The organism is Brevibacillus sp. RS1.1, from assembly GCF_013284365.1.
Lineage (GTDB): Bacteria > Bacillota > Bacilli > Brevibacillales > Brevibacillaceae > Brevibacillus > Brevibacillus brevis_D.
In genome coordinates this window covers 115,344-173,014 of sequence record NZ_JABSVA010000003.1, presented here as the reverse complement: position 1 = coordinate 173,014, position 57,671 = coordinate 115,344, and the positions used below count along the sequence as shown (strand labels likewise).

Below are 57,671 nucleotides of genomic sequence, written 5' to 3'. Positions count from 1 at the left end.
ATTTACTCGGATTTATCGTACCGCATACAGGATATCGTACGATTTTCGGCGGGATGGTTGCCTTTATTCTTTTCAGTATCCCCCTTTATTACTGGTTACACGGGAAACGAGATCGGGAATTGATGCGTGCTACCTAACTCAAAAGGCTCACACTTTCGAATGAAACCAGAAAGTGTGAGCTTTTTTTGGAGGAAATGAAGATTGACTTAGGTAAAAAGTTGCTCATTTTACAGAAAATGACTATTTTTAACTGATTTCTAAAACGCTCTCTGTTATAATGAATAACAGTTTCTCAAGCAGGTGCATATGAATACGCTATTCTGCTGGATTCTAAGGAGGTGTGAAGGCCAGTACATTTGTTTTTGGATAAAAATTGGAAAGTGACTTTTGTCCTGAAAACTGCTTTGAGGAAACAGGGAATTTTTCCCATTGTGAACCGGTGTAAAATGGTGGAAAATTTGTAGATGAAAATTGGTTCATGACGATAGTAATATGAATCTGGGTAATATTTACAAAATAGACACAAAAACCCAGACACTTTATTACATTCGGCCATTATATTAAATGGTGTTGATGATGGAGTTTCCAGTGTGAGCCATTGGTCACTGAGACTTCATCTTCAGATTTCGCAGACCATTTCCTTTCAGTTGCGTTCACTTGTTTGGTCATCGCATTGTATTGGCACACGATAGACTAAAGTTTGCCAATTATCGGAGGGGACATATGTTATCAAATCAGGCCAATCTCATTGACTTGGAGTGGGAAAAAGAACAGGTAGCCGTGTTTAATGATACAAAGGCCGAGTATCCACTGGATAAGTCGATCCATCAGTTGTTTGAGGAACAGGTAGAAGCTGTGCCACACCGAGTTGCCATCGTTTATGAAAATGAGCGCTTAACATACCAGGAGCTTAACCGGAAGGCCAACCAATTAGCGAGAGCACTGATCGAAAAAGGGATTACAACAGACAGCATTGTCGGTGTGATGATGGAGAAATCCATTGAAAATGTGACAGCTATTCTGGCCATTCTCAAGGCAGGCGGAGCGTACGTTCCCATCGATATCGAATATCCCCAAGATCGGATTCAATATATCCTGCAAGACAGTCAAACCAAGATCGTCATCACCCAGAAAAACGTCAGGCAACTTGTTTATGACGTCGGATACCGTGGTTCTGTAGTCGTGCTCGAGGAAGAACAACTGGATACTCACTCAGATTCCAATCTTCACTTGCCAAGCAAACCTACTGACATAGCGTATGTCATTTATACGTCAGGCACTACCGGCAATCCAAAAGGAACCATGCTGGAGCATAAAGGGATCGCGAATTTGCAATCATTCTTTCAAAATACGTTTGGTGTAACACCTGCAGACAGGGTTGGACAGTTTGCCAGCATGTCATTTGACGCATCGGTATGGGAAATGTTCATGGCTTTATTAACCGGTGCCAGCCTCTATATCCTTTCTAAACAGACGATTCATGATTTCATCCGTTTTGAAAACTATGTGAATGAAAATGAATTGACCATCATCACGTTGCCACCCACTTATTTGACTCACCTCAACCCAGATCATATTACTCCCCTTCGCATCATGATTACGGCAGGTTCAGCTGCCAACTTCCCTTTAGTGAATAAATGGAAAAACAAAGTCAGGTACGTGAATGCTTACGGACCTACGGAAACAAGCATATGCGCGACGATTTGGGAGGCACCTTCCAATGTGCTCGTCAACCAAACGATCCCAATCGGCAAACCGATTCAAAATACATCCGCTTATATTGTCAATGAAGAGCTACAATTGCAGCCAATTGGCAGTGAAGGCGAATTATGCATAGGTGGAGTAGGCTTAGCCAGAGGATACTGGAATCGCCCAGACTTGACCGCCGAAAAATTTGTGGATAATCCGTTCGTACCAGGAGAGAAGATGTACAGGACAGGAGACCTAGCCAAATGGCTGCCGAATGGAGAAATTGAGTTTCTCGGCAGAATCGACCATCAGGTGAAAATCAGAGGTCATCGGATCGAGTTGGGTGAAATCGAGTCCGTTTTGCTGAAACATGAACAAATAAAAGAGGCAGTGGTAATCGCAAGAGAAGACCAACACGCTCAACCTTATTTGTGCGCTTATTTTATTTCGCAACTGGAAGTAACTCCTTCGCAGATGAGAGAATATGCCGCTCAAAAGCTTCCTACGTACATGCTTCCTTCTTATTTCGTGAAGCTGGATAAAATGCCGCTCACGCCGAATGACAAAATTGATCGAAAAGCATTGCCAGAACCTGATGTTACTGCTGAGACAAATCTTGTGTACGAACCTCCTAGAAATCAGACAGAATCGATTCTCGCAACCGTATGGCAAGAGGTATTGGGAATCGAGAAAATTGGAATTCGCGATAATTTTTACTCACTCGGTGGGGATTCCATTCAAGCGATCCAGGTCGCTGCTCGTTTGCATGCCTATCAACGAAAGCTAGACACGAAAGATTTGTTGAATTACCCGACAATTTCGCAGGTTGCTCTCTATGTCAAAAGTACGACGAGGAGAAGCGAGCAGGGAATTATCGAAGGCCCTGTTACCTTAACACCCATTCAACAGTGGTTCTTTGAAAAGAACTTTACGAATATGTTCCATTGGAACCAATCGTATGTGTTGTATCGTGAGCAGGGATTTGATCCTGAAGCGATCCGAAAGGCCTTGGATAAAATCCTTTCGCATCATGACGCGCTACGCATGGTCTATCGGAACGAGAATGGGAGAATCGTTCAACAGAATCGTGGATTGGGTGGCGAATTATACGAGTTCCTTCCATATGATTTGACCTCGCACTCGGATGTCCAGCAAGCAATCGAAGAAGAGACGAAACGCTTGCATGGCAACATGAATTTACAAGAGGGACAGTTGGTAAAGGCAGCCTTGTTCCATACGCACCAAGGCGATCATTTGTTTTTGGCTATCCATCATTTAGTCATGGATGGAATTTCCTGGCGCATTCTGTTTGAGGATCTAGCAACTGCATACAGTCAGGTACTAGCAGGCAAAGATATCGTTCTCCCAGAAAAAACGGATTCTTTTAAAAATTGGGCAGTATGGCTTAACGAATATGCAAATAGTGATGCATTGACGAGAGAAATCCCGTATTGGGAGAATGTTGAATCTACAGCTAAGAATGCTCCCCTTCCTAAAGACTATGAAACGGTGGGTAGCAAACAGAGGAGTATCCGCAACATACAGGTCGGATTGCTAGCAGAGGAAACCGAACAATTGTTGAAGCAGGCAAATTCTGCTTATCAAACAGAGATCAATGATTTGTTACTGGCAGCGTTGGGGCTGGCCGTTGCAGAGTGGAGCAGGCTTGACCAAATCGTAATTAATGTCGAAGGGCACGGACGCGAGGATGTGATCGAACACGCTAACGTGACAAGAACTATTGGATGGTTTACGTCCCAATATCCAGTTTTACTAGATTTGAGTCAAATCAATCACTTACCTGACCATATCAAATGCACGAAAGAAAACCTAAGGAAGATCCCCAATAAAGGCATTGGCTATGAAATTTTAAAATATATGACAGAACCGGAAAAACGACGTGCCTTGTCCTTTTCCTTGCAACCCGAAGTAACGTTTAACTACTTGGGTCAGTTTGACTCAGGCCTTACCAGTGAAATGTTCATCCGTTCTCCTTATAGTGCTGGCAACTCACTCGGTGCGGATGGGAAGAACAATCTGAGTCCGGATTCGGAGATTTACACTTCCTTGAATATTACAGGAAGAATGGAAGGTGGGGAGCTTCTCATCACGTTTACTTACAGCGAGGAGCAGTTTAGAGAAGAGTCCATCCATCAATTGAGTAAGAGCTATCAAAAACATCTCCGGTCGATCATTACGCATTGCTCGCAGAAAAAAGAAGTCGAACGGACTCCCAGTGACTTTAGTCTAAAAGGACTTCAAATGGAAGAAATGGACGACATCTTCGAAGTACTTGCCAATACGCTTAACTAGAGAAGCACTTGCTAAAATTTCATGGGGTAAAATACGCCTTTTATTTACATTTTATTACAAATATGACGAATAATGTCGATATCGAGGTGCCGGAATGAGTGTTTTTAGCAAAGAACAAGTACAAGATATGTATTTATTGACGCCCATGCAAGAGGGAATGTTATTTCACGCCTTGCTAGACGAAGAACATAACTCTCATCTTGTGCAAATGTCCGTTTCGATCGAGGGCAATCTTGATGTTGGTTTGTATACCAATAGCTTGCATGTGCTGGTAGAGAGATTTGATGTGTTTCGCACGCTGTTTCTCTATGAAAAATTAAAGCAGCCTTTGCAGGTTGTCATGAAGGAACGGCCCATTCCCATCTTATTTTGCGATCTAACTGCATACGACGAGCAAGAAAAACAGCAGCGCTACACGCAGTACAAAAGGAATGACCAAGAGAAAACCTTTCATCTGGCGAAAGATTCGTTGATGAGAGTAGCTATTTTCCAAATGACGGAGAGCAAATATGAAATCATCTGGAGTTTTCATCACATACTCATGGATGGTTGGTGCTTTAGCATTATTTTTGATGACTTACTTTCCGTCTATTTATCCTTAAAGAACGGGGCTCCGATTTCCCTTGATCCAGTTCAGCCTTACAGCCAATTTATTCGCTGGCTGGGAAAGCAAGATAAAGAGGCTGCTCTCGCATATTGGAGAGACTATCTGGAACAGTTTGAACAGCAAACTTCTTTGCCGAGATTTGGGAAGTCTTCTAGCAATGCCTTTCTACCAGCGCAATATCGTTTTGTGCTGGACCGCATGGTGACGCAGCAGCTTTCAGCGATCGCAAGTCAAAATCAAGTGACTTTGCCAACCGTGATTCAAACCTTATGGGGGATTCTGCTCCAATCCTATAACACTACGAATGATGTGCTCTTCGGCTCTGTTGTATCAGGGCGACCAACTGAAATCGTTGGAATCGACAAAATGGTTGGGTTGTTTATCAATACCATTCCATTCCGCGTTCAAGCGAAGAACGATCAAACCTTTGTCGACTTGATACAGGATGTGCACCAAAGAACACGGCAATCCCAGCCATATGAGCATGTGCCTTTGTACGATATTCAAAACGATTCCGTATTGAAGCAAGACTTGATCGACCACCTGATGGTCATCGAAAACTATCCATTAGTTGAGGCCTTGCAGAAAAAGGCGGCGACACGACAAGTCGGCTTTGCCATTGTCAATGTCGAGATGTTTGAACCTACCAATTATGACATGACCGTTATGGTAATGCCCAAAGAAGAGATTGCGATGCGGTTTGATTATAATGCTGCTGTTTTCGACGATGCCTTTATCCAAAAAATGGCTGGGCACCTCAAGCAGATTGCGGCTTGGGTGGCAAACAATCCGAGGGTCAACCTTCAACAGGTTACCTTGCTGACAGAAACTGAAAAACAACAGCTAATGGCTAGAAACCTTGATACTTCTGCAGCTTATCCAACGAAAACCATGCACGAGCTCTTTATGGAACAGGTGGAAAGGACACCTGATCACGTAGCTGTCTTATTCGGAGAACAGCATCTGACGTATCGGGAGCTCGATGAAAAGTCCAATCAGCTCGCCAGGTTTTTGAGAGGAAAAGGGATTGCAGCAGACAGTCTGGTTGGTACGATGATGGATCGATCCATCGAGATGATTGTCGGAATTCTTGGGGTTTTGAAAGCCGGTGGTGCATTTGTACCAATTGATCCAGAGCTGCCAGAAGAACGAATTGCCTACATGCTCGAGCATAGTGGGATTCAATGGGTAGTGACCCAGCAGCATCTACTAGAGAAGGTCTCGGCCTCTACTGAAACAATAGATATCAGCGCTCCAGCCATCTGGGAAGAGAGCAGTGCGTCTGTCGAAATGATCAATCAACCAGAGGACTTATTTTATATCATCTATACTTCAGGAACAACAGGGAAACCAAAAGGCGTCATGCTAGAGCATCAAAACATGGCAAATCTGATGCACTTTACGTTTGCGAAGACCAACATCGATTTTCATGAAAAAGTATTGCAGTATACCACATGCAGCTTTGATGTTTGCTACCAGGAGATTTTCTCCACGCTGCTTTCCGGGGGACAGCTCTATCTCATCACGAATGAGATGAGACGCCATGTAGAAAAACTGTTTGCGTTTATCCAGGAAAACCAGATCAGCATTTTGTCCCTCCCAGTATCCTTCTTGAAATTTATCTTTAACGAAAAAGATTATGCACAAAGCTTCCCGCGTTGCGTCAAGCACATTATCACAGCTGGAGAACAGCTCGTCGTCACTCATGAGCTACAAAAATATCTGCGGAACCATCACGTATTTTTACACAATCATTACGGGCCGTCGGAGACACATGTGGTAACCACCTTCACGATGGACCCAAGCATGGATATACCAGAGCTGCCTCCAATCGGAAAACCGATCAGCAACACAGGCATTTACATCCTGGATGAAAAGCTGCAGATGAAACCTGAGGGCATTGTAGGGGAGTTGTATATCTCTGGTGCGAACGTGGGAAGAGGGTATTTGCATAATCCGGAGCTGACTGCGGAGAAGTTTCTCGAGAATCCGTATCAATCAGGAGAAAGAATGTATCGGACGGGAGACCTCGCTCGTTGGATGCCAGATGGCAATATCGAGTTTTTAGGGCGAATCGACCATCAAGTTAAAATCAGGGGTCATCGCATCGAGCTGGGAGAAATCGAATCGCACCTGCTCAACCACGCCTTGATTAAGGAAGCCGTAGTCATCGATAGAACGGATGAGACAGGCGGAAAGTATTTGTGCGCCTATGTCGTGTTGGCAGAGGAAGTCAGCAACGAGGAGCTGCGTGCGTACTTATCACGAACGCTGCCGGAGTATATGATCCCTTCCTTCTTTATGAAGCTGGAGCGGATTCCGGTTACACCTAACGGAAAAACAGACAGAAGAGCCTTGCCCATCCCTGAGGGGAATGCATTTACGGGAGCGGATTACCTCGCTCCGACAACCGAGCTGGAACAGAAAATGGCGGCGATTTGGGAAAGCGTACTCGGCGTTTCCCCGATTGGTATTCAGGATAATTTTTTCACGCTGGGCGGACATTCGCTCAAGGCGATTCAGCTCATTTCCCGGATGCAAAAAGACTGCCAGACAGATGTTCCGCTTCGCGTCTTGTTTGATAGACCAACTATTCAAGAAATCGCCAAGTATGTAGAAGGTGAAGAGGAAGGAACGTATCTTGCTATTCCACAGGTCGCCATGCAAGAGCATTATCCCGTATCCTCTGCGCAAAAACGCATGCTGATTTTAAACCAGCTTGATCCGGCTAGTACGGTGTACAATCTGCCCGTTGTGACGGTACTCGATGGGGAATTGAATGTGCAGCAGATGGAGAATGCCATTTCCGGTCTTGTGAGTCGTCATGAATCGCTCCGAACCTCCTTTCATACCATCAATGGCGAGCTGGTTCAACGTATCCATCCGGAATGCAAACTGCCAATCGCCTACATGGAAGCGACAGAGAAGCGTTTGAATCAAGTCATCACGGATTTCATGCGTCCGTTTGATTTGGAAAAGGCGCCATTAAGTCGGGTTGGCCTGGTCAAACTGGGAGAGCGGCGCCATGTCATGATCATCGATATGCACCATATCATCTCGGACGGCGTGTCATCGCAAATCATCCTGAATGACCTTTCACAGCTCTATCAAGACAAATCCTTGCCAGAGCAGCGGATTCAATATAAAGACTTCGCAGTTTGGGAAAAAGGTCAGGCACAGACAGACGAGTACAGAAAACAGGAAGCGTATTGGACCCAACGATTCGCTGATGAAATTCCTGTCTTGAACCTGCCTTTGGACTACTCTCGACCGTCTGTTCAAAGCTCTGAGGGCGAACGTCATCTATTCCGTTCAGAAAAACAACTGTCGGATGGTTTGCAACGAGTGGCGGCGGAAACTGGAACTACGCTCTACATGGTGCTCATGGCAGCGTACCATGTTTTGCTCGCGAAATATTCCGGGCAGGAAGACATGGTAGTCGGAACCGTGACAGCTGGAAGAACGCACCCTGACACGGAAAGCATCACGGGTATGTTCGTCAACACGCTGGCAATGAGAAATCAGCCGGTTGCGACCAAAAGCTTTAAACAATTTTTGCAAGAAGTGAAGGACAATACACTGGCTGCTTTTGAGCATGGGGAGTACCCGTTTGAGGAACTCGTCGAAAAGCTGGCCGTTAATCGAAATCGAAGCCGCAATCCATTGTTTGACACCTTGTTCATTTTGCAAAATATGGATGCCGATCCGATCAACATCGAGGGCATGACAGTGACGCCTTACGTGCCAGAGGGCAAAATGGCGAAATTTGAATTGTCGCTCGAAGCAACGCAAAACCATGCAGGTCTCCTGTTCTGCTTCGAATTTTGCACCAAGCTGTTCAAGCAGGAGACAATCGAACGCATGTCCCGTCATTACATCCAAATCTTGCAAGAGATCACTCAGAAAACGGACTTGGCTCTGTATGAGATAGAGATGCTCACCGAGCAAGAAAAGCAGGAACTACTTGTCCATTTCAATGACACATCTAAGCCTGTTCAGCTGGAAAGCACACTTCCCCAGCTATTTGAAGAACAAGTAGGGAAAACCCCTGATCAAATCGCACTGGTTTGCGGGGACAAAAAGTTGACCTATCAGGAGCTCAATAAGAAAGCCAATCAACTTGCTCGTACATTACGGAAAAAGGGAGTGAAAGCTGACCAACGAGTAGGGATTATGGCCAATCGTTCCTTGGAAATGGTCATAGGTATCCTTGCCATTCTCAAGTCTGGCGGAGCATACGTGCCGATCGATCCGGAATATCCAAATGATCGCATTGCTTATATGCTGGAAGATTGCGAGGCTCGTCTGGTGCTTACCCAAGAGCATCTCGGTGCAAAGGTTGCTGCTGGAGTGGAATGCCTGTATCTCGAGGATAAGAGTAACTATTCTCGTATCACCACAAACCTTGACCCGATTCATACGGCTACCAATCTGGCTTATGTCATTTACACATCGGGTACGACAGGCAAGCCTAAAGGGGTCATGGGGGAGCATCGAGGTATTGTCAATAGTGTGACGTGGAACAAACAAGAGTTGGCCTTATCCGTTCATGACAGAGGTTTGTTGCCCCTATCCTTTGCCTTCGATGCTTTTGCCCTTACCTTCTTTGCGTTAATTATATCCGGTTCAACGGTTGTCTTAACGAAGGATGAAGAAGCGAAAGATCCAATCGCGCTCAAAAACCTGATCTCATCATGGAGTTGCAGCTACACGGTGTGTGTGCCAAGTATGTTCCAAGCGATTTTGGAATGCAGCACCACCGAAGAGATCAGCCCACTGAAAATGGTCATGCTCGGGGGAGAAAAGCTATCGCCAAAGCTGGTTGAGATGTGCAAAGAGATGAATCCGCAAATGATTACGGTCAATGCGTATGGCCCGACAGAAAGTAGCGTTATCGCCACCTATCTGTGCGATGCGCTCCCGGATGCTCCGATCACCATTGGACGGCCAATTGCAAATACAAGCATATACATCGTGGATCATTCGCACCAGCTGCTACCAATCGGTGTAGTGGGAGAAATATGCATTGGCGGACTCGGTTTGGCACGCGGATATTGGAACAAACCAGAGCTTACCGAGGAGAAGTTTGTTTCCAATCCATTTGTGCCAGGTGAACGCATGTACAAGACGGGTGACCTTGGTAGATGGCTCCCGGACGGTACGATTGAATTCGCTGGACGCCTGGATGAACAAGTAAAAGTGAGAGGATACCGGATTGAGATCGGGGAGATAGAATCGGTTCTTTTCAGCTATGAAATGACAAATGAAGCGATTGTCGTTGCTTATCAGGATGGAAGCGGGGACGCGTATCTGGCCGCCTATTTCACTGGTAAAGAAAACATCTCGGAAGTGGCGCTGCGAACACATCTATCTCAAGAACTGCCAGCGTATATGGTTCCAACCTATCTGGTTCAACTGGACACTTTCCCGCTCACGCCAAATGGCAAGATCGATCGCAAAGCGCTGCCGAAGCCAGAAGGAAAGCCTACAACAGGTGTGGAGTATGCCGCGCCTGCCAATGAAGTAGAGGCAACACTAGCAAAGATTTGGGAAAACGTCCTTGGCATCTCCGGCATCGGCGTGATGGATAACTTTTTTGAGTTGGGTGGACATTCTTTGAAAGCAATGACGGTAGTGGCGCATGTGCATCGGGAGTTTCAAATTGATCTCACTTTGAAGCATTTCTTTGTGCAGCCTACCGTTCGGGCCTTGTCCAGGCTGATAGCAAACAGTGAGAATACGTCAGATGCATCGATTCAACCAGCAGAACGACAAGAATACTACCCGGTATCCTCTGCCCAGCAGCGGATGTACGTACTTCATCAGTTGGAAGGAGCGGGCATCAGCTACAATACGCCTGGGATGATCATGCTAGAGGGTCAACTGGATCGCGATCAAATGGTGCATGCGCTGCAAGCATTGGTAGATCGTCACGAAATCTGGAGAACCTCCTTTGAGATGGTAGGACATCAGCTGGTCCAAAAAATTCATGACCACGTGGAAGTGGAAATGACGTATCGGAATGCAGAAGAACATCAGATCGATGAGATTTTCCAAGCGTTTGTCCGTCCATTTGATCTGGCTGTTCCGCCACTGTTGCGCATGGGTCTCGTGCAAATCTCGGATGAACGGCATGTTCTCTTGTATGACATGCATCATATTGCTGCGGATGCCTCGTCCGTCCCGCTTATTTTCAATGAACTGGCGGAATTGTACCAAGGCAGACAATTACCGGAGCTACGTATCCAATACAAAGATTTTTCTGTCTGGCAAAAACGCTTTACCGAGTCAGATGACTTCAAGAAGCAGGAAGAGTATTGGCTCCATGCGTTTGAGGGGCACAACAGCGTCTTGGAGATCCCGACAGATTTTCCGCGACCAGCTGTGAAAAGCTTTGAGGGTGATCAAATCGTACTTGCTACCGATAGACCTCTGCTGGAAGCTTTACACGCGTTGGCTGCAGAAACGAAAACGACGTTGTTTATGGTGTTGCTAGCCGCCTACAATGTGCTGCTTTCGAAGTATACAGGGCAGGATGATATTGTTGTCGGAACGCCAATCTCCGGCAAGACGCGTGCTGAGCTCGAACCGATTGTCGGCATGTTCGTCAATACGCTAGCAATCAGAAACAAGCCGACAGCGGAGAAGACCTTCAAGGAGTTTCTGATGGAAGTCAAGCAGAATGCTCTTGATGCCTATGATCATCAGGATTATCCATTGGAAAGTCTGGTTGAAAAGCTTGGGATTCAGCGTGATCCGGGACGCAATCCACTTTTTGATACCATGTTCATTCTGCAAACCGACGAACTGTACCAAAAAACACTGGGTCAACTAACCTATCATCCTTATGAACCGACGAGCGCGCTTGCCATTTCAAAGTTCGACCTGTCTTTTCACCTGACTGAACGGGAAACAGACCTGTTGCTGCGACTGGAGTACAGCACCAAGCTGTTCAGAAGAGACACCGTAGATAGAATGTCGCGTCATTTCATGCAAATTCTACGCAATGTTGCAGCAGAACCTGATAGGCAGCTTCAAGCGATTGAGATGCTGACGGCAGAAGAAAAGCAGTTGTTGCTGGTGGAGTTCAATCACACAGACAGAGAGTATACGGAAGACCAGACCATACAACAGCTCTTTGAGGAACTGGTAGCAAATACGCCTGATCAAACGGCTATTGTATTTGAAGAGAAGCAGATGACGTACCAAGAGCTCAATGAAAGAGCGAACCAGTTAGCCACGGTTTTGCGGGAAAAAGGGCTAGGTCCTTCCCAAATCGTTGTCATGATGGTGGAGCGTTCCTTGGAAATGGTCATTGCCACGCTCGCCATTTTAAAAGCTGGCGGAGCCTTTTTGCCGGTCGATCCCGACTATCCCGAAGAAAGAATTCGCTACATGATTGAGGACAGTCAGGCGAAGCTCGTACTTACGCATTCTCACTTGATCCACAAGGTGTCCAGTCAGGCAGAGATTATCGATTTGGACGATGCGGAAAGCTATTCGGCACAAACAGACAATCTACTTTGCATCAACAAGCCGTCTGATCTTGCCTATATCATTTACACGTCCGGTACTACTGGCAATCCAAAGGGCGTCATGCTGGAGCACAAAGGGGCAGCCAATTTGCAAGCCATGTTCAAGAATCACTTCGGCGTAACCCCACAAGATCGGCCAGGACATTTTGCGAGTATTTCTTTTGATGCATCGGTGTGGGATATGTTTATGGCTCTTTTGACAGGAGCGACCTTGTATATCATCTCGCGTGATACGATCAACGATTTCCGCAAATTTGAGGAATACGTCCACAAAAACGGAATTACCATTCTCACGTTGCCGCCGACGTATGCCATTTATCTGGAGCCTGATCGTATGCCGTCATTGCGTATCCTGATTACTGCTGGATCGGCAGCATCTACCGCGTTGGTAGAGCAATGGAAAGAGAAAGTGACCTATATCAATGCCTACGGCCCCACAGAGAGTACGATTTGCGCGACGACTTGGAAGGCTTTGCCACATGAACCAGTTGGTCAGACCATTACGATTGGCAAACCGATTCAGAATACGAAGCTGTTCATCGTGGATGAACAAATGCAATTGAAGACAGTCGGTCAAATAGGTGAATTGTGCATCAGCGGGGTGGCGCTAGCCAGAGGATATTGGAATCGACCAGAACTGACGGCAGAAAAATTCGTCGACAATCCGTTTGTGCCAGGAGAGAAGATGTATCGCACCGGAGATCTGGCTAAATGGCTTCCGGACGGAAATATCGAGTATCTCGGCAGAATCGACCATCAAGTGAAGGTACGCGGTCATCGGGTAGAGCTGGGCGAAGTCGAGAGTGTTCTGTTGCGGTATGAGACGATTGTGGAGGCAGTAGCCATTACACATTTGGATGACCTAGGGCAACCTTACCTGTGCGCATACTATGTAGCTGATGGGGCTGCAAGTCCGGCTCAATTGCGAGAATTTATGGGAAAAGAATTGCCAAATTATATGGTTCCCTCTTTCTTTGTTCAGTTGGATAAGATGCCGTTGACACCGAATGACAAAATTGACCGCAAAGCATTGCCGAAGCCAAGCCACGAAGAAAAATCGGGCAGAGAATATGAAGCACCACAAAACGAGCTGGAACACTTACTTGCAACGACTTGGGCTGAGGTATTGGGAATTGGGCAAGTGGGAATGAAAGACAACTTCTTTGAATTGGGCGGAGATTCCATCAAAGCCATTCAGGTATCCACGCGTCTGCACGCAGCAGGCTGGTCGCTGGCGATGAAGGAACTGTTCCAATATCCGACCATCGAACAAGTTGCTGCCCATGTCATACCGAACAACAGAGAGAGCGATCAGGGAGTAGTAGAAGGCGAGATTGACTTGACGCCCATCCAGAAGTGGTTCTTCGAGCGCAATTTCACTGACCGCCACCACTGGAATCAGGCTGTCATGCTGTTCCGAGAGGATGGCTTTGACCCGGGACTTGTTCAACAGGCGTTTTATAAAATCGTCGAGCACCACGATGCGTTGCGCATGATCTACAAACAGGAGAATGAAACAATCACGCAAATCAATCGAGCGCTGACAGGTGAGCGATTCCGCTTCCATTCATATGACTTGAAAGACCATGCAAATAGTGCAGCTCATATTTGGGAGTTGTCTAATCACATCCAAAGCAGTATCGATTTGGAACAGGGACCACTCGTCCACTTGGCACTCTTCTCCACAACAGAAGGGGACCATTTACTGATTGCCATTCATCATCTGGTCGTGGATGGCGTCTCATGGCGCATCTTGTTTGAAGATTTTTCCTCTGCCTATTCGCAGGCTCCCCACAATCAGGAGATCGTTTTGCCGAAAAAGACAGATTCATTCAAGGATTGGTCGGCTCAACTGCAAAACTATGCCGAGAGTGACGAGCTTTTACGAGAAGCGGCGTACTGGCACAACCTCGAGAGCACGGCCACGGCAGAAAAGTTACCAACCGATTTTGTTACAGCAGATCGTAAACAAAAGCACACCCGTACAGTGAAGGTCGAGCTGACAGCTCAAGAGACAGAAAACCTGTTACGTCACGTCCATCATGCTTATCACACCGAAATGAATGACCTATTGCTGACTGCGTTGGGATTAACCGTGAAAGAGTGGGCGAATACCAACTATGCTGTCATCAACCTGGAAGGTCACGGTCGCGAAGATATTCAGAATGAAATGAACGTGACTAGAACGATTGGGTGGTTTACATCCCAGTTTCCTGTCGTGCTAGATATGGAAAAATCAAAGGACTTGTCCTACCAAATCAAGCAAATCAAAGAGAGCTTGCGTCGCATTCCAAAAAAAGGAATTGGCTACGAGATTTTACGCACGTTGACGGCGGATAAACTGCGTCCATCCCTGCAATTTAGCCTGCAACCGGAAATCAGTTTTAACTACCTCGGGCAATTTGATTCGGATGTGAAATCTGGCGGATTTGCTTTCTCGCCACTCGGGACGGGTCAGCTTTTCAGTCCAGAATCGGAGAGGGTATTTTTGTTGGATATTTCCAGCATGATCGAGGATGGAAAGCTCCAGATCAGTTTTGGTTACAGCAGTCTCCAGTATCAGGAAGAAACCATTGCGAAATTGGCTGACAGCTATCGGAATCACTTGCTCAGCATTATTGAGCATTGCCTATCAAAAGAAAAGGGAGAATTGACCCCGAGTGATCTGGGTGATGATGACCTTTCCATGGAAGAACTGGAGAACATCCTGGAATTAATCTAATCGGGCGACATGAGAAATGCGATTCCTCCAATAAAAGCTGGGACATCTCGCTTTTATTGGAGGAACCCTCTTTAAATCGATAAATTACTGAGCTGAGGTGCAGAATGAATAAACAGGAAAATATTGCGAAAATTTACCCGTTAACCCCATTGCAAGAGGGTATGTTGTTTCATGCTGTCAAAGATACAGGCAGCAGCGCCTACTGCCTCCAGATGTCCGCAAAGCTCCAAGGTGATTTTCAGCTGTCCATTTTTGAAAAGAGCATGAACAAGCTCGTAGAGAACTATGAAGTTTTGCGCACTGTATTTGTTTATCAAAACCTGCAACGGCCTCGACAGGTTGTTTTTAAAGAGAGAAAAGTTACCGTTCATTTCGAAAGCATTGCTCATTTGCCAATAGATGATCAGAACGATTACATAAAAGCGTATACCAACCAGCAGCATACGTTTGAGCTGACGAAAGACGTCTTGATGAAAGCAGCCATTTTCCAAACCGAGGCGAATCAGTATCAGTTCGTTTGGGCGTTCCACCATATCATCGTCGACGGTTGGTCTTTGGGTGTATTGCTTCATAAGCTGCTCGCGTACTATGCCGCCATTCGTAAGGGTGAGGCTGTTCCGCGGGAAGCAACCAAACCATACAGCGAATATATCAAATGGCTGGATAAGCAAAATAAAGAAGAAGCACTTACTTACTGGCAGAACTACCTAGAAGGCTATGACCATCAGGCTGATTTCCCTAAAAAGAAGAATGTAGCGGAAGATGGCAATTATGTACATGTGGAGAATCTTTTCACCATCGCAGCTGAAAAGACTCAGCAGCTAATGCAGATTGCCAATCGGAATCAGGCTACGATGAGCAGCGTGTTTCAATCTCTTTGGGGTATTTTGGCGAGTAAGTACAAAAATTCGGACGATGTGGTATTCGGTTCTGTTGTATCAGGTCGTCCGCCAGGGATTCAGGGCATTGAGAGCATGGTTGGATTGTTCATTAACACGATCCCAACCCGCGTGCAAACAAATAGAAAACAAACCTTCAGTGGGTTGGTAAAAACAGTTCAGAAGCAAGCCTTGGCTTCTGCTTCTTATGATTTCGCTCCATTGTACGAAATTCAGAGTAAGACGGTACTGAAACAAGAGTTAATTGATCATTTGGTGACGTATGAAAACTACCCGGATGATGCTTCGAATGATCGAGAGGATTCCTTAGGCTTTCAATTCAACATGGAAAATGGGGAAGAACAGACTTCCTATGATTTTAACGTTGTAGTTGCGGTCGCACCTTCGAATGAGATGTATGTGAAGCTGAGCTATAATGCAGCAGTTTATGAAGAGTCATTCATGAACCGAGTAGAAGGTCACTTGAAAACGATCATCGAGCAGGTTATTCACAATCCGACTGTACTGCTTGATGACATCGGAATCATCACGGATGAGGAAAAACAACAATTGCTGGTAGCTTATAACGACACAACCGCTGATTATCCACGCGACAAAACGATTTTCGAGCTGATCGCGGAGCAGGCAAGACAGACGCCATCGAAAGCTGCGGTTATTTGCGGAGAGGATCGCCTTACTTACCAGGAGCTTCAGGAGCGTTCCAACCAGTTGGCCAGAGCTCTGCGTGGGAAAGGAATTACTCAAGGCAGTATCGTCTCCATTATGGCGGAGCATTCACTCGAGCTGATCGTGGCTATTATGGCCGTTCTAAAATCAGGCGGTGCCTATTTGCCGATTGATCCCGAGTATCCGATAGAGAGAATTCAGTATTTATTAGATGACAGTCAGACGACGATTCTTTTGACACAGTCTCATCTTCAAGAAAAAGTCGAGTTTGAGGGCGATATCCTCTACCTAGACAATCCTTCCTTGTTTGAAGGCAACAGTACGGATCTTGACAATTCATGCAAACAGGACGATTTGGCATACATGATCTATACTTCCGGGTCCACGGGGAATCCAAAAGGCGCGATGATTACCCATCAAGGTCTAGTCAATTACATCTGGTGGGCCAACAAAGTGTATGTCGAGGGTGAAGCTGTAGACTTTCCGCTTTACTCTTCCATTTCATTTGATTTGACTGTCACCTCGATCTTCACGCCGCTTCTGTCGGGCAATACGATCTATGTCTACAGAGGAGCAGATAAGGTACAGGTCATTTTAGACATCATCCAAGATAATCAAGTGGGAATCATCAAGCTGACGCCAACACATTTGAAGCTGATAGAAGAAATAGATGGAACAAACAGCAGCATCCGACGGTTTATTGTCGGTGGTGAGAATTTGCCAACCAAATTGGCGAAGAGAATCTATGAGAACTTTGGACAGAATGTCAAGATTTTCAATGAGTATGGACCTACCGAAACGGTTGTCGGCTGCATGATTTATTTGTACGACCCGAAGAAACCGATCCAAGAATCGGTACCAATCGGCGTACCGGCAGACAATGTTCAGCTCTATCTGCTTGATTCCTCCATGCAGCCGATACCCGTTGGTTCTGTCGGCGAAATGTACATCGCAGGAGATGGCGTCGCTAAAGGGTATTTCAACAGACCGGAGCTGACAGCGGAAAAGTTCATCGATAATCCGTTCCGTCCGGGGACCAAAATGTATCGAACTGGCGATCTGGCGAAATGGCTGCCCGACGGCAATATGGAATACGTGGGAAGAATCGACCATCAAGTCAAAATTCGTGGGCATCGGATTGAGATGGGCGAAATTGAGACGCGTTTGGCGCAGCATGAGTGGATCAAGGAAGCTGTCGTCATCGCTGAAAAGGATGACAGTGGTCAAAATGTGCTCTATGCCTACATGGTTTCCGAGCAGGAGTTGACCGTATCTGAACTACGAGAGCATCTGGGAAGTACGCTTCCTTCCTACATGATCCCGTCCTTCTTTGTCCGTTTGGAGGAAATTCCGCTGACGGCCAATGGAAAGGTAGAGCGGAAGAAATTGCCGAAGCCTGATGGTGCAGTTGTTACGGGAACAGCGTACGTCGCTCCTCAGAATGAAACGGAAACAAAATTGGCTGAGATTTGGCAGCAGGTGCTCGGGGTTAGCCGTGTAGGCGTTCACGATCATTTCTTTGATTTGGGCGGACATTCACTGAAGGCTATGACTGTCATCTTTCAAGTCTCCAAAGCGTTGGAAGTGGATTTGCCAGTAAAGGCACTGTTCGAGAATCCAACCGTATCCGAGCTCGCTGCTTTTCTCTCGAAATCGGGGAAAAGTAAGTACACAGCCATTCAACCGGTTGAGGTCAAAGAATTTTATCCCGTATCTTCTGCTCAAAAAAGAATGTACATCCTTCAGCAATTTGAAGGAAGTGGCATCAGCTATAACATTTCAGGTGCAATGCTTCTGGAAGGAAAGCTGGATTACGATCGTTTTGCGAACACGGTCAAACGACTGGCGGAGCGCCACGAAGCCTTGCGCACTTCCTTCCACCGTATCGATGGTGAACCTGTACAGAAAGTGCATGATGAGGTAGAAGTACCAATCCTGATGCTGACGTCTACGGAAGATAAGGCGGAGCAGATCATGCGCGATTTCGTCCGTCCTTTTGACCTCGAACTCGCTCCGTTGATTCGAACAGGCTTGGTCCAGTTGGGCAAAGACCGTCATTTGTTCCTGCTCGACATGCACCATATCATCTCGGACGGTGTTTCATCCCAAATTTTGTTGAGTGAATTTGCTAAGTTGTACCAAGGGGAAGCCTTGCAGCCTCTTTCTCTCCAATACAAGGATTTCGCAGCCTGGCAAAATGAGCTGTTTCAGACGGATGTGTACAAGAAGCAGGAGCTCCATTGGTTGAATACGTTTGCTGATGAAATTCCTTTGCTCAATTTGCCATCGGATTATCCGCGCCCAACCATTCAAAGCTTTGCAGGGGATCTAGTCCTTTTTGACACAGGAAAAGAATTGACCGAGCGTTTGCGCAAGGTAGCAGCAGATACGGGTACCACCCTGTATATGGTTTTGCTCGCCGCTTACCATGTTCTCCTGTCCAAGTATTCCGGTCAAGAGGACATCATCGTAGGTACGCCTGTCGCTGGTCGTTCCCATGCCGACGTGGAAAGCATCATGGGGATCTTTGTGAATACGTTGGCGATGAGAAATCAGCCTGTGAGCGACAGAACCTTTACCCAATTCTTGCAAGAAGTGAAACAAAATGCGCTAGCGGCCTATGACAATCAGGATTATCCATTTGAAGAGCTGGTGGAAAAGCTGGCGATTCAACGTGACATTAGCCGAAATCCTTTGTTTGACACCATGTTCTCTCTGGAAAATGCGAATCAGCAGTCGCTGAAAATCGAGCAGCTTACAGCAGCTCCATATGAGTTATTTAACAAAATTTCAAAATTCGATCTTGCTTTGAATGCGAGTGAATCGCAATCCGACATTCACTTCCAATTCGCATTTGGAACGAAGCTGTTTGCAAAAGAAACCATCCAAAAAATGGCCGATCATTATCTGGAAATCTTGCGTACCATTTGTGCACAGCCGAATGCCAAGCTAGCAGAAATCGACATGATGACAGAAGCAGAAAAACGTGCTCTCCTCCTGAATGTCAACGATACTTTTGTCGAGCGTTCCGCTGATCAGGTTTTGCACCAATTGTTTGAAGAGCAAGTAGTGCTTACGCCAGATCAAGTAGCTGTAGCCTATGACGGATACACCTTGACCTATCGCCAGTTGAACGCCCGGGCCAATCAAGTCGCTCGTATGCTGCGGAGCAAAGGAACGCAACCAGATACGTTGATTGGCATTATGGTAGACCGTTCCATCGAGATGGTTGTGAGCATGTTGGCCGTGTTAAAAGCGGGTGGTGCGTATACGCCAATGGATCCTACTTATCCGCCAGAAAGAATCCAATACATGCTCAGCGACAGCAAAGCTCCCATTCTACTGACACAGCGCCATTTGAAAGAGACCGTGGAGTATACAGGAGAAATCATTGATGTAGACGATGAAGCCATTTATGCAGGGGACGACACCAATCTGGACAATGTGGCTGGCAGGGATGACTTGGCCTATGTCATCTATACATCTGGATCGACCGGAAATCCCAAAGGGGTAATGATCTCGCACCAGGCGATTTGCAATCACATGCTTTGGATGAAGAATGACTTCCCACTTCTTACAGAGGATGCTGTCTTGCAAAAAACGCCGTTTTCCTTCGATGCTTCCGTATGGGAATTTTATTTGCCACTGATCACGGGCGCGCGCCTGGTACTGGCAAAGCCAGACGGACATCGCGACATCGCATACATGACTCGTATGATCAGAGAAGAGAAGATCACAACTTTACAGATGGTTCCTTCCTTGCTGGATCTGATCATGACCGAACCGGGATGGAGCTCTTGCACGAGCTTGCAACGCGTGTTCTGCGGTGGAGAAGCATTGACAGCTGCGCTTGTTTCGCGCTTTTACCAGACGCAAACGGCACAGTTGATTAATCTCTATGGCCCTACTGAATCTACGATTGATGCGACATACTGGATTTGCCCTCGTTTGCCGGAGCATAGCGTGATTCCCATTGGCAAACCGATTGATAACGTCCGCTTGTATGTCGTAAATGCGAGCAACCAGCTCCAGCCTGTGGGGGTTTCAGGAGAACTGTGCATTGCTGGCGATGGTTTGGCCCGCGGCTACTGGAATCGTGAAGAACTGACCGCAGCTAGCTTCATTGACAATCCGTTTGAACCGGGGAGCAGGATGTACCGTACGGGAGACATGGTAAGGTACCTAGCCTGCGGTAGCGTGGAATATCTCGGACGCATCGACCATCAGGTCAAAATCAGAGGCCACCGAATCGAGCTGGGTGAGATCGAAGCAAGGCTACTGGAGCATGAATGGATCAAAACGGCCATTGTCCTTGCCCATCCAGATGAAAAAGGGCAAAACAACTTGTACGCCTATATCGTTTCTGATCAGGAAATGAAGACAGCGGATCTGAGAGCTTACTTGGCTTCCCATTTGCCATCTTATATGGTTCCTTCTTATTTTGTTTATTTGGAAAAGCTGCCTCTCACGGCAAATGGCAAGGTAGATCGCAAGGCATTGCCTCAACCTGAGGGAGCATCCACATCTGAAATTGTCTATGTAGCGCCGCGCAATGAAGTGGAAGCCACGCTTGTAGACATTTGGCAAAGTGTCCTTGGCCAAAATCCAATCGGGGTACACGATCATTTCTTTGAGTTGGGCGGACACTCCTTGAAAGCGATGAACGTCATCTCTTTGATCTATCGTACCCTTCAGGTAGATGTGCCGTTGAAAACACTGTTTGAATCACCAACGATCGCTGACCTGTCGGCATACATCGCTACTGCTGGCAAAGGCCAGTATACGAAGATTGAACCCGTCCAAAAGCAGGAGTATTACTCCGTGTCTTCTGCACAAAAGAGAATGTTTATTCTCCGGCAAATGGAAGGTGCAGGCATCAGCTACAACATGCCGGGAATCCTGTACATCGATGGCAAGCTGGATACAGAGCGTTTGCAGCAAGCGCTCAAGAGTGTGGTGAGGCGCCATGAATCTCTGCGTACCTCATTCCACTCCATGAAAGGAGAGACAGTTCAGCGCGTACATGAAGATGTCGAGCTGGATATCTCATTGATGGAGTCAACAGAGGGAGAGCTCAAACAAATCGTTGAACAATTTATTCAACCGTTTGATTTGGAAAAAGCTCCACTGATGCGCGCTGGACTGGTCAAACTGGCTCCGGAACGCCATCTTTTCATGCTGGATTTGCATCATATTGTGGTAGATGGTGTATCGATTGGCATTCTTGTTCAAGAGCTTGCGCAGCTTTATCACGGCGAAGAGCTGCCAGAACTGAGCATTCAGTACAAGGACTTTGCCCATTGGCAGAATCAGTGGTACGAGACGGATGAGTTTACTGCTCAGGAAGCCTATTGGATCGATGCCTTTACGGGAGAAATTCCTGTATTAAATCTTGCAACGGATTATCCGAGACCTTCTGTAAAAAGCTTTGAGGGTGAGCGATTGGTTTTCGGCTCTGGTGCCCTTTTGAAAAAGGAATTGAATCGACTTGCCCATAGTACAGGGACTACGCTCTACATGGTTCTGCTGGCAGCCTACCATGTACTTCTCTCCAAATACTCTGGACAAGAGGACATTGTTGTTGGCGCGCCTACTGCCGGCAGGTCCCATGCTGAAACGGATTCGATCATCGGTATGTTTGTCAATACACTGGCATTGCGAAACGAGCCTGTGGGGACGAAAACCTTCCTTAGCTTTTTGGCAGAAGTGAAAAACAATACGCTGAAAGCCTTTGAAAATCAGGATTATCCATTAGATGAGCTGATCGATAAGCTGAACATTCAACGGGATCTGAGTCGGAATCCTTTGTTTGACACCGTATTTATCTTGCAAAATATGGATCAGAAGCCGTTCGAAATGGAGCAACTGACCTTTACACCTTATCTAGCAGAAGTGAATCAGGCCAAGTTTGATCTGTCATTAGAGGCGTACGAAGAAGACGAGGAGATCGTCTTTAGCCTTGATTATTGCACCAAATTGTTTACACGAAAAACGATTGAAAACATAGCGGCACATTTCATCCGAATCCTTCATGCCGTTATTGAGCAACAAGCCATTCCGTTGTCCCAAATCACGATGCTTTCGGCTGAAGAAAAGCATCGCTTGTTAGTAGAATTCAACCAAACGCATACGGAATATCCGCAGAACAAGACACTACATGAGCTGTTTGAGGAGCAAGTAGAAAAAACTCCACTGGTTGCTGCGGTTGAAGTCGGCGAAAAGCAAATGTCCTATCACGAACTGAATGAGCGCGCAAACCAGCTTGCCGTTACCTTGCGTGAACGGGGAGTAAAGGCTAACCAATTCGTAGGAATCATGGCAAACCGTTCTATGGAAATGGTTGTGGGAATCATAGCCATTTTGAAAGCAGGTGGAGCCTATGTGCCGATTGATCCTGAATATCCAGAAGATCGTGTGGCCTACATGCTGGAAGATTGCGAAGCCCGTCTGGTGCTTACCCAAAAACATCTTGGAGCTAAGCTCGCTTCTAGTGTGAGGGTGGAATGCCTGTATCTGGAGGAAGAGCACAACTATTCTCCTAACCGTTCGAATCTCGAGCCGATTCAAACCGCTTCTGATTTGGCTTATCTCATCTATACGTCGGGGACAACAGGCAAGCCAAAAGGAGTAATGATCGAGCATCGGGGCATTGTCAACAGCGTGTTGTGGAAAAAAGAGGAGTATCAGTTTAGCGTCCAGGATAGAAATCTGGTGCCTTTATCCTTTGCTTTTGATGGGTTTGTTCTTTCCTTTTTTACACCGATCCTTTCCGGTTCAACCGCCGTCTTGGTGAAGGATGAAGAAGCCAAAGACCCTGTATCTCTCAGAAGACTCATTGCAGCTGCGCGATGCACGCAAATGACATGCGTGCCAAGTTTATTCCAAGCGATATTGGAATGCGGTTCTGCTGCGGATATCAGCTCCCTGCAAACCGTCACACTAGGGGGCGAAAAAGTATCGGCTCAGCTCGTTGAGAAGAGCAACAAACAGAATCCGCAACTGGTCATCGCCAATGAATACGGTCCGACAGAAAGCAGTGTCGTCGCCACGTGGCAGCGAATTTCGCAACTGGATTCTACGATAACGATCGGACGTCCCATTGCCAACACCAGCATCTATATCGTGGACAAATTTCATCAGCTACAGCCAATCGGCGTCGTCGGGGAAATTTGCATCGGTGGCCATGGTTTGGCACGTGGATATTGGAACAAGCCGGAACTCACAGCAGAGAAGTTTGTTTCCCATCCTTATTTGGAAGGCGAGCGCATGTACAAGACGGGTGATCTAGGAAAGTGGCTCCCTGACGGTACGATTGAATTTATCGGTCGCTTGGATGAACAGGTAAAAGTAAGGGGATATCGGATTGAAATAGGCGAGATAGAGTCGGTGATGCTCTCCTATGAAAAGCTGATTTCGGCTGTGGTGATTGTCCACGAGGATCAGCAGGGCCAATCGTCCCTTGCTGCTTATTACACGGCGGAAGAAAAGCTTGAAGTCTCGAATCTGTGGTCGTATCTGTCTAAAAGCTTGCCGTCTTACATGATTCCTGCGTACTTGGTCCAGCTCGATTTTCTCCCACTTACACCGAATGGAAAGCTCGATAGGAAAGCTTTGCCGAAACCAGAAGGCAGACCTGTAACAGGAGCAGAATATGTGGCGCCAGCAAGTCCTGTGGAAAGCAGGCTGGTAGAGATTTGGGAACATGTGCTTGGCGTAACCGACATCGGCGTTCTCGACAACTTCTTCCAGCTAGGTGGGCATTCCTTGAAAGCCATGTCGCTCGCGGCACAGATTCATCGAGAGTATCAAGTCGAGCTTCCACTCAGAGTGCTCTTTGCGACACCTACCATTCAGGCATTGGCATCGTATATCGAAACAAGTGGAAAAGACACGCATGTACCGATTCATCCTGCACCGTGGCAAGAATATTATCCCGTTTCTTCTGCACAAAAAAGGATGTTTGTCCTGCGCCAGTTTGAAGGCACCAGTACAGTCTATAACATGCCAAGTGTGATGTTTATTGAAGGCGACTTGGATCACGCACGCTTTGAAACTGCGATACAGGGGCTGATCAAGCGACACGAATCGTTGCGGACATCCTTCCACACAGTGAACGGTGAGCCTGTTCAGCGTGTACATGAGGCAGTTGAACTGAATGTGCGCTATGAGGATTTGACCGAAGACCAAGTCGAGCAAACCATCGAAACATTTGTGCAAGCATTTGATCTGGAGAAGGCTCCGTTATGGAGGGTCGGACTCTTCAGATTAGCAGAGAATCGACATCTTTTCCTGATGGATATGCATCACATCATTTCGGATGGCGTCTCTGTTGGAATCATCATGGAGGAATTCTCGAAGTTATATCGAAACCAATTATTACCAGAGTTGTATGTTCAATACAAAGATTTTGCTTTCTGGCAGACGGATCTGTTCCAAACCGACATCTATACAAAGCATGAGAACTATTGGTTGAAGTCCTTTGCGGGTGACATTCCGGTACTGAATCTGCCCGCCGATTATTCTCGCCCGCTGGTTCAAAGCTTTGAGGGAGATTGCATTTCGTTCCACACAGATAAAACGTTGATGGACGATTTATACAAGCTCGCCCATGAGAACCAAACCACGCTGTTTATGGTCTTGCTGGCGGCTTACAATGTACTCCTTTCTAAATACAGCGGTCAAGAAGACATCGTAGTGGGTACGCCCATTGCTGGTAGATCTCATGCGGATGTAGAAAAAGTCTTGGGGATGTTTGTCAACACGTTGGCCTTGCGAAACTACCCTGAAGGAACGAAATCGTTCCAAGCATTTTTGGAAGATGTCAAACAGAATACGCTGCAGGCATACGCTCACCAGGACTATCCATTTGAAGCGCTGGTCGAAAAATTGGAAATCCAGCGGGATCTCAGCAGAAACCCACTATTTGACACCATGTTTATTTTGCAAAATCTGGACAAAAAAGCTTATGAGCTGGATGGGCTGAAATTTGAGGCCTACTCCGGAGATGGGCAGCAAGGCAACGCCAAATTCGATCTCACACTGGAAGCGCATGAAGATGAGATAGGAATTCATTTTAGTCTCGTGTACTCCACGAAATTGTTCCATAGAGACACGATGGAAAGAATGGCAGGTCATTTTCTTCAGGTGCTACGAGGAGTCATTGCAGACCAAACTGCGGCGTTGCATGAAATCGACTTGCTCGGTGAGGAAGAAAAACATCTCGTAACGGTTGCATTCAACAACACGTTTGCCACGTATCCACGCGAAAGCACGATACAGGAGCTGTTCGAGGAGCAAGTGGAAAGAACGCCTGAGCATGCTGCAGTTGTGAGGAACGAACAGATGCTGACGTATCGGGAGCTGAACCAAAAAGCGAACCAGATCGCAAGTGCTCTTCGCCGATTGGAAGTAGGAAGAGACAGCGTTGTAGGGATGCTGGCAGATCGCTCTCTCGAGATGATCACAGGCATTATGGGGATCATCAAAGCTGGAGGCGCCTATCTGGGGATTGATCCAGAGCATCCATCCGAGCGCATTTCTTACATGCTCGAAGATGGCGGCGTGAAGGTTGTCCTTGTTCAAAGACATCTGTTGCATCTCGTCGAAGAAGGTCTCATTCCAATCATCTTGGAAGACGAGAGCCTGGAGCAAGCAGATGCCAGCAATCTGACCAACCTCAATGACGCCAAGGACTTGGCCTATGTGATGTACACGTCGGGTTCAACGGGCAAACCAAAAGGAGTCATGGTCGAGCATCGCAATGTCACCCGATTGGTGAAACATACCAATTACGTTCAGGTACGCGAAAAAGATCGCATGATTCAAACGGGCGCTATTGGCTTCGACGCCATGACGTTTGAGATTTTCGGAGCTCTGTTGCATGGTGCTAGCTTGTTCCTGGTTAGTAAGGATGTTCTATTGGATGCGGAGAAGCTGGGTAGCTTCCTGCGAGAGAATCGGATTACCACAATGTGGTTAACCTCACCACTGTTTAACCAACTCTCGCAAAATAACCCGGCGATGTTTGAAGGCTTGCGTGCGTTAATTGTCGGTGGAGAAGCGTTGTCTCCGAGACACATCAACAAAGTGAACAGCGCCCATCCAGCTCTGGAAATTTGGAACGGGTACGGCCCGACCGAAAACACAACCTTCTCGACATGCTATTTGATTGAGAAGGAATTCGAAGACAATATTCCGATTGGGAAGCCGATCACGAACTCCACAGCTTATATCGTGGATCGCTACAATCAGCCGCAGCCAATTGGGGTGCCGGGTGAATTGTGCGTAGGTGGAGACGGGGTAGCCAGAGGCTATTTGAACAAGCCGGAATTGACTGCCGAGAAGTTTGTTCCGAATCCGTTTGTTTTAGGTGAAAACATGTACCGTACAGGGGATTTGGCGAGATGGAAGGCGGATGGAACGATCGAGTATTTGGGTCGTATCGACCAACAGGTAAAGATCAGAGGCTATCGGATCGAGCTTGGGGAAATCGAGACCGTTCTGACCAATCTCGAAAAAGTAAAAGAAGCTGTCGTTACGGTACTGGATGATACAAGCGGCCAAAAAGCTCTCTGCGCTTATTTTGTTTCAGAAGAGGAACTCGACGTAGTAGAGCTGAGAGAGGCTATATCCAAAGAATTGCCTAGCTACATGGTGCCAGCCTTCTATGTCCAAATGGAAAAACTGCCTTTGACTGCAAACGGGAAGGTCAATCGTAGAGCTTTGCCTGAACCATCTGGAGATCGGGTACAAGGCTCCACATATGTCGCCCCACAAAATGCAACCGAGCAGAAGCTGGCTGAGATTTGGCAAGAGGTTCTGGGGATTCATCCGATAGGCATTCACGATAACTTCTTTGAACTGGGTGGACATTCTCTTAAGGCAATGAATGTAATCACGCAGGTGCACAAAGCATTTCAGGTAGAACTTCCGTTAAAAGCCCTGTTTGAAACTCCTACGATCCATGAGCTAACTGCCTATATTACTGCGAGTGAAATAGAACAGTTCGAGACCATTCAACCGGTAGAGCACGCTGACTTTTATCCAGTCTCGTTCGCACAAAAAAGAATGTACATCCTGCATGAGTTTGAAGGAAGCGGGATCAGCTACAACGTGCCAAATGTAATGATAATAGATGGCCATCTGGATTACGAACGCTTTGAATATGCGATCCGAACACTGGTAAAACGACATGAATCCTTGCGAACATCCTTCCATTCGAAAAACGGGGAACCCGTGCAACGAGTCCATGATGATGTCACGCTGCTCATCGGTATTTCCGAGGCGACAGATGACCAAGTAGAGCAACGGATTCAGGAGTTGGTCCAGCCGTTTGATCTGGAAGTGGCTCCGCTGTTCCGGGTTGACTTGATCAAACTGGGAGCAGAACGACACTTGTTCTTCATGGATATGCACCACATTATCTCCGATGGTGTATCGCTTGCAGTCATCGCCAAGGAGTTCGCGAGCTTGTACGAGGAAAATCAGCTCCCAGACATGCGTATCCAGTACAAAGATTTTGCTGCTTGGCAGACGAAGCTGGCCCAGTCTGAGCGTTTCCAAAAACAGGAGGATTATTGGACGAATGTCTTTGCAGGGGAGCTCCCATTACTCAACCTGCCAAATGATTTCCCAAGACCTACTGTTCAAAGCTTCGAAGGCGACACGGTAGCGATTGGTACAGGAAATCACTTGCTTGCGGAGTTGCGACAACTCGCTGCAAATACGGGCTCCACACTGTTTATGGTGCTTTTGGCTGCCTACAATGTGCTGCTGTCCAAATACACAGGACAGGAAGAAATCGTTGTCGGTACGCCGATTGCAGGTCGATCCCACGCAGATGTAGAACGAATCGTCGGCATGTTCGTCAACACGCTTGCCCTGAAAAATGTGGCAGGAGGCAACCTGACCTTCCGCGAGTTTTTGGGTGACGTGAAACAAAATGCGCTGCATGCGTTTGAACATCAGGATTATCCGTTTGAACATCTCGTAGATAAGCTGCAAGTGCGGCGCGATTTAAGCCGAAATCCGCTGTTCGATACGATGTTCAGCCTGGGGCTTGCGGACTCATCTGTATTAGAAATTGCAGGACTCAACATGTCCGCTTACCCGGTAGATGGCAAGATCGCAAAATTCGATATCGCGCTGGATGCGATGGAACAACAAGATGAGCTTCTCGTGCAATTCAGCTATTGCACGAAGCTGTTTGCCAAAGAATCGATCGATCGCATGGCGACTCATTACATCCATCTTTTACAGACGATCATTGCCAATCCAGATTGCAAGCTGGCAGAGATCAGTGTCTTGTCAAAAGATGAGATGGAGCAAATGCTGCATGATTTCAATGCCACAAAAGTCGCTTATCCAACGAACAAAACGTTCCAGGAGCTATTCGAAGAGCAGGTCGAAAAAACACCGAATCAGGTAGCTGTCATCTGCGAGGATGAACAGCTAACGTATCGGGAATTGAATGAAAAAGCGAACCAGCTCGCGCGTGTTTTGCGCCAAATGGGAGTCAAGCCAGAGAGCACGGTCGGCATCATGGTAGATCGCTCCTTGCACATGGTAGTAGGGACACTCGGTATTTTGAAAGCCGGTGGCGCCTACGTCCCGATTGATCCAGATTATCCACTGGAGCGTCAAACATTCATTTTAGAAGATAGCGATGCGAAGCTATTCCTTACCTTGCAAAAGATGAATACACAGCTTGTATTCCCTTACGAAACTCTCTATCTGGATGCAGAGGGCCTGTATCAGGGAGAAGCGAGCAATCTGGAGCCTGTAGCACTGCCGGAACACGCGGCTTACATCATTTATACTTCCGGTACGACTGGCAAGCCAAAAGGAGTCGTGATCGAGCACCGGAGCTATGCGAATGTCGCGTTTGCATGGCAGGATGAGTATCACCTGGATACCTTCCCGGTTCGCTTGCTGCAAATGGCGAGCTTCGCCTTCGACGTCTCGACTGGCGACTTTGCCAGAGCATTGCTCACAGGAGGGCAGCTGGTCATTTGCCCGAATGAGGTCAAAATGGACCCGGCTTCCTTGTACGAAATTATCAAGCGGTATGAAATCACGATTTTCGAAGCGACACCAGCTCTGATCATGCCATTGATGCATTACATTTACGAAAATGAGCTCGACATCAGTCAGATGAAGCTCTTGATCCTCGGAGCAGACAGTTGTCCAGCGGAAGACTTCAAGACCTTGCTGACCCGATTCAGTCATACGTTGCGCATTGTTAACAGTTATGGGGTAACAGAGGCGTGCATCGATTCCAGCTATTACGAAGAAACAGATGTCTCATCCATTCGCTCGGGAACGGTACCGATCGGCAAACCACTTCCGAATATGCAAATGTATGTGATGGATCAACAATTGAATCTTCAACCTGTTGGAGTCGTGGGTGAGTTGTGCATCGGTGGAGCAGGGGTCGCTCGCGGTTATTTGAACAGACCTGAACTGACAGTGGAGAAGTTCGTACCGAATCCTTTCGCACCAGATGAGCTGTTGTATCGTACGGGTGATCTGGCGAAGTGGCGTGCGGACGGAAATATGGAGTTCCTGGGTCGAAACGATCATCAAGTGAAAATCAGGGGTGTCCGTATCGAGCTGGGCGAAATCGAGACACAGCTACGCAAGCTAGACGGAATTCTGGAAGCAGTCGTGGTCGCAAGAGAGGATCACAGACAAGAAAAGTATTTATGCGCGTACATGGTGGCAGACCATGAGATCGACACAGCACAAGTACGTAAGCAATTGCTAAAAGAATTACCTCAAGCGATGATTCCATCGTATTTCGTCACGCTTGCAGCGCTGCCGCTTACCGCAAATGGGAAGATCGATAGACGTTCCTTGCCGGTACCAGATGTATATTTACTCAGAACGACAGAGTACGTGGCACCTCGTACAGAGTTGGAAGCGCAATTGGCCCGCGTCTGGGAGCAAGTACTGAATGTGGAGCAAGTAGGGGTTCTGGATGATTTCTTTGCAATTGGCGGTCACTCCTTGCGTGCGATGCGTGTGATTTCGAGCATGCATAACGAATATCAAGTCGATATTCCGCTTCGTGTTTTGTTCGAAAAACCGACGATTCAGCAATTGGCTGCACACATCGAAGAGACAGCAAAAGAATATGTCATTTCGATCCAACCAGCACCTGCGCAAGAGTATTACCCTGTTTCATCGGCTCAAAAGCGCATGTATATCCTCCATCAGTTCGAGGGAGTCGGCATCAGCTACAATATGCCTTCGACCATGCTGATCGAAGGGAAGCTGGAACCGGAACGATTAGAGACAGCGTTTAAGCAGCTGATTGCGCGACATGAAAGTCTTCGTACGTCTTTTGCCGTTGTAAATGGAGAACCTGTTCAGAAGATTCACGAGGAAGTTTCTTTTGAACTTTCGTATACAACGATCACAGAAGACCAGGCACAAGAGGTCCTTTCCTCTCTCGTTCAGCCATTCGATCTGGGTGTAGCGCCGTTGCTTCGCGTACGTCTTTTGCAAATCGGAGAAGATCGTCATGTGCTCTTTACCGACACGCATCACAGCATTTCCGACGGTGTATCCTCCGGCATTCTCCTGTCTGACTTAGTGCAGCTATACCAAGGGGATGTTTTGCCAGAGCTCCGAATTCAGTACAAGGACTTCTCCGTATGGCAACAGGAGCTTTTCCGATCCGATGCCTTCAACAAGCAAGAACAGTACTGGGCTCAAGTGTTTGCAGACGAAATTCCAGTGCTAAACCTGCAAACGGATTACACCCGACCAAGCATTCAAAATTTCGCAGGCGATCAGTATTCCATCGGAACCGGTAAACAGCTCATGGAAGGCTTGAACCAGTTGGCTCGAGAAACGGGAACGACACTGTACATGGTGCTCCTCGCGACGTACAACGTACTGCTTTCCAAGTATTCCGGGCAAGAGGACATCATCGTCGGCACACCGATTACAGGCAGATCCCATGCTGATCTGGAACCAATCGTCGGTATGTTTGTCAATACATTGGCGATGAGAAACAAGCCGCATGCTGGGAAAACCTTCACTGAGCTGTTGCTGGAAGTCAAGCAAAATGCACTAGATGCGTACGCTCATCAGGATTATCCGTTCGAAGAGCTGGTGGAAAAACTCGACATTCCGCGGGACTTAAGCAGAAACCCGCTCTTTGACACCATGTTTACTGTGCAAAATAACTCAAATGATGCTATCGACCTGCACGGCTTGACACTTGCGCCTTTCATGACTGATCAGGCTGGCAACCATTCCAAATTTGATTTGACGTTAACTGCCGCAGAAGAGCGTGAAGAGATTCGCATTGGCGTGGAATACAGCACAAGCTTGTTTACGAGAGAAACGATTGAACGGTTAAGCAACCATTTCATGGCTATTGCCCAAATCGTTGTGCAAAATCCGCATACCCGCTTGAGCGAAATTGACATGCTCAAGGCAGAGGAGAAAAAGCAAATTTTCGAGAGTTTCAATGATACAGCTGTCAGCTATGTAAAAGACAAAACGCTACATCAATTATTCGAAGAGCAAGTAGCGAAGACGCCAAATCAGGAAGCGATTCTCTTTAACGGTCAGTCATTGACGTACAGCGAGCTCAATGAGCGAGCCAACAGGCTGGCAAGAGTTCTGCGCACCAGGGGAGTCGGACCTGATCGTCTTGTAGCAGTCATGGCGGAGCGTTCTCCAGAGATGATCATTGGCATCCTCGGTATTTTAAAGGCAGGCGGTGCTTATGTTCCAATCGATCCGGCGTATCCGCAAGAACGCATTCAGTACCTGCTTGCGGACAGCAACGCAGCATTGCTTCTCTGCCAGTCCCATTTGTCGGAACTATTGTCTCGCGTGTCGAGCGGTCTTGACTGGCTTGAACTGAGCGCAGAGCATGACGTCGAGATAGATGGCTCCAATCTCTCATCACTCAATCAACCGACCGATCTCGCCTATGTCATCTATACATCGGGAACGACCGGTAAGCCGAAGGGCGTCATGATTCCACATCGGGGAATCGTCAATTGCTTGCAGTGGAGAAGAGATGAATATGGCTTCGGGCCGGGAGACAAGGCGTTGCAGGTATTCTCCTTTGCCTTCGATGGTTTTGTAGCCAGCTTGTTCGCTCCACTTCTCGGAGGTGCTACTTGCGTCTTGCCGAGAGAGGAAGAAGCCAAAGATCCGGTAGCGCTGAAAAAGCTGATTGCCTCAGCGGGAGTCACACATTATTACGGTGTACCGAGTCTGTTCCAGGCGATTCTGGATTGCTCGACTGCTGCCGACTTCTCTCCTCTTCGTTGCGTAACATTGGGAGGCGAGAAGCTACCTGCGCAGCTTGTGCAAAAAACGAAAGAAAAGCATCCAGCAATCGAGATCAACAATGAATACGGTCCGACCGAAAACAGCGTCGTCACCACCATCTCTCGTTCGATTGAAGCAGGGCAAGATATCACGATTGGACGTCCGCTAGCAAATGTCCAAGTGTACATCGTAGATACACAACATCACTTGCAACCGATTGGCGTAGTGGGAGAGCTATGCATCGGAGGACCCGGGCTTGCAAAAGGTTATTTGAATAAACCAGTGCTCACACAAGAAAAGTTCGTTCCGAATCCGTTTGTGCCAGGAGAGCTCATGTATAAAACGGGTGACTTGGTGAAATGGCGGGCAGATGGCACGATCGATTACATCGGTCGAGCTGACGAACAGGTGAAGGTGAGAGGGTACCGCATCGAGATCGGGGAAATTGAGAGCACCATACTTGCTTACGATGGCATCGATCAAGCAGTGGTCGTTGTGCAAGAGGATGAGTTAACGGCCGGACAGTATCTTTGCGCTTATCTCGTCCCAGCAGCAGAGGTATCCGTTTCTGAGCTAAGAAGGCATCTGGCGAAGGAACTGCCTGCATACATGGTTCCCAGCTATTTTGTCCAGTTAGATCAACTACCGCTTTCAGCCAATGGAAAAGTGGATCGCAAAGCGTTACCGAAGCCAAAGCCATCGGATGCGACCACACGCGAGTTCGTGGCCCCAAGAACTGCGATCGAGTATCAATTGGCTGCCATTTGGCAGGAAGTTTTGGGGATAGACCCAATCGGCATCACTGACCATTTCTTCGAGCTGGGTGGACATTCATTGAAAGCAACGCTGCTGGTTGCAAAGGTGTATGAGTACATGCAGATTGAACTACCGTTGAACCTCATCTTCCAGCATCCAACGATTGAGAAGGTAGCGGATTTCATTACGCACAAGAACTTCGAGGGCAACTCCGGTGGTGCCATTCTCTTAAATGAAGAGACGGCTAGAAAGGTTTTCTGCTTTACGCCGATTGGCGCCCAAAGTGTTTATTATCAGAAGCTTGCTGATGAAATCAAGGGCGTTTCCTTGTATAGCTTTGATTTCATCCAAGAAGACAATCGACTGGAGCAGTACATCGAAGCCATCGTGGCGATTGATCCAAAAGGACCCTTTACGCTCATGGGATATTCCTCGGGAGGTAATTTGGCTTTTGAAGTCGCAAAAGAACTGGAGAATCAAGGATATGTCGTGACCGACCTCATCTTGTTCGATTCGTACTGGAAAGACAAGGTGATGGAGCGGACTCTTGCGGAAACAGAGAGTGATATTGCGCAGTTATTTGCCGAAATTGGAGAGAACACCGAGATGTTCAACATGACACAAGAAGACTTCCATTTGTACGCTGCCAATGAATTCGTCAAGCAAAGCTTCATTCGAAAAACGGTCAGCTACGTGATGTACCACAATCAACTGATCAATACGGGTGCAACGAACACAACGATCCATCTCATACAATCAGAGCTGGAATCGGGTGAGGATGATCTTGTCGCAGTCAAATGGAATGAAGCCGCTTGGACACAGGCTACGAAACGACTGATGACGTACGAAGGGTACGGAATCCACTCCAGAATGTTGGGAGGAACCTACGTGTCGATGAATGCCTCCATCCTTAGAGACATTCTACAGGAGCTGTTCATTCTGAAATAAGATCACGGCTTTGTGATGATTCCCCTTGGGAACATGGTTTTCAAGGGGAGTTCATCCATTACATCATTGGAGAGGAGCCGCGCATGATTTTTACCAAGCAAGCTCAGCACAGAAAGAAAGAGCCCGTGTTTGGCTGGGTACTCTCATATGTAAAGCCTTATCGAGGTTGGGTCATGATCTGTATCATTGCCGCGCTTCTTGTGGCTGTCGCAGACATTTGGATGGGAATCCTAATCAAAACCATGGTCGAACATACGAACAACTTCGACAAGCTAGTCAGTATTGCTCTCATCATTTTTTGTCTGACCATCGTCGGTTTTCTCTCAAAATATTTCATCACATATTCGGCAGCTAGATTCAGTTCAAGAGCCATGAGAGATTTGAAAAACAGCATGGCTGCTCATCTTGAAAAAGTCCCTATGTCCACCATGGATAAATATCATTCCGGCGATCTCGTTTCACGCTTAACAACAGATGCCCAAATCTTGCAAAGCTTTTTGCAAAAACATTTTTTCCAGCTTTTTTATTTGCCAGTTGTTTTTGCCGGAGCTCTTGGACTGTTGTTGACGATCAATTGGAAGTTAATCATCTTCAGCATCGCAATCTTACCTGTCGCCATCGCGATCACTGGGTGGATGAGCAAACCGCTTCAAAAATATTCGGAGCAAATGCAAGATCATCTGGGTCAAACGAACGCTATCGCTCAGGATACGCTTTCCGGCATTCACATGGTCAAAGCTTTTCAATTGGAAGATGTTTTGTATCGTAAATACCATGCGGGTATGAAGCAGGTTTTGAAAAATGCGTTCCAGGCAGAGAAGAAACGTGCGTGGATGACAGCACCAGGGATTTTATTGTTTTCTTCCCCCATTCTGTTTTTTGTTGCTTATGGTGGGTACTTGATACAGGCAGGAGAACTGGATCTGGGCAGCTTGGTCATTTTCAGTTATTTGCTTCACTTTATTATCGAACCACTTTCACTCGCGCCCGTGTTGTTTGCCCAAGTACAAGAGACATCAGGTGCGGCAAAGCGGCTGCAAGAAATTTTTTCACAGCCAGTCGAACAAGACGATCAACCTGCGATTCCTGTTGATCCAAAGGCGATTCCTGTACAGTTTGAGAATGTTACGTTTGCCTACGAGCAGGCAAAGATTCTTGATCATGTCAGTTTTACATTACATCCGAACAAGACCATTGCGTTAGTAGGGGCCAGCGGAAGTGGGAAGAGCACCATCATGAAGTTGCTGTGCGGGTTTTATCAAATGGAACCGGGCAACGGAAGATTGAATGTTTTCGGACATTCCATGGCGGATTGGAATATGACGGACATGCGGAGCTACCTTTCCATGGTTTCTCAGGATACGACGTTATTCCCCGTGTCTATTGCGGAAAATATCTCGTATGGACGCATTCACGCGACACAAGACGAGATCATCGCAGCGGCAAAAGCGGCCAATGCCCATGACTTCATCATGGAGCTACCGGAGGGTTATCAAACAAAAGTGGGAGAACGAGGCTCTCGTTTATCCGGAGGACAGAAACAGCGCATCGCGATTGCCCGAGCGATTTTGAAGGACGCCCCGATTCTACTGCTGGATGAACCAACGTCTGCCCTCGATACAGAATCGGAAGCTTTGGTACAGGAAGCGCTGGAAAATGTGATGAAAAATCGGACTGTTCTCGTCATTGCCCATCGACTGTCTACGATAAAAGACGCGGATGAAGTGCTTGTTTTGGAGCAAGGACAAATTGTTGAACGTGGTACACACTATGATTTGCTTGCCCAAGGCGGCGTTTACACCAGATTGTATCAAAAACAGTTTGCCACAGAGATGCATAGCTCGCTGGCAGCAGGAGGGGTATAGGCATGTTCATCCAGAATTTGATGCGGGAACTACGTCAACTCCTGTCGTTTATGAAATCGAAAAAGCGAGCGTATATGTTGGGCCTTGTGGGTGACGGAATCGGTCAAGCTGCTGTATTGGTATCCTTGCCTTTCGTGTTCAAGGATCTGACGGATTTTGCGAACACAAAAGACCCTGCGTTATTAACCAGAGCGATTGTCACCATGGCTGTGATGTTCCTTTTGCTGAGTATCCTGTCTCCATTTTTTAGCTACATATATCGTCGATGCGTTCGTGAGCTCATTGCCAACATTCGGCTTCAAGTCTATCAACGTTTGAGCAAGCTCCCTTTCGATTATTATGAGCAGCACCATTCGGGAGATACGATGTCGAGATTGGGCAACGATGTTGTCCTCATGGAAAACGCGTACGCAGAGCAATTGAAAACATTGAGCATCATCCTGCTGTCTCTGATCGGCTCGATCCTAGGAATGTTTGTGATGGATTGGAAAATTGCCGTCGTCCTGTTGCTCGTAAGCGGATTGACTCTTTATGTAAATACGCTGTTTGCCAAGTCAGTACGGCGCATTGGAGATCGAATGCAGCAGCAGATGGGGATGGGGACAGAAAGATTAAACGATTTTTTGTCTGGGTTGCCCATCATCAAAATGTTTCATTTACATAACGTTGTGACTGCCCGTTACACGGAAGCAAACGAAGAAGTAGCTACGTCTGCCATCAAGCAAGGGCATAAACACGGATTACTGGAAGGGACCAATTTTTTTATCCAATTTGTAAGCTTCGGGGGAATGCTTGTTTTTGGAATCATGATGGTTTCCAAACAAATAATCGGGTTGGGTGTGCTGGTCGCCCTCGTTCAACAACAGATGCTTGTGACACTGGCCTTTCTCCAGCTTGGCCAAGTCATCACAGCGTTGCAGAGCTCGTTAGCAGGCGCTTCTCGGGTCGTCGATTTTCTGAATGAACCTCCCGAACCAGAGGAGTATCAGAATAGCACCGACAAACACCAGCATTGTGAAAGCATGCTGAAGCTGGAGCAGGTCGTTTTCGGATACAACGATGCTACAAACGTGTTGGATGGTGTTACGTTGCGAGTCGACAAAGGCCAAATGGCTGGGCTGGTCGGAACGAGCGGAAGTGGAAAAAGTACCGTCATGAAGCTTCTGTTAGGGTATTACCCACCTGCTAGCGGAACTCTTTATTTACTTGGCAAGCCCATGGGAGCTTATTCTCTTGCAGAAATTAGAAACTTGATCTCATACGTGCCTCAGGATGCCTTTTTGTTCGAAGGAACCATCGAAGACAATATCCGCTACGGATGCCTGGATGCTTCGGATGAGGATGTCATCAACGCAAGCAAAGCAGCGTATGCGCATGATTTTATTAGGGAACTGTCAGACGGCTACCAGACCAAAACAGGAGAACGTGGTGCCAAGCTATCAGGCGGACAGCGTCAACGAATTGCCATTGCCAGAGCCATCCTGAAAAATGCACCGATTCTTCTACTGGATGAAGCGACTTCCGCTTTGGATGCAGAATCGGAATATTGGGTGCAGCAAGCATTAACCGCACTTATGAAGGATAAAACAGTCCTCGTCATCGCTCATCGCCTGTCGACTGTAGAGGATGCCGATGTGATTTACGTAATGGATCATGGAAAAGTCATCGAGCAAGGGAGCCATGTTGAGTTAATGCAGCACAACGGCACGTATGCCAACTTGTACGAAGTGCAGCAGCGAAAGGATCGAGCAGAACAAATCAGTAGTCTTGATCTGACAGAAAGGAGAGTGAGTGCTACATGATTGCCATTTATGCGTTGAAATGTCCTGCTGTCATGGAGAAAGAGTCGTTCAACCGATTTTTGCAAGCATTACCCGAAGAAAAACGGGAACGGGTCAACCGTTTCAGAAATCCAGCTGATTCCTATCGGGCGTTGCTCGCGGACGTGCTCGTACGCTCTCTGATTTGTGAAGCCTACGAGATTTCCAATGACGAAATCGAGTATGACTACAATGCATACGGAAAACCCTTTTTGAAATCATTTCCCAATTTCTGCTTTAACGTCTCGCATTCTGGAGAATGGGTCGTCTGCGCCACGCATGACTCGCAGGTAGGGATTGATGTGGAGCAAATATGCCCAATTGAATTGGATATTGCCACTCATTATTTTGCACCAGCCGAAGTAGATGATCTTTTGGCAAAACATCCGAATGAACGGGTTTCGTATTTCTATGACCTTTGGACTTTAAAGGAGAGTTATATAAAAGCGAGAGGCATGGGGCTGTCCATTCCGTTGCAATCATTCGCCATAAGAAAAAACCTAGACCAATCGATTACGATATCGCAAAGTGATTCGAGCGAGGCTTGGGCATTTCAGCAGTATGAGATCGATCCAGGCTATAAATTGTCAGTATGCGCGACTACCAATCAGTTTGCTGCTCAAGTAGTCATGAAGGATTTACAAGATTTGCATCAAGCGATTTTTCATTGAAAGATGTCGAGGTAATTTCGTAATGAGGAGAGGGCGGGAAAAGAGATGAAATTGTTTTGCTTTCCATATGCAGGTGGACTTCCTAGCATTTATTACGGGTGGAAACGGGCAGTGTCGCCAGCGTTATTAGAAATGGTTCCATTCGAGGTACGGCCTTCACTTCATAGCGATAGCGTGGTTCTTGCCACCTCGTTTTATGAGGTCTTGGAGGATGTATACAGACGGATTATACCAGAGCTGGGGGAAGAACCTTTTGCTTTTTATGGCCACAGCATGGGTGGATTAATCGCGTATGAACTGACGAGAAAGCTGTTGCAGAATGGAAAGCCACTGCCCCAGCACTTGTTCTTGTCTGCATCCCGTGTGCCACATGCGTACCACAAACTGGTAAAAACATACAACCTGCCGCATGACGAGTTCATTGAATCGCTACGTACACTCGGGGGCACACCTGATGAAGTTTTGGATAATCACGAGATCTTGGAGGTATTTTTGCCTATGATTCGCGCTGATTTCCAGGCCGTGCAAACGTATGAAATGAATCACGAGCTTCCTCAGCAAATCCCGGTCAACATGACGGTTTTGTTCGGGAAAGAAGATTCGATTGAAATCCAAGATATTGTGGCATGGCGAGACTATTGCGGGCGGGAATGCAAATTTTACCCTATGTCTGGTGGGCATTTCTTTATTCATCAGCAAATGAATACGATCCTCGTGATCATTCAAGACACATTGAAGGTAGAACAGGCAGTTGCAATCCGTGCACAATTCTAACGATTGTGTACGGCAACAATAAATCCTAGGTGAAGGTTGGTGTTTTTTCATGAATCAGAAAGTACTATCTCGTTTGCTGGCCGCTGTTACATTATCAACGGCGCTGGTCTACCCACAAGCAGCAAGCGCGGCGGCTCCAGCTCCGGTTTTGCATGATGACAATCCAAGTGGTCATTTTGGTGACTGGTACACAGGTGCGGTTCCTCCCAATGCATCCAAAGACAAGCCCGTGATCCTGTTTGTCCAAGGTCTGCACTCCACTTACAATACTTGGTATACAACAGACGGGTATTATGATGCAGCCTATAACGCCGGGTATCGTACCGCATTCGTGCAACTGAAGGACGCGGATGGTACTGGTGGCAACATGTGGACAAACGGAGCCAAGCTCGCTGAAGTCATTAAAAAGGTTGCAGATTATTATGGTGTTTCCAAAATCAATATCATTGCACATTCCAAAGGTGGCATCGATACACAGGCAGCACTCGTCCACTATGGCGCGCATCCGTATGTCAACGTTGTTCACCAGCTTTCCACGCCAAACAAAGGTTCAGAATTGGCTGATATGGCGTACAGCAATTGGGCAGGATGGCTCGCCGACATTCTTGGCAAAAAAGACGATGCGGTGTATTCCCTGCAAACGTCATATATGGCCAATTTCCGTGCACAGACAGACAACCGTAGCGAAGTTGGTTCAACTAAGACATACATGGCAGCCGGAACAGGGGATGATGGCTGGTTTAGTGCGACCTGGTTTGGTCATGCGGTTCTTCCTGGTGAAGACGATGGAGCCGTTTCCGTTGAGTCTGCCTTCGGTTTGCCCTATGGGATCAAGAGCTTTACAAAAGACGTTTCCCACGGTCAAATAGCGAAAGCCTCACAAACATGGAATCTGGTTCAACCGAAATTGCAAAATGCATCTATGAAAGAACGCGCAAATAAAGTAAGCAAAGACAAATCGAAAGAAGCCACTGTGGAAGAGAGCTCCGTCATTCTCCGCGGCGGCGAAGTGGAAGACACCGCCTCCGAAACATTTTTCCTGGAGAGCGGAATCGATAAGCTGAATCTTGATACGATGACCTCGTCAGAAGACACCATTGTGACCTTGATCAGTCCGTCTGGCAAAAAGTACGAGGCGGATCTTAGTAAAAAAAGCGAGTCGGAGGATGAACCAGGGATATTCCAAGATGCTGTTCATCACTTCATTGAAGTAGAGGAGCCTGAAGCAGGTGAATGGACACTGGAAGTGGAGGGTTCTGACGACGCCTTTTTCATGGTTGGTTCCGTGGATGGTGGAGAAGAAGCAAAAGTAAAAGCGAGCAAAAAAGTATTCAAGAAAGGCGACAAAGCGAAGATTTCCGTCGACCTGGGCAAAAACGAAATTGATCAATCATCACTGGAAAAAGCAAACCTGACTCGTTCCATGAACGGCGAAAAAGCAAGCGTCCTGGATGAAGTGAAGTTTGCCGTAAAAGAAGATGAGCTTACGGGCAATTTTACTGTGCCGACGAAGCCAGGCGTTTATAATCTCTCTTTTGACATAACCGGCGTCAATGAGGATGGCGAACCATTTACACGCTCTATTAATTACAATTTTGCGGTAACAAATAGCGATGGAGAATTAGAAAAATAAGAGCAAACCATTTCACGGCCCTGAAAAAGGGTCGTTTTTTTCTGCATAAAACGGCATCTCAAAGACAAAGATCACCATACACCTGGCCAGACTGGCCTTGGTTGTGCGGAGATCTTTATTTAGTTTTCACCAGACTAGTTTTCCATCGTTTTATGTAACTTTCTAACTATTTCACAATTACAATCAAACCGTTTACAGCCTGCCTTCGTTTCCTTTGATAGAACCGTTAAAAAAACAAGTGTGAAATGGAGGAAGCATCATGAGGAAGACTGTGTTCCTAGCAACTCTACTGCTTTTTTTCTTTACGACTACCGGAATGTCAGCCTATGCAAAAATGTACGGTAAGCCGGCGTCCCAGGCGACACCAAATTCCAGACAAAGTGACCAAGTCATCCGGGTGTACGGACCAGGTGGACCACTTGGACCGATCAAGGAAGCTGCTGAACATTTTTCAGCTGAGACGGGTATGAAGGTGGAAGTAACAGCCGGACCAGAGAGCAAGTGGATCGGTCAAGCAAAGCAAGATGCAGATATAATTTTCGGTGGCTCCGAGTATATGCTGCAGGACTTTATCTTTCACTACCCCGAAATGATCGACACGAAATCACGTACGGAGCTTTACACACGCGCTGCAGGAATATTGGTGAGGAAAGGAAATCCTAAGAAGATTGAAAGGCTGGAGGATTTAACGAAAAAGGGAGTAAAAATAATCGATGTGAATGGGGCTGGCCAGCTTGGCCTGTGGGAAGACCTGGCGGGCAGAAAAGGGCTGATCGGAGGCATTACTCAAAATATAAACGTTTCTGTAAAGTCGAGTGCCGAAGCCATTGAACGATGGAAATCGAATGCCAGCCTGGACGCCTGGATTACCTATGAATCGTGGCATTACCGGCTCCAGGATGTGACAGACCTGGTCGAACTGCCCGAAGAAGAAAAGCTCTATCGTGGAACGCCGATCGCCCTGACAAAAATCACTGATCAGAAAAAAGAGGCACAGCAATTTATTGATTATTTAAAAACGGAAAAATCTCACCAAATCTTTCAAAAATGGGGCTGGAAGTAAGGAGGAACATACATGAAAAATGCAGTTTTTACACTTGCGATGATTTTGATTATTTTTGCTTTAGCTGCTTGCGGAAAAAGCACGGAGGTAAAAACAGAGGCGGTTCAACCCGATCAAGCCCTCCAGCTTTTGAAGAATGAAAAAGCAGGAGAGTACCTGGCAGATCCTCAGGGAAGGGCCTTGTATTACTTTAAAAAGGACCAAGCAGGAAAAAGCAATTACAGCGGGGACTGCCTGGCAAACTGGCCGGCATTTACCCAGGAGGATTTCGCCGTCCCAGAAGGTTTTGACAAAAAGGATTTCGATACGATCACAAGAGAAGACAATGGGAAGAAGCAGGTTACGTACAAAGGCTTTCCTCTCTATTATTTTGCAAAAGACCAGCAAGTAGGGGATGTAAACGGACAAGGAGTAAAAGAAGTATGGTTTGTCATAAACAGCGAAACAGCATTTGAATAAGCTTGCCCAGGGAACGATCAGTCGCGGTCGTTCCCATCTTTACTTTTATAAAAGTGTTATGGCAGTATATTTTTATCCAAAAGCAGGGAGTGCCACATGAAAGAAAATTACGATGCGGAATTAATGCGATTGGTTAACGAAAAAAATGGTCACGCATTAGAGGAGCTCTATGATCGATATATCAAGCTTGTTTACGGCTTTGTTATGAAGTTTTGCAATGGGAATGAGGATAAGACGAAAGAAATTATTCAGCTGGTCTTTTTGAGGCTATGGACAACAAACAGCCATTACGATCCTACTCAAGGCAGCTTTGTAAATTGGCTCCTCACGATTACCCGCAATATATGCATTGACTACCTTCGCAAAGAGAAGAGGCATATGCAACACCATCAAGAGGAACATGAAGAGATCGCCGACCCTGCAAATGCAGTCGAGCAACGAGTAAATACGAATGATATTGCGATGGCGAAAAACAAATTGCCGACGGCCCAAAGAAAATTAATCGATCTGCTTTATTGGAAAGGGTATTCTCTTTCAGAGATCGCCAAGCTGGAACAAGAGCCGCTCGGCACGATTAAAAGCAGGCTTCACCAGGCTCTTAAAGGATTGAGGAAGCATTTGGAACTGGAGGATATAAAATGACAAGGGTTTGCGATCATTTAATATCATATATAGCAAATGAGCTCAAGGAGAGCGACCACATGGCCTTTGCTGAACATTTAAAGAATTGTAAGGAGTGTAAGAAAGAATATCAGGAATTATCCCAGGCCTGGCATGCTTTGCCGTTCGATTATACCGAAATCGAGGTGCCTGAATCGCTAAAAGGCGAGGTGCTGGGGTTTGTTTTTGAGCACAAAAGGAAAAGCGGTACGGAAACATTCATGGCTCAGATGAGCAAGCTCCCCATGATGCTCAAAAGCCAGTTCACTCCCGTTTCAACCAGTATCGTGGCCGTCTTGTTGCTCGCGTTTATTGGTCTTGGAATAACGAATGTACAGGTAAAAAATCGCCATACGGAAAATGTCCCCATTGAAATTGTAACGGCGATTCCCTTAAAAACAGCCAATCAAAGCCACCCGGGAACAAACGGCATCGCCTATATTGTCCAGAAGGGATCAGAGAAAAATTTGGTGGTGCAGGTTCACGAATTGCCCGGCGTCGAAGGTTCACAGGTTTACCAGGTTTGGCTGCTGAAAAACAGCACGAGGGAGAATGGTGGCATATTCAAGCCGGACGAAAACGGATCCGGCATACTGACCTACCAGCTCGCCGAAGGGCAGACTTTTGATCAAATCGGCATTACTGTCGAACCGGACGCCAACAGCAGACAACCAAGAGGAAAAAAAATAGCCGGTTCATAGATCGTAACAGAAAAGGACAGATACATTTTAAATATCGGGTTAACCGTATAGTACGAACGAGTGCTTACCCATGGAATCCGCATATGTCCACACGGCTCGGCCAGTTCCGCCTTATGGATTTGATAGTGGAACAAACACAAGTAGAGGCTGCTGGTGTTAAAACCGGCAGCCTTTGCTCAACTAACTGGCAGGAAAAACTTAGGTGAAGTACGATTGATACCACTTGACGATTGCAAAGCAAAAGTAGAGAAAACTTGTGATGAATAAGAGATTGTTTCTTATCCATTTTGGAGACGGGACGAGCATAGCCAATGACACGAGGTTCCACAGTCCTGCTAACTGGACCCAATCGGTACAGCGGTACAGCAACGCTCATTACTAAAACAACGAATGATCAAATTTGACCAGCGACATTTTAGGGCCTGGCCTCAACAAGACGAGGGGTTATTTGATTACTTTTGTTGCGAAAATTAATTATTTTCAGAATTAAATATTGTCGTTTTTTCATCTGCCGCTTATAATTCTACTAGTGCATGAACTTCATATCCTCGTTTTTTCGAAGTATATACTTCAGATTAAGCCTGAAATTGCTTTCCTGTTTGTAAGAAATGAACCTAAGGAGGCGTGACATGAAGATGAAGGAGTGGGAAGCGTCGTTCGAAGCTTACGTCCAAAGGCTGATGGATGATTTTCAGGTTCCCGGTGCGATCATTGCTGTAGCCAAAGACGGAGAACTCACTTATGAAAAAGCGTTTGGTTTTCGGGACCGTGAACAACAAGCTCCCATCGATCTGGATACGGTATTTGGGATCGGATCGATTACGAAGTCGTTTACATGCATGGCGATCATGCAGCTTCAAGAAGAAGGAAAGCTTTCCGTACATGATCCGGTAATCACCTATTTGCCTGCGTTTCGCACGCCGGATGAAGCCCAAACGAAAAGCATTACCATTCATCATTTCATGACACACACCCTCGGATTTCCACCACTTCCATCTCTCATTCCCGCTATGCTACCCAGCTTACAAGCCGATCCGACAGCAGACGAATTACTTCACCATTTTGAAGACCAATGTAAACACCCAATCGATACCTTCGAAGACCTCATGGCATATATAGAGAAGCTGCCCTTTGAATTGTTGGGACCTGCTGGGACAGAATTCAGCTATTCCAACGAAGCTTTTGGCTTGCTTGGGGCGATTATTGAGCGTGCCAGCGGTAAACCTTACGAAGCCTATATCCAAGAGCATATTTTACAGCCAATTGGCATGGAACGAACGGTTTTTCATGTAGAGGAATTAGGCGAGGACAACAATACTACCATGCTGTACACACGTCGCATGAAAGATGGTGTTCGTGAAGTAGTACGTGCCCCAGGTTGGTGGGATGCTCCCTCCATGCGTGCAGCAGGCTTTCTCAAATCGACCGCACGTGACATGCTTCGGTATGCGGATGTTTATCGGACAGGCGGGCTTTCAAATGAAGCGAGAATCATCTCGGGAGATAGCGCCTCACAAATGATTGCCCCTCATGTCCGTGTTGATTTGAGCCGCAGCTATGGTTACGGACTCGGCGTGTTTCCATTTTCCGAAGATTACACCTTACTTACCCATACCGGCGGCTTGAAAGGGATGACCGCGCAAATGTTCATCGTCCCAGAGGCGGGAGTAACTGGCATTCTTTTGACCAACATGGATGATGCCCCTATTTCCAATCTGACCTTGGGACTGTTGAATAGTATGTTCGGTCGCCCGCTCGAGACGCAGTTCGCCACATTTCCCGAATATGAAGTGCCGCTTGCTTACTTGCAACAATGTCCTGGTACATATAAATCAGGAGAAGGAGACGCAGTAGAGATCAGATTTGATGAAGCACAGAGCCAGCTTGTACTCGTTCTAGGCAGTGATGTGTTCCCACTGCGTTCCGTTGGCGAAGATACGTTTCTGTTCACGCGCCACAACATCGATTCACTCATCCGCTTTGTTCGCCATCCAGAGGGTGAGATCAAGCGCTTGGCTTTTGGTTCGCGCCAAATGCCGAAAGCAATCTAATCAAAGATAGGGGGCAGTTTCGCATGAAGGTGTTTATTTCGTTGGACATGGAAGGGATCTCTGGATTAAGTGAATGGGAGGACGTGATCCCTGGTCGCAGACATTACGAAGCGGGGAGAAGACTGTTAACCCAAGATGTGAATGCGGCGATTGAGGGAGCATTGGAAGCAGGAGCCACCCAAATTATCGTCAATGAATCTCATGGGCCGATGAACAATATCATCCTGGAAGAATTGCATCCACAGGCAGATGTCATCCGTGGTTTTTTCAAGCCTCTTTGTATGATGCAGGGGATTGACAGTAGCTGCGATGCCGCATTTTTCATCGGCTATCATGGAAAAGCAGGGACAGGAGATGCGGTACTCAATCATACATTGTCTGGCCTCGCTATCCATCGGCTGATCTTAAATGGTAAAGAAGTGGGCGAAGCAGGGTTAAATGCAGCAATTGCGGGAGCCTTTGGTGTCCCGGTCGTACTCGTTACCGGCGATTCCCAAACGGCGAAAGAGGTAGAAGAAGATATCCCTGGAGTCTTTACGGTCGCTGTGAAAACAGGAATTACAGGACTCTCGTCGCAAGCGATGCATCCCGTTCGTGCGAGAGAGCTGATCCGTCAGCAAGCAAAAGAAGCATTGCTCCATCGCCGTACAGTTAAACCACTTGCACAAAAAGTAGAGAATACAATAGAAGTCGAGTTTACGAAATCGCAATTTGCCACAGCAGTCAGCTGGATGCCAGGAGTCGAGCTAATCGAAGGACGCACGGTACGCTTCCATTCGCCTGATCTTGTTAGTATGATGCCCGTATTGCAAGCGATGCTGTTGATAACCGGACAAGTGAATCAGATGATTACTGGTTAAGGAAACAAAAAATGCAGCCCCTCCTCACGAGGATCGCTGCATTTTTTTGTTTTAGTTCAGAGGTTTGTGACTTTTCAAATACGCAAGGGCATTATAAATCATTTCGGCTGCCTCTTCGCGTGTGACGGGCTTTTGCGGATGGAGCTTGTTTTCCTTATCCAATTCGATAATATCTCTTGCCAAAGCTCGTTGAATGGAGCCTTGGTAATCCACGGTGAGCTCTTGATCGTCTCGGATTTCTACTGGTACTAGTTTGATCATGGGCAGATTACCTTTGGTCTCCATGACTTTCATTAGTTGGTGAATGAACTGCTCTCTGGTCCATTCCGCATTCGGATCGAGATCATTCGGTAATTCCAATCCGTTCACTGCTGCTATGATCAGACTTTCAGCATACCAAGCATCGTTATCTGCTTTGGAAAAATAGTCAGTCGCTTGTGGCGCCTTTACGAAAGTGATCGCAGCCAGACTCAAATCAAAGGCATTTACCATCAGTTGAATACCTTGAGCAGCCGTAATCGTTTCGTTCGGTGCAAATTTGCTATCATCTACGCCTTTTATCACACCTTGTTGCTGTAAGGAAAGAATTTTATCCTTCGCTCCCGATTGGCCAAGATCCGTAAAAGGAGTCGTTGCAGCAAAGCTTGGTTGGGCGAATGACACAGTGAACAATGCAAGCAAGGAAAGAGAGATCATATTTTTTCTGATATTCATGGTAGCCACCTCGTCAATTTTTGAAGTTTCACTCCATTTGACGAGGAACAAATGATAACGTTTCAGCTTTCTTTCGCAAAACTATCGGGTTAGATAGGGGTACTGCGGGAATTTTCTGTTTGTTTACAACAAAATGATTTAAGGAAAACTTTATCTTTTGAGTACGATTTCATTTAACATTGCCTAGTACCATCGTAGTAAAAAAGAATAACGTGTGTTTGAACAATGGAGGAAGTGGAAATGAAAAAGAGATTTCTCTTACTAGGTATTCTTTTATTGTTGTTCGGTTATCCATTCTTGTGGCCACTCATAGATGCTTTATGGGAACCAAAAGAGCCGGATGCTGCTGCTTTCCCGAAATACAAAACGATTCGAGTTGAAAAAGACCAGATTTATCAGGGCGATCTGTTATTGGTCAACAAGAAGGAACCGATCCATGCAGAGGCGGTGCCATCCGATGTGATCCTTTTGTCTTCGCACAACTATTTAGTGGAGGGCTATCGCTTGCAAGATAATTCCATTGAATTGTCTGAGAACGCAGCGAAGGCGTTCAACGAGATGGTCCATGCAGCAAGCAGTGATAATGTAAAGGATTTTATGATCAAAAGCGGCTATCGAAGCTTGGAAAAACCGGGAAAACTGGCTGAAGAGAAGGGACATGACGACGATGTATTGCCAGGTTGTTTTAACGAACATCATCTGGGTACAGCGTTGGAAGTTACATCCACACAAATGAAAATCGACCAATCCCCTGAAGGAAAGTGGCTACAAGAAAACGCCTGGAAATACGGGTTCATTTTGCGTTATCCGAAGGAAAAGGTCACAATCACGGGCGTTCCTTACAATCCTATGCATTACCGATTTGTAGGTTTGCCGCACAGCGCCATTATGCAAGAGCGCCAGTTAACCTTGGAGGAGTACGTGAAATACTTGCGGGAGGCAAAGGAAGTGTCAGGGACGATAAATGGTGGCGACTACAAAATTTATTATTATCCAGTGGCGACTAGCATCATGATTCAAGTGCCGACCAATGGGAAATATGTGCTTTCTGGCGACAATCAGGGAGGTGTTATTGTGACAGAGTTTTTGTAGTTTGCAGAGAGCGAATCAGGCCACTAGTTTTGAAGAGATATGAAAAAGGCTGCTGTAGCTCTCAGCAGCCTTTTTTGTTGAGTCCAAGAAAATGATTAAATCACACGTCTTCCGACCTCAAAACGTTTTTCCCAGGAAGTCCCCTTGAAATTGGTTGTTGTAACTCCAGGTTTACCGTACGTATGCAGCAGCTTATTGTCCCCAGCATAGATGGCAACATGGGTAATGCGAGAAGACGAGCTGCCGTAGCTGTGGAAGAAAACAAGATCTCCTTTTTGCAGTTGATCCTTCGAGACTTTTTGACCGACTTTAGACTGTTGACGTGAGTCTCGTGGCAGACTTACTCCGACCTCTTTAAACACTCGCTGTGTAAAGGAAGAGCAATCAAATGTACGCGTTGTTTTTTTACTGGAACCAAATTTATAAGGGACGCCTTTATACTTCATTCCTTCTGAAATGACCTGATCAGCAATGTCGGAAGAGGGAGCCGTTTTACTAACTATCTGTTTATTCTGGCTACCATCAGTGGTACTTTCCTCAGTGGCAGTCAGGTCGTTATTTGTACCGTCTTGTACCATCTGACCATATTGCTCATTATCAATTTGTTCAATATTCTGGTCATACTTATGTTTTTTCTGCTGTTTATCCGGAGTATGTGCAGCTGTGGAGATGAGACTTGTCTCGGAGGCCGCGTAGGCTTGTCCGCTCATGAGAAGAGAAGTTCCCATTAGAATAGCTACGACCGTAGTAGTGGTGCCTTTCCAGTTTCGCTTTGTCATGATGTTCCTCCTTCTGAATGGTTGATCATGTTGTGTGTTTCTCATCCACGCTCTTATCGTACACAACAAAACTAAGATTCCCGGTAGAATTTCATGAGAGTTTCCTGAGAAAACTGTTGGTAAGATATTCAAACGGAGATGATATGCATGCCTACGCCAGATGGAAAAGGTTATTTGCTGCTTGTTGAAGATGAACATAACTTGGCAAGATACTTACAATTGGAGTTGGAGAATGAAGGATTTTCGACGGATATTGAATACGACGGGCTTTCCGGATTAGAAAAGGCACTGACGATCGAGTACGACCTCATCCTGCTGGATGTCATGCTGCCCGAATTATCGGGGATAGAATTATGCCGACGAATTCGGGAAACCAAAGACGTCCCTATTATCATGATCACGGCTCGTGGAGAGGTTCCAGATATCGTGACGGGATTAGACAGTGGAGCCAATGACTATTTGGCAAAGCCGTTTGCCATCGAGGAGTTGTTTGCCCGGATTCGAGTCTTATTGCGTCAGCGGGAATCAAAAGCAAACCAGGAGATAGTGGTTGGCCGATTGCGTATCCAACCCAACGCGCGGCGAGTGTTCCTCGATGAAGAGGAAATCATGTTGACCCCACGCGAGTTTGATTTGCTTTATTATCTGGTTCAAAACAAGGAGCAAGCGGTTTCGCGAGAGCAAATTCTCACAGCCGTTTGGGGTTTTGACTTTATGGGGAATACCAACATCGTGGATGTGTATATCCGGTATTTGCGGAACAAAATTGAAAGTGATCCATCCGTCAAGCTGATACATACCGTCCGAGGAATCGGCTATACACTACGAGATTAAAAGGAGAACGCAGTGCTTACACCTCGCAGATACTCACTCAAGTGGAGACTGACACTGTTTTTTAGCTCTGGCATGCTGGTTTTGCTTCTCTTTTTGTCTATTTTTATTTTTTTCAGCACCTCTAATCTCGTCCATCAACATGAGCAAAAATTACTCAATCAGAAAGCGACGGCCATCGCAGCCGATTTGAAAACAGAGATCACCGAAGAAGCATCGTTGAAGATTCCCTACCTGACGCGTCTGTTAACCAATTACGCTGACGTCAATCAATCCATTACCATCAGCGATCAAAACGGCAAGGAAATCGCTTCGATACAGGGAGCCAATTGGAGAAAAGACCCGAAAGACTATTATGAAAGGACCTTGGTCGCGAAAGAGCCTGTACAGCTGCCGTTTACATCCGAGCTTTTGTTTGTGCAAATTTCTACTACGACAGAGGCGCTTGAATGGTATTTTTCGATCTTGCTCACGATTCTTTTTCTCTCGTCCTTTTTTACTTTGCTTCTTTCGGCGATTGGAGGCTACTGGTTGAGTAACTGGGGATTGAAGCCTCTCGATCATCTTATCCAGCAAATCCATTCCATTTTCCCTCAACGTCTCTCCCAGCGAATTCACCATCATCACGTAGAGACTGAAATCTACGAGCTAATCCATGCCTTTAATCTGTTGTTAGATCGTATGGAAGAAGCAATGGTCTATCAGCAGCGATTCGTCACAGATGCCTCCCACGAATTGCGAACACCGCTCTCGATTATTGAAGGGTATGTAAGTCTTCTGCAAAGATGGGGGCAGCACAAACCAGAAGTAAGGGACGAAGCACTCGCTGCTGTGGAGCAGGAGTGTAAACGACTTTTCAAACTCATCGATGACCTGTTGTCGCTAGCCAAACTGCAGCATGCCTCACAAGTAGGCTCAACGAAGGTCGTGCAGCCATTAACTCCTCTGTTACTGGAAGTAAAGCAAGCATGGGTACCCATTTTCCCTCCACAAATTAAGCTGCTGTTTGAATGGGAAGAAGCTCTTGTCCTTTTCATGGATCGAGAGCGGATTCGACAGTTATTGGACATCCTTTTGGACAATGCACGGAAATACACAGATGAAGGACAAGTGAGTGTACGAGCATATGGGGATGAAGAGGCCGTGCACATTGTGGTAGAGGATACGGGGATCGGTATTCAGGCAAAGGAGATTCCCCATCTTTTTAAACGATTTTATCGCGTAGACAAATCCCGTACGCGAAAAAGGGGAGGAAGCGGGATCGGTCTGGCCATCGCCCAAGCAATTGTTGCAGATCACGAGGGAAGCATCTCCATAGCTCCTTCCGCGGAAAGAGGCGTGATTGTTCATGTTTTGTTGAAAAAAGCGGGAATGGATAGATGACACGAATGATGAACGATGGGGCTCTGTGGGCGTGCAATCCAGAGCCTTCGTTTCTCATAGTGTTCTGGTTAATGAACCTGTAAAATGAAAGGGAGTCAATACAAAGAGTCATTCTTGACGGAGGTGCTCAAAGTGGGAAAGTCCCATAAATACATACATAGCAAAATCGGAATACGCCAAGATCAGATGAAGGGTTTTCAGCATCCCCAATATGTCATTACAATCAATGACATCACTTTGAATGACTATTTGAATCAAAATACGCAGAGTCATTCTTTTGATTTATTGGTTCCACCTATCGGGCTTTTTAATAATCGGGATCAGCAAAAAGTCCTTGAATTGCTTTCTTTTATAAATGTAGCTCTTCCTATTTTAGTTTGTTCGGATGACATGGATTTCTCTTGTACAGTTGTCGCCACGAATGTAGAGGAGGGGGAGAATTACATCATTTGGAAAACGTTTGGATATGGGGTGGACATGTCAAAACCGATCCATGTTCCGCCATTAACCTTCGAAAAAGACGTGTATACAGAATTTATTGAAGCGTTCAAAGGTTTTATTCAAAAGTAATTGATGACTAAATAATGATAGGCATTCCCTATCCAAATGATAACAACGATACTATTGAACAATGATTCGCCTCGTCATAAACTGATCTTGACTCCCGCATCAGCGAACATCATCGCGTTTTACCGTGGCAATTAACTGCTCCATAAAAACTCGGCTTGCCGCACATAAATACTTGTTTTTCCGGTAAACGATACCAATTTGCGCCGTAATATTTGGCTGTTGGATTGGAATCGTGCGAATCCGTTTATCATCGATATAGTCGAGGTAGCCTTTCGAAAGAACCGTGACACCGACACCTTGCCCGACCATATTCGTAATCGATTCCATTGTGGTCATCTCCAAAACAGGCTGTGGCGAGAAGCCCAGCTCCTTACAACTTTCGTCAATCAACTGACGCAAAAAGTACGTGTTGGGAAATAAAATGGAGGGGGTTTCTTTCAAAATCGCAAGGGAAACAAACGGTTCCTTCGCGAGCGGATGACCCACAGGTACGCCAATGGCCAGATTTTCTGTATAGAGCGGAATGGTTTCCAGATCGTCATGCTCCATCGGTAAAAAAACAATCCCCAGATCGAGTTCGTTTCTCAAAAGTCCTTCATAAATATCACCAGTTCTCAACCCGAAAACAGACAATTCTACCTTCGGATAACGCTGGTGAAACTCGATAACAGTAGGTGGGAGCAAGTAATTGACAACCGTCAGCAGTACGCCAATCTTTAATGCGCCTCTGCTTAAGCCTTGCAGCTCGCTAATCGCTGCCCGTGCCTGTGACAACTCATGAAACACCTGATAGCTATGGTGAAGCAATGTTTTGCCTGCTTCCGTCATAACCGTTCGTTTGCCGATGCGATCAAACAAGGGCATGCCGATTTCATGCTCAAGCAGACGGATTTGCTGACTGAGTGAAGGCTGCGCAATGCCCAATTTCTCAGCTGCACGAGTAAAATTTAACTCCTGGCACAGTGCCATAAAGTATTCTAATTGCTTGAGCTCCAAAAAGACCATCCCCCGGAGATTTATGAACGAACAATAGGATTTTCCTATTATTATAAGATAAACCATTATGAAATGATATGAATGTAGTGTGCCATGCGCACTTCCATGAAAGCATGAGGTGATTGCTTGTGAAAATCGAAATCCTATCGATAAATGTAGCTAAACCCAAACAGGTACAGTACCAAAACAAAGAGGTCTCTACCGGCATTTACAAAACCCCGACCACAAAAGCTCTTTATTTATCCTTTTTAAACTTGGAGGGAGATGGGCAAGCAGATCTTGTCCACCATGGAGGGAAGGAAAAGGCTGTATGCGTCTATCCCTATGAGCATTATCCATTTTGGGAAGCCCAATTGCAGAGGGAACTTCCAATCGGTGCATTCGGAGAAAATCTGACGATCCGGGGAATAGTAGAAACGGATGTTTGTATCGGTGATATCTTTCAGCTAGGGGAAGCGGTTGTGCAGATTAGTCAACCGAGACAGCCCTGTTACAAATTGTCTGTCCGTTACGGTGTACCTGAAATGTTGGTTAAGGTACAAGAGACCGGCTATACTGGTTATTATTTTCGCGTGCTAAAAGAAGGGCTTGTATCTCATACGGATGGATTAATAAGACTTTCTAGTCATCCAAAAGCGATAACGGTCTCTTATGCAAACCGAATCATGCATCAAGAAAAAGACAATATCGATGGTATGAAAAAGCTATTGGAAGTAGAGGAGCTGTCCTCAAATTGGCGAGCGACTTTTACCAAACGATTATCCGGCGTGGAAATTGATACTCGTGAAAGGCTGACAGGCAACCAATCATAACGACAGTATTGGCAAGGAAGAATGTGATCGTTGTGAAGAACCAGCTGAAATTGCTCTTCAGAATAGTTACCTGTTATCAGGTAGCCACATAGGCTAAAGGGTAAATCCTTTACACTGGAGAGGAGATCGAGATGTACAACAACTATTACCATCACTATCAATGGTATTATCCCGTGCTTGCCGGCTGGAATAACAACCATTTTCACTATGGTTGGAGTCCTGATTATTACAGCTGGAGCCATGCGAATGGGAATCGATACTGGAATCGTTATCAGAATACCATCGAATTGAGAGATTATGGACCAAAGCCTTTTGTCGTGAATATTGAGCAAGCCACAAAGCAAAACAACACATTCCGTACGGCATTATGGACAGGGAAGCACTTGCAGGTAACACTAATGAGCATAAACGTTGGGGACGACATTGGTTTAGAAAATCATCCGAATACGGATCAATTCATCCGAGTGGAAGAAGGTCAGGGACTTGTTCGGATGGGAGATCGCCAAGATCATTTAGATTTTGAACAAAGAGTCAATGATAACGATGCCATCATGGTCCCCGCGGGCACATGGCACAATGTTATCAATACGGGAAATACACCCCTTAAAGTATATTCCATCTATGCGCCACCTCATCATCCATTTGGGACCGTTCATGAGACGAAAGCCAGTGCCATGGCTTCTGAGCAAAGCCCTCAATAAGAATCGAGCTAATAGAAATGGTGCTAGACATCACAGAAACCACCTCCAGAAATGGTCAGGTGGTTTTTCTGTTTGGACTTAAGCTTGTCTTACATAATACGACCTGTATTCACCTTGAGGCAGCGACTCAAAAAAAATTGGGGAAGGTATGGAGAGCACGCTTCTCATTCCCTGGTCTGGAACTGGCATGTATACAGCAATTTTTTACCGTTGGATACGGTTTTTTTACCCTTGCTGGTGACTTTTTGCTCCATTACGCTAAGAATGTACAAATCATACCATTTCATGAATCCAAATATCTTGCATTGCAAATCCGTTAGGGGGGTAGTCATGCCAAAAATCACTTTTTTAGGAGCGGGAAGTACTGTTTTTGCCAAGAATGTATTAGGAGACTGCATGCATGTTTCTGCGTTAGAAGGCTCTGAGTTTGCCCTATACGATATTGATCCCCAAAGGCTTAAAGACTCTGAGAGTATGTTGAACAATTTAAAGGAAAGTACAGGTAGAGAGGTGACGGTCAAAGCCTATACCGACCGAAAGGAAGCATTGCGCGGAGCGAAATACGTGATAAACGCCGTACAGATCGGTGGTTATGACCCTTGTACCATTATCGACTTCGAAATCCCCAAACGTTATGGTCTACAACAAACGATCGCAGACACAGTGGGTATCGGTGGTATTTTTAGAAATTTGAGAACAATCCCGGTATTACTTGATTTTGCACGTGATATGGAGGAAGTTTGCCCGAATGCCTGGTTTCTCAACTATACGAATCCCATGGCTGCATTGACGGGTACATTGCTTCGTTTTGGCGGGATTAAAGCAGTGGGGCTTTGCCATAGTGTCCAAGTATGCGCACCTTATTTACTAAAGTCACTAGGAATGGAAACAGACAATCTTCAGTATAAAATTGCGGGGATCAACCATATGGCATGGTTGCTGGAGATCACGAGAGATGGGGTAGACCTGTATCCGGAGATAAAACGGCGTGCAGCGGAAAAACAGAAGGCCAGACACGATGACATGGTTCGCTTTGAGCTCATGCTTCGCTTTGGTTACTATGTGACAGAATCCTCCGAACATAATGCGGAGTACCACCCATACTTTATAAAAGGCAGATATCCAGAGCTGATCGAACGCTTTCATATTCCGTTGGACGAATATCCGAGACGCTGCGTAGAACAAATAAACAAATGGACAGCCATGCGAGAAGACTTGGTGAACAACAAGCAAATCAGTCACGCTCGCACCCTAGAATACGCATCATACATCATCGAAGCAATGGAAACGAACAAGCCATTTACGATAGGTGGTAATGTTTTGAATACGGGAAGACTCATCAGCAATCTACCGGAAAAGGCTTGTGTAGAAGTACCTTGCCTGGTAGATGGAAACGGTGTTACCTCTACGTATGTTGGGGAACTTCCTGAGCAGTTGGCCGCTCTCAATCGCACGAACATCAATACGCAGCTTTTGACAATTGAAGCAGCTGTTACAAGGAAAAAGGAGCACATTTATCATGCAGCACTGCTCGATCCTCATACCGCTTCAGAATTATCCATCGATGACATTGTGTCTTTATGCGATGATTTAATTGAAGCCCACGGGGAGTGGCTCCCGCAATTTTCATAACAAGGCAAATAACAACCCGACAGCTTTTTTGTCGGGTTTCTTCCTGTTCACTTACTCGATCAGAATATGGGTGGTCGGCAAGCTGTTTTTGCATTCTCGAAATTGACCGGGGGATGTCCCAATGAGCTTTTTGAACACTTTGTTGAAATAGTTGGCATTTGCGTATCCGATCGCCAGTGCAATGTCATTGACGGAGAGGTTCGTTTGGGTAAGCAAATCCATTGCTTTTTCAATCCGAAGCTTGGTGATGTATTGAAGGGGAGTCGTATTCAAATACTCGCGAAATAGATTGATGAGGTAGTATCTAGATAATCCTACAGCGTTTGCGATGTCTTGCAGCGATATGGTTTCCTTGTAATGAGCTTGGATAAAACAAACGGCTTCCGAAATCCGCTCCGGTACCTGCTTGCTAGGATTATCTATATTTTTCATAAATCGATAACACTCCATGACGAACTCATATGCTTTTGCTGAAGAGCAGTAAAGATCAGTCACGCGTTTTTCACAAACTTCCTGGTAAATCTTGAGCAAAAGCTGGACGAGCTTCGCTTCTGGTGGAATCGATAAGACAGGCCCCCCGTTCGCTTGTATGTACTCCCAGCATTCAGTAGCTTGGCTGCCAACAAGCGTGATGTAAACAAATTCCCAGTGATCACTTTCTCCGGAAAAATAGTATCGATGACAGCTAGGTACTTCCACCAGAAAGGTTTTTCCTGCCCGTAATGGGTATGACTTTTCCCCGATATCCAGTCGTCCGCTCCCGGAGATGGTGTATTGGAAGACATATGTCCCAACATCGCTTCGATTTAAGCCATCCCAATCGTAACTGGCGGAAGTTTGCCTTTGCCATCCAATGGACCAAATATTGGCTGTTTCATTTCGAGAATCATCCTGAAAACGAAAGCCGTAGCTTCCATAGTTGTTTTTCTTACTGATCAAATACAGCAATATATTACCCTCCGATCACACTTTATTACGATTGATAGCCGTTTAAGCGGGATTTAAGATTAAAGTAACATGTTTTATCAGAAAATTCACTACATATTAAACGCAACAATTTTTTATCCCGAGGAGGAGACTACATGAAGAAATTCGTATCGACCATCGTTTGCGTTCTATTACTTTCCTCAATTTTTGTATCCGCTTGCAGCAATGAAATGGCTTCATCCT

General features: G+C 46.3%; 27 protein-coding genes (2 of these 27 cut by a window edge). 23 read left to right on the top strand and 4 right to left on the bottom strand.

Translation table 11 applies throughout. From position 1 onward, the window contains the following. The 15 genes from HP570_RS11200 to HP570_RS11130 all read left to right on the top strand — a co-directional run. Positions 1 to 137, top strand: the final stretch of a protein-coding gene (locus HP570_RS11200; protein ID WP_064199528.1) for an MFS transporter. Its footprint begins 1,054 nt before the window's first position; 137 of the gene's 1,191 nt are visible here — the last part of the coding sequence; the start codon falls outside the window, past its left edge; it ends in the stop codon at positions 135 to 137. A 586-nt stretch (positions 138 to 723) separates the two neighbouring features. Next, positions 724 to 4,002 (top strand): tyrocidine non-ribosomal peptide synthetase TycA, encoded by a 3,279-nt coding sequence (tycA, locus tag HP570_RS11195; protein ID WP_173625812.1) that lies wholly within the window; start codon positions 724 to 726, stop codon positions 4,000 to 4,002. A 94-nt stretch (positions 4,003 to 4,096) separates the two neighbouring features. Continuing rightward, complete coding sequence (gene tycB / locus HP570_RS11190) at positions 4,097 to 14,866, top strand: tyrocidine non-ribosomal peptide synthetase TycB (RefSeq protein WP_173625811.1); 10,770 nt, start codon at positions 4,097 to 4,099, stop codon at positions 14,864 to 14,866. Between the two features lie 104 nt (positions 14,867 to 14,970). Continuing rightward, a complete protein-coding gene (tycC, locus tag HP570_RS11185; protein WP_173625810.1) occupies positions 14,971 to 34,434 on the top strand; it encodes a tyrocidine non-ribosomal peptide synthetase TycC in 19,464 nt (6,487 codons plus the stop codon). Between the two features lie 83 nt (positions 34,435 to 34,517). Further along, positions 34,518 to 36,299: an ABC transporter ATP-binding protein gene (locus HP570_RS11180; RefSeq protein WP_173625809.1), complete on the top strand. Its 1,782-nt coding sequence runs from the start codon at positions 34,518 to 34,520 to the stop codon at positions 36,297 to 36,299. Positions 36,300 to 36,301: 2 nt separating this feature from the next. Further along, positions 36,302 to 38,101, top strand: a complete 1,800-nt coding sequence (locus tag HP570_RS11175; RefSeq protein ID WP_173625808.1) for an ABC transporter ATP-binding protein — start codon at positions 36,302 to 36,304, stop codon at positions 38,099 to 38,101. Beyond that, the gene (locus HP570_RS11170; protein WP_173625807.1) at positions 38,098 to 38,790 is read left to right on the top strand and encodes a 4'-phosphopantetheinyl transferase family protein; all 693 of its coding nucleotides are present in this window, start codon (positions 38,098 to 38,100) and stop codon (positions 38,788 to 38,790) included. Before HP570_RS11175 ends, HP570_RS11170 begins: the two co-directional genes overlap by 4 nt. A gap of 45 nt (positions 38,791 to 38,835) precedes the next feature. Further along, positions 38,836 to 39,564 (top strand): thioesterase II family protein, encoded by a 729-nt coding sequence (locus HP570_RS11165; RefSeq protein ID WP_015891090.1) that lies wholly within the window; start codon positions 38,836 to 38,838, stop codon positions 39,562 to 39,564. Between the two features lie 49 nt (positions 39,565 to 39,613). Then, positions 39,614 to 41,197, top strand: a complete 1,584-nt coding sequence (locus tag HP570_RS11160) for a lipase family protein (RefSeq protein WP_173625806.1) — start codon at positions 39,614 to 39,616, stop codon at positions 41,195 to 41,197. Between the two features lie 259 nt (positions 41,198 to 41,456). Continuing rightward, positions 41,457 to 42,260, top strand: coding sequence for a substrate-binding domain-containing protein (locus HP570_RS11155; protein ID WP_173625805.1), 804 nt, complete (start codon positions 41,457 to 41,459; stop codon positions 42,258 to 42,260). A gap of 12 nt (positions 42,261 to 42,272) precedes the next feature. Continuing rightward, positions 42,273 to 42,719 (top strand): hypothetical protein, encoded by a 447-nt coding sequence (locus tag HP570_RS11150; RefSeq protein WP_173625804.1) that lies wholly within the window; start codon positions 42,273 to 42,275, stop codon positions 42,717 to 42,719. Between the two features lie 96 nt (positions 42,720 to 42,815). Then, on the top strand, positions 42,816 to 43,361 hold the full coding sequence (locus HP570_RS11145) for an RNA polymerase sigma factor (RefSeq protein WP_173625803.1): 546 nt from the start codon (positions 42,816 to 42,818) through the stop codon (positions 43,359 to 43,361). Between the two features lie 59 nt (positions 43,362 to 43,420). Next, the gene (locus HP570_RS11140) at positions 43,421 to 44,080 is read left to right on the top strand and encodes an anti-sigma factor (protein WP_254495229.1); all 660 of its coding nucleotides are present in this window, start codon (positions 43,421 to 43,423) and stop codon (positions 44,078 to 44,080) included. Positions 44,081 to 44,709: 629 nt separating this feature from the next. Then, positions 44,710 to 46,131 carry a serine hydrolase domain-containing protein gene (locus HP570_RS11135; protein ID WP_173625801.1) on the top strand — a complete coding sequence of 474 codons (1,422 nt, stop codon included), beginning with the start codon at positions 44,710 to 44,712 and terminating at the stop codon, positions 46,129 to 46,131. A 23-nt stretch (positions 46,132 to 46,154) separates the two neighbouring features. Then, positions 46,155 to 46,991: a M55 family metallopeptidase gene (locus HP570_RS11130; RefSeq protein ID WP_173625800.1), complete on the top strand. Its 837-nt coding sequence runs from the start codon at positions 46,155 to 46,157 to the stop codon at positions 46,989 to 46,991. Between the two features lie 51 nt (positions 46,992 to 47,042). On the opposite strand, the gene HP570_RS11125 is transcribed toward HP570_RS11130, so the two are convergent. Continuing rightward, complete coding sequence (locus tag HP570_RS11125; protein ID WP_173625799.1) at positions 47,043 to 47,705, bottom strand: S-layer homology domain-containing protein; 663 nt, start codon at positions 47,703 to 47,705, stop codon at positions 47,043 to 47,045. Positions 47,706 to 47,945: 240 nt separating this feature from the next. Between HP570_RS11125 and HP570_RS11120 the strand changes: the two genes are divergently transcribed. Further along, complete coding sequence (locus HP570_RS11120) at positions 47,946 to 48,797, top strand: M15 family metallopeptidase (RefSeq protein ID WP_173625798.1); 852 nt, start codon at positions 47,946 to 47,948, stop codon at positions 48,795 to 48,797. Between the two features lie 95 nt (positions 48,798 to 48,892). Here the strand turns inward: HP570_RS11120 and HP570_RS11115 are convergent, their stop codons facing one another. Continuing rightward, the gene (locus HP570_RS11115) at positions 48,893 to 49,576 is read right to left on the bottom strand and encodes a C40 family peptidase (RefSeq protein ID WP_173625797.1); all 684 of its coding nucleotides are present in this window, start codon (positions 49,574 to 49,576) and stop codon (positions 48,893 to 48,895) included. Between the two features lie 147 nt (positions 49,577 to 49,723). On the opposite strand from HP570_RS11115, the gene HP570_RS11110 reads away from it, so the two are divergent. The 3 genes from HP570_RS11110 to HP570_RS11100 all read left to right on the top strand — a co-directional run bounded on the left by HP570_RS11110 (position 49,724) and on the right by HP570_RS11100 (position 52,360). Continuing rightward, positions 49,724 to 50,410 carry a response regulator transcription factor gene (locus tag HP570_RS11110; protein ID WP_064199512.1) on the top strand — a complete coding sequence of 229 codons (687 nt, stop codon included), beginning with the start codon at positions 49,724 to 49,726 and terminating at the stop codon, positions 50,408 to 50,410. Positions 50,411 to 50,422: 12 nt separating this feature from the next. Then, on the top strand, positions 50,423 to 51,790 hold the full coding sequence (locus HP570_RS11105) for a sensor histidine kinase (RefSeq protein WP_173625796.1): 1,368 nt from the start codon (positions 50,423 to 50,425) through the stop codon (positions 51,788 to 51,790). A 132-nt stretch (positions 51,791 to 51,922) separates the two neighbouring features. Further along, positions 51,923 to 52,360: a hypothetical protein gene (locus HP570_RS11100; RefSeq protein WP_173625795.1), complete on the top strand. Its 438-nt coding sequence runs from the start codon at positions 51,923 to 51,925 to the stop codon at positions 52,358 to 52,360. Between the two features lie 99 nt (positions 52,361 to 52,459). On the opposite strand, the gene HP570_RS11095 is transcribed toward HP570_RS11100, so the two are convergent. Continuing rightward, entirely contained in the window at positions 52,460 to 53,356 is an 897-nt protein-coding gene (locus HP570_RS11095) for a LysR family transcriptional regulator (protein WP_173625794.1), read from the bottom strand. A 128-nt stretch (positions 53,357 to 53,484) separates the two neighbouring features. Between HP570_RS11095 and HP570_RS11090 the strand changes: the two genes are divergently transcribed. The 3 genes from HP570_RS11090 to melA all read left to right on the top strand — a co-directional run bounded on the left by HP570_RS11090 (position 53,485) and on the right by melA (position 56,501). After that, the gene (locus HP570_RS11090; protein ID WP_173625793.1) at positions 53,485 to 54,168 is read left to right on the top strand and encodes an MOSC domain-containing protein; all 684 of its coding nucleotides are present in this window, start codon (positions 53,485 to 53,487) and stop codon (positions 54,166 to 54,168) included. Between the two features lie 131 nt (positions 54,169 to 54,299). Further along, the gene (locus HP570_RS11085) at positions 54,300 to 54,869 is read left to right on the top strand and encodes a cupin domain-containing protein (protein ID WP_064199508.1); all 570 of its coding nucleotides are present in this window, start codon (positions 54,300 to 54,302) and stop codon (positions 54,867 to 54,869) included. A 330-nt stretch (positions 54,870 to 55,199) separates the two neighbouring features. Further along, on the top strand, positions 55,200 to 56,501 hold the full coding sequence (melA, locus tag HP570_RS11080) for an alpha-glucosidase/alpha-galactosidase (protein WP_173625792.1): 1,302 nt from the start codon (positions 55,200 to 55,202) through the stop codon (positions 56,499 to 56,501). 51 nt (positions 56,502 to 56,552) lie between these two features. Here melA and HP570_RS11075 read toward each other — a convergent pair whose 3' ends face one another. Beyond that, positions 56,553 to 57,449, bottom strand: coding sequence for an AraC family transcriptional regulator (locus HP570_RS11075; RefSeq protein ID WP_173625791.1), 897 nt, complete (start codon positions 57,447 to 57,449; stop codon positions 56,553 to 56,555). A gap of 134 nt (positions 57,450 to 57,583) precedes the next feature. Between HP570_RS11075 and HP570_RS11070 the strand changes: the two genes are divergently transcribed. Continuing rightward, positions 57,584 to 57,671, top strand: partial view of an ABC transporter substrate-binding protein gene (locus HP570_RS11070; RefSeq protein WP_173625790.1) — the start only. Its footprint extends 1,163 nt past the window's final position; only the first 88 of its 1,251 coding nucleotides appear in the window; its start codon is at positions 57,584 to 57,586; its stop codon lies beyond the right edge, outside the window.

What these genes read in the sequence shown, in the direction of transcription:
- HP570_RS11160 (WP_173625806.1), top strand. Translation starts at nt 39,614, where the DNA reads ATGAATCAGAAAGTACTATCTCGTTTGCTGGCCGCTGTTACATTATCA.
- tycA (WP_173625812.1), top strand. Translation starts at nt 724, where the DNA reads ATGTTATCAAATCAGGCCAATCTCATTGACTTGGAGTGGGAAAAAGAA.
- HP570_RS11175 (WP_173625808.1), top strand. Translation starts at nt 36,302, where the DNA reads ATGTTCATCCAGAATTTGATGCGGGAACTACGTCAACTCCTGTCGTTT.
- HP570_RS11150 (WP_173625804.1), top strand. Translation starts at nt 42,273, where the DNA reads ATGAAAAATGCAGTTTTTACACTTGCGATGATTTTGATTATTTTTGCT.
- HP570_RS11170 (WP_173625807.1), top strand. Translation starts at nt 38,098, where the DNA reads ATGATTGCCATTTATGCGTTGAAATGTCCTGCTGTCATGGAGAAAGAG.
- HP570_RS11155 (WP_173625805.1), top strand. Translation starts at nt 41,457, where the DNA reads ATGAGGAAGACTGTGTTCCTAGCAACTCTACTGCTTTTTTTCTTTACG.
- HP570_RS11165 (WP_015891090.1), top strand. Translation starts at nt 38,836, where the DNA reads ATGAAATTGTTTTGCTTTCCATATGCAGGTGGACTTCCTAGCATTTAT.
- HP570_RS11145 (WP_173625803.1), top strand. Translation starts at nt 42,816, where the DNA reads ATGAAAGAAAATTACGATGCGGAATTAATGCGATTGGTTAACGAAAAA.
- HP570_RS11120 (WP_173625798.1), top strand. Translation starts at nt 47,946, where the DNA reads ATGAAAAAGAGATTTCTCTTACTAGGTATTCTTTTATTGTTGTTCGGT.
- HP570_RS11135 (WP_173625801.1), top strand. Translation starts at nt 44,710, where the DNA reads ATGAAGATGAAGGAGTGGGAAGCGTCGTTCGAAGCTTACGTCCAAAGG.
- HP570_RS11130 (WP_173625800.1), top strand. Translation starts at nt 46,155, where the DNA reads ATGAAGGTGTTTATTTCGTTGGACATGGAAGGGATCTCTGGATTAAGT.
- HP570_RS11180 (WP_173625809.1), top strand. Translation starts at nt 34,518, where the DNA reads ATGATTTTTACCAAGCAAGCTCAGCACAGAAAGAAAGAGCCCGTGTTT.
- HP570_RS11115 (WP_173625797.1), bottom strand. Translation starts at nt 49,576, where the DNA reads ATGACAAAGCGAAACTGGAAAGGCACCACTACTACGGTCGTAGCTATT.
- tycB (WP_173625811.1), top strand. Translation starts at nt 4,097, where the DNA reads ATGAGTGTTTTTAGCAAAGAACAAGTACAAGATATGTATTTATTGACG.
- tycC (WP_173625810.1), top strand. Translation starts at nt 14,971, where the DNA reads ATGAATAAACAGGAAAATATTGCGAAAATTTACCCGTTAACCCCATTG.
- HP570_RS11085 (WP_064199508.1), top strand. Translation starts at nt 54,300, where the DNA reads ATGTACAACAACTATTACCATCACTATCAATGGTATTATCCCGTGCTT.
- HP570_RS11140 (WP_254495229.1), top strand. Translation starts at nt 43,421, where the DNA reads ATGGCCTTTGCTGAACATTTAAAGAATTGTAAGGAGTGTAAGAAAGAA.
- melA (WP_173625792.1), top strand. Translation starts at nt 55,200, where the DNA reads ATGCCAAAAATCACTTTTTTAGGAGCGGGAAGTACTGTTTTTGCCAAG.
- HP570_RS11125 (WP_173625799.1), bottom strand. Translation starts at nt 47,705, where the DNA reads ATGAATATCAGAAAAAATATGATCTCTCTTTCCTTGCTTGCATTGTTC.
- HP570_RS11110 (WP_064199512.1), top strand. Translation starts at nt 49,724, where the DNA reads ATGCCTACGCCAGATGGAAAAGGTTATTTGCTGCTTGTTGAAGATGAA.